Origin of the sequence: Streptomyces sp. NPDC005017, from assembly GCF_042873115.1 — a bacterium.
Classification (GTDB): domain Bacteria; phylum Actinomycetota; class Actinomycetes; order Streptomycetales; family Streptomycetaceae; genus Streptomyces.
Genome location: NZ_JBIALD010000026.1, coordinates 77,722 through 123,163, shown reverse-complemented (window position 1 = coordinate 123,163; position 45,442 = coordinate 77,722). Strand labels below are relative to the sequence as shown.

The window sequence follows — 45,442 nt, the reverse complement described above, 5'->3', positions numbered from 1 at the left end:
AGTTACCTCGCCGGCCTCCACCTCCGCGCCTCGATGATCTGGATCAACGACCTGCTGAAGACGACTGGTTGATCACAACATCACACAGTCCCTAGTCCCGGAGGTCCACCAGCAGCGGCGGCGCGTGCTCCCCCTTCACCGTCGTCAGCGACAGCACGGCGTGCCCGGGCGGCACCCCGTGCGCCAGCTCCGACGCCGACCAGCGCTCCCGCTCGACCTGGCGGACGGTGACGGCACGGGCGGTGGGCGCCTTGCCGGTGATCACCCGGCGCAGCATGTGCACGGCCTTGCCCGCCGGGGTCTCGGCGATGATCTGCCGGTCGGTGACGTCCCGGGCCTCGATCCACTCCTTGCCCCAGACCTCGGCGAAGTCCTGACCGTCCCACGGGGTGAGCCCGGCCAGGGCCATCCGGCAGCCGGTGGCGCCGAGCAGCGGGCCGCGCAGCGGACGCGGTACGTCGTCGAGGGTGCGCAGGGTGAGCACGACCCCGGCGTTGGACGACCGCAGCCGCTGGATGCCGCGCACGGCCTCGGGCGTGACGACCCCGGTGGCGTCGTCCAGCACCAGACAGGCGAACAGCGACCGGTCCTCGCGTACCGCCACGCTCGCGGTGAACTGGGCGAGCACCAGCCGGGCCAGCATGCGCGAGGCGTCGGCGTGGCCGCGCTCGGGCAGGTCGACCCGGACCCGGACCGGGTGGTCGAGGGCCTTGAGGGAGAAGGGCCGGGACGCGCCCGAGGTGTCGAAGAAGCCCGCGAAGGCGGGGCGGTCGAGCAGTGCGATCCGGTCGGCGAGGGTGCCGCCCGGATCGCCCGGCTGCCCGAGCTGCCGTTCGCGCGCGTCGAGCTCCCGCAGCAGCGACTCCTGTCCCGACTCGTCCAGGGCCTGGCGCAGCTCGGCGATCGGGCCGAGGTCCCCGTCGAGCAGGCGGCGCAGTTCGGGGACGCCGGGAAAACGGCCGTGCACGGCACGGAAGGGGCCGAGCAGCCGGGCGAGCACGGTGGTGGCGCGGCGTACGTCGTCGAGGTCCCCGACCAGGGCCTCGGCCAGTATCGCGGCGGCCTCGTCCGGGTCGGTGGTGCCGCCGTAGAGGTCGAGGTCGTACACGGAGTCGGCGTTGCCCACTCGGACGACCACGTCGAAGGCGTCGGCCGGGCCGAGCCCCGCGCCCGCGGCGCCGACCACGACGACGGCGGCGCGCCCGGCCAGCGCGTGCAGGCACAGGGACTCGGTGAGCGGCCGGACCAGGCTGCCGGTCTTGCCGGACCCGGCGGGGCCGACGGCGACGAGGGAGGTGCCGAGCAGATCGGGGCCGAGTCCGAGGCCGGTGCCCCGGTAGGTGTAGGGGTTGCGCGGGTCGTCGGCGGTGGTGCCGAGCCGTACCTGGCCGGTGAGCAGGTCGTGGCGGGCGTGCCGGGCGGGCAGGTCGCGTTCGCCGGAGGGGTGGAGACAGGCGGCGGAGCCGTCCTGCAGGACCGCGCCGGTGAAGGCGGCCAGCGGGAAGCGGCCGGTGCGCACGCCCTGCCAGGCGCGGGCGATCCGGGCGTGGTCGACGTCCCGCATGAGCCCGCCGCGCGCCTCCTCGGCGAGCCGGTCGGCGGCGTCGACGGCCCCGGCGGCACGCAGCTGCGGCCAGGCGGCGGGGTCGTCCTCGGGGGCCGGGGCGGGCCGGTCGGGCTCGCCGCGGCGCAGCAGCGGGGCGACGAAGCGGCGCCAGACGTCACCCCAGCGGCCCAGCCGCCCCACCCCGACCATGATCCCGAGGGCGACGACCAGGGTGTAGCCGTTGTAGAGCAGGGCGTTGCCGATCCGGCTGTCGCTGCCGAGCCAGGAGTCGGGGACGAGCAGCTCCAGCGGGAGTATCCACCAGCCGCCGAGGTAGCCGTTCTGGAGGAGGGACCAGAGCAGCCAGCCGACGAGGAAGGCGATCAGCGCGCCGCCGAGCAGCTGGCGGGCGGGCACCTCCTCGGGTTCCTCCGCGCCTCGGGGCCGGTGCCCGAGGCGCCACACTCCCGGTGCGGCCTCGGGCCTCGGTGCCCGCAGCCAGGCCAGGAAGGCGGAGCCGTCCCGCCGGGGCGGGGCCGCCGGCATGGGCGGTGCCGCGGGCATGTCCGGGGGACCCGCCGGACGCGGCACCGGGTTCGCCTGTGTGCCCCGTGCGTCCTGGGTCCCGTCGCTGTCCATCGCCCTTGCCCCCTGACCAGCCGTGCGGTCCGTCGTCAGCGGTCAATCTAACGCTCCGCCAAGGGGAGTTCACCGGTACGCGGCGGGGACGCGCCAGTCGGCGTCGGCCGGCCCGGGCACCCGGCTATGTCCACGGCGGACAACCGCGACACGCGAAGACGCCCACTTGGAGCATGCCGACCCCTCCTGACCGGGCCTAGCCTGCGACAAAAGAAGGAAAGCGTCCGTAAAGACGTCCGTAAGACCCACAGGAGCCCTCATGACCGCAGTTCCGCAGGAGCGCCGCGTCGTCACCGCCATCCCCGGCCCGAAGTCGCAGGAGCTTCAGGCCCGCCGTCTCGCGACGGTGGCGCAGGGCGTGGGCTCGGTGCTGCCCGTGTTCACCGCGCGCGCCGGCGGCGGCATCATCGAGGACGTCGACGGCAACCGCCTGATCGACTTCGGTTCCGGCATCGCCGTGACCTCCGTGGGCGCCTCGGCCGAGGCCGTCGTACGCCGTGCGAGCGCCCAGCTCGCCGACTTCACCCACACCTGTTTCATGGTCACCCCCTACGAGGGCTACGTGGAGGTCGCCGAGGCCCTCGCCGAGCTCACCCCGGGTGACCACGCCAAGAAGTCCGCGCTGTTCAACTCGGGCGCCGAGGCCGTCGAGAACGCCGTCAAGATCGCCCGCGCGTACACCAAGCGCCAGGCCGTCGTCGTCTTCGACCACGGCTACCACGGCCGGACGAACCTGACGATGGCGCTGACCGCGAAGAACATGCCGTACAAGAACGGTTTCGGCCCGTTCGCGCCCGAGGTCTACCGCGTGCCGGTCGCCTACGGCTACCGCTGGCTGACGGGTCCGGAGAACGCCGGTGCCGAGGCGTCCGCCCAGGCAATCGACATGATCAACAAGCAGATCGGCGCCGACAACGTCGCCGCGATCATCATCGAGCCGGTGCTCGGCGAGGGCGGCTTCATCGAGCCGGCCAAGGGCTTCCTGCCGGCGATCGTGAAGTACGCCAACGACAACGGCATCGTCTTCGTCGCCGACGAGATCCAGTCCGGCTTCTGCCGCACCGGCCAGTGGTTCGCCTGCGAGGACGAGGGCATCGTCCCGGACCTGATCACCACCGCCAAGGGCATCGCCGGCGGTCTGCCGCTGGCCGCGGTGACCGGCCGCGCCGAGATCATGGACGCCGCGCACGCCGGCGGCCTGGGCGGCACCTACGGCGGCAACCCGGTGGCCTGCGCCGGTGCGCTCGGCTCCATCGAGACGATGAGGGAGCTGGACCTCAACGCCAAGGCGAAGAACATCGAGGCGGTCATGAAGGCCCGCCTCGGCGCCATGGCCGAGAAGTTCGACATCATCGGCGACATCCGCGGCCGCGGCGCCATGATCGCCATCGAGCTGGTCAAGGACCGCGCCACCAAGGAGCCGAACCCGGAGGCGACCGCCGCGCTCGCCAAGGCGTGCCACGCCGAGGGCCTGCTGGTCCTGACGTGTGGCACCTACGGCAACGTGCTGCGCTTCCTGCCGCCGCTGGTCATCGGCGACGACCTGCTGAACGAGGGCCTCGACATCATCGAGCAGGCGTTCGCGCGCATCTGAGCAGGTGGTCCGCACCTCTGAAGGGGCACCTGCGGCAGACGTGTGAAGAAGGTGTGCGGGGTAGATGGCAGGACGTCGTTCCGGCTGTTCCGGCCCCGCACCCTGACGTAAGTTCTTCCCAGATGAGAGATACACCCCGCTCGTGGGGCACCACGGGCGATGCCAGGCCGGGGCCTCCCCAGCTTCGACCTGGTCGTGCCCTCGCGCACACAGACGGGGCCTCAGGCTCCGGATCTCCTCACCGATCGGACGGTCGCCCGCCCCAGACCCCCCGGGGCGCGCGGCGTTCCGATCCGTTCGGCCGCCCCGGAACCACCCCCCCTGTTCCGGGGCGGCCGACCTTTTTCCTTCTTCTGCTGCTCCCGGCCGTTCTCTTCGGCCTGATCACCTGGCAGGTGGTGGCCGACGGTCCGCTGGTCGGCCTGGACGAGCGGCTCAGCCGGGCGCTGGTACGCCCCGGCCGACTCTCCGAGTGGCTCTCCGACCTCGGCAGTGTGCTGGTCGCGCTTCCCGTGGTCGCCGTGGCGGTGGTGTCCTCGGCCTGGCTGTCCCGACGCGAGGGCGTGGAGCGCTGGTGGCGGCCGGCCGTCTGGACCGTGCCGCTGATGGTGCTGGTGCCCGCGCTGGTCGTCCCGGTCAAGGAACTCACCGCCCGGCCGGGCACCCCGGCCGTGCCGCCGGGCACGGGCTACTTCCCCTCCGGCCACACGGCGACGGCGGCCGTCGCCTACGGCGCGGCCGCCCTGCTCCTCCTCCCCCGGATGTCCTCCGCACTTCTGCGGCGCGTGATCGTGGCGGTGTACGCCGCGCTCGTGCTCGGCGTCTCCTACGGTCTCGTCCGGCGCGGCTACCACTGGCCACTGGACGTCGTGGCCAGTTGGTGCCTGTCGGCGGTGCTGCTGACCGCCTACGCGGCCGTGCTCAGCCGAAGTAGCCGTCGAAGGTCCGCTGGAACTCCCAGTTCGAGAAGCGGTCCCAGTTGACCGACCAGGTCATCAGGCCGCGCAGCGCGGGCCAGGTGCCGTGGGTGGTGTACGAGCCGCAGTTGGTCTTCTTCGTCAGGCAGTCCAGGGTCTTCACGACCTCGGCGGGGGCGACATGGCCGTTGCCCGCGTTGGTCGACGCCGGCATGCCGATCGCGACCTGGTCCGGGCGCAGCGGCGGGAAGACGTTGTTGGTGTCGCCCGCGACCGGGAAGCCGGTGAGCAGCATGTCGGTCATGGCGATGTGGAAGTCGGCGCCGCCCATGGAGTGGTACTGGTTGTCCAGGCCCATGATCGGGCCGGAGTTGTAGTCCTGGACGTGCAGCAGGGTCAGGTCGTCGCGCAGGGCGTGGATGACCGGGAGGTACGCCCCGCAGCGCGGGTCCTGGCCGCCCCACTTGCCGGTGCCGTAGAACTGGTAGCCCATCTGCACGAAGAAGGTCTCCGGGGCCATCGACAGCACGAACTTCGCGCCGTATCTGGCCTTGAGGGTCTTCAGCGCGGAGATGAGGTTGACGACGACGGGGGTCTTCGGGTTCCTGAAGTCGGTGTCGTCGGCGTTCAGGGACAGGGAGTGGCCCTCGAAGTCGATGTCGAGGCCGTCGAGTCCGTACTCGTCGATGATCCGCGAGACCGAGGAGACGAAGGTGTCGCGCGCGGCGGCCGTGGTCAGCTGCACCTGGCCGTTCTGGCCGCCGATGGAGATCAGGACCTTCTTGCCGGCCGCCTGCTTGGCCTTGACGGCGGCCTTGAACTCGGCGTCGCTCTCCACGTTCGGGCACTCGGTGACCGGGCAGCGGTTGAAGCGGATGTCGCCGGAGGTGACCGAGGTGGGTTCGCCGAAGGCCAGGTCGATGACGTCCCAGCTGTCGGGCACGTCGGCCAGCCGGGTGTAGCCGGAGCCGTTGGCGAAGGTGGTGTGGAGGTAACCGACGAGGGCGTGCGCCGGGAGGTCGGGGTTGCCGCCCCCGCCGCCCGGGGCGGTGGTCGCGTTGACCGTGGCCGAACGCGCGGACTCCCCGGCGTCGTTGAGGGCGGAGACCTGGAAGGCGTAGGCGGTGGCGGGCGACAGGCCGGTGACGGTGGCCGAAGTGCCCGTCACCGTCTGGACCTTGGTGCCGCCCCGGTACACGGCGTAGCTCGTGGCGCCGGAGACCGCGGGCCAGGACAGGGCGACGCTGCCGGAGGTGACGGTGCCGACCGTGAGGCCGGTGGGGGTGGCGGGCGGCTGGGTGGGGGTCGCGCCGGGGCCGACCAGGGAGATGTCGTCGGCGTGGTAGGCGCCGGTGCCGTACCAGCCGTGGGTGTACAGGGTGACGCGGGTGGTGGACGGGCCGGTGCGGAAGGTCGTCGTCAGGCGCTGCCAGTCGGGGGCTGACTGGGTCCAGGCGGAGACGTCGGTGGTGCCGGTGCCGCTCGCGCCGAGGTAGACGTAGGAGCCTCGGACGTGGCCGGACAGCGTGTACTGCGCGTCCGGCTGCACGGTCACCGTCTGGGAGCAGCGGGCGTTGTCGCCGCCGGCCGGGGTGGCCTGGAGCGCGCGGGTGCCGGTGCGCACGGGCGAGGTGACGGTGGTGCCCGCGGTGCAGGTCCAGCCGTCGAGGCCGGCCTCGAACCCGCCGTTGCGCGCGAGGTCCGCGTCGGCCGCGCGGGCGGCCGACGACAGCGCGGTGATGCCGGGTACGGCGAGTGCCGTGGCCGTCAGCAGGGCGAGCAGGGGTCTGGAGCGTTCCACAAGTGCCTCCGGGCATGGGGGAGATGGAGGGTGGAGCGCTGCCAGCTTGGTCCAGACCAATTGAGTGGTCAAGACCTCTCGCGATGACCGGCCCGTCCCCTGGGGCGCTCCAGGTCCTGTCGTCGGACTCCCGTCGTCGCCCGGAGGGCGGCCCCGCGGCGTCAGGTGCGTGCTCTGGGGGTCCCCCCTCCGGGGGAGTGCCGGGTGCAAGCCCTCGTACCGGACGTACTCGGGCTGGTGCCCGGTGCGGCGAGTGGGGGCGCTCCCACGAAGTGGGGAGCGTGCGTGGCGTCGCGGGGCGGGCGGGAGTTCGACGACAGGGCCTAGTCACCCCCGCCCCTGGCGAGACCGGCCGCCGCCTCGTGCATCGCGAGTTCCAGCCGCGCCGGGTCGGTGAGGGTGCCCGAGCCGTCCGGTGGCACCAGCCAGCGCACTCCGCCGGCGGAGCGGACCGGATGGGGCACCACGACCCAGCTGCCCGCCCCGGCCGTGCGGATGCCCGTGCCGACCCAGCGGGCGGCCGTGCCGGGCGGGACCAGGAACCCCGTCCGGCTGTCGGTGATGTCGACCAGCACCGGGCCGGGCCGGGCGAGGATGCGGGTGAGCACGTCGAGGGTGGGGTAGCCGAGCCCGCCCGGCAGGATCAGCACGTCCCAGGCCCGTCCTGCGGGCAGCAGGGCGACCCCGAGCGGGTTGCGCTCCCACTCCCAGCGGCACGCCTCGGGATCCGGTGCTACCGACGCCAGCCACTCCACCGCGGTCTTCGGCCCAGCCATGAAGAAACCTCCCTCTCCCTCGTGGACACGTTCGCGTCCACGAGGGAGAGGGAGGTCCGGGCCGATCATTACGCGGCTTCGCCACCCCACTTTCGGGGGACGGCGCTCACCGGGTCAGCTGTCGAAGCCGAGCCCCAGCCGGTCCATAGCCCGCAGCCACAGGTTGCGCCGGCCGCCGTGCGCGTCCGCGCGGGCCAGCGACCACTTGGTCAGGGCGATACCGGTCCAGGCGAACGGCTCCGGCGGGAACGGCAGCGGCTTCCTGCGGACCATCTCCAGCTCGGTGCGCTCGGTGCGCTCCCCCGCCAGCAGGTCCAGCATCACGTCGGCGCCGAACCTGGTCGCGCCGACACCGAGACCCGTGTAGCCCGCCGCGTAGGCCACCTTGCCCTGGTGGGCGGTGCCGAAGAACGCCGAGAAGCGCGAGCAGGTGTCGATGGCCCCGCCCCAGGCGTGCGTGAAACGCGTCCCCTCCAGCTGCGGGAAGCAGGTGAAGAAGTGCTCGGCGAGCTTGGCGTAGGTCTCCGGCCGGTCGTCGTACTCCGCCCGCACCCGCCCGCCGTACGGATAGACCGCGTCGTAGCCGCCCCACAGGACGCGGTTGTCGGCGCTGAGCCGGAAGTAGTGGAACTGGTTGGCGCTGTCCCCGAGCCCCTGCCGGTTCTTCCAGCCGATCGCGTCCAGCTGCTCCCGGCCGAGCGGCTCGGTCATCAGGGCGTAGTCGTAGACCGGCACGGTGAACGAGCGCACCCGCTTGACCAGGCTGGGGAAGATGTTGGTGCCCAGCGCCACCTGGCGGGCGCGCACCCGGCCGTACGGGGTGCGTACGGCCATCCCGGTGCCGTAGGGCTTCAGGGTCAGCGCGGGCGTGTGCTCGTAGACCCGGACGCCGAGTGCGACGCAGGCCCGCTTCAGGCCCCACACCAGCTTGGCCGGGTTGAGCATGGCCACGCCGCGCCGGTCGTACAGGCCGGCCTGGAAGGTCGGTGAGTCGACCTGTTCGCGCACCGCGTCGGCGTCGAGGAACTCCATGTCCTCGGCGAGTCCCTCGCGCCGCATCTCCTCGTACCAGTCGCGCAGTTCCCACGCCTGGTACGTCTCGGTCGCCACGTCGATCTCGCCGGTGCGCTCGAACTCGCAGTCCAGGCCGTAGCGGGCGACCGCCTTCTCGATCTCGTCGAGGTTGCGGGTGCCCAGCTCCTGGAGCCTGTGGATCTCGTCCGGCCAGCGGGCGAGCCCGTTGGGCAGACCGTGGGTGAGGGAGGCGGCGCAGAAGCCGCCGTTGCGGCCCGAGGCGGCCCAGCCCACCTCGCGGCCTTCCAGCAGGACGACGTCCGCCCGCGGGTCGCGCTCCTTGGCCAGGAGCGCGGTCCACAGTCCGCTGTAGCCACCGCCGACGACCAGCAGGTCGCAGGTCTCGGCGCCGGTCAGCGCGGGTTCGGGGCGGGGCCGGCCGGGGTCGTCCAGCCAGTACGGGACCGGCTGGGCGTCGGAGAGTGCTTTTGTCCAGTGGTTGCCACGACTCATGGCGCTCGGGGCCATGATTTCAACTCCCTACAAGGGCTTTACGCCTTTTGCCTGTTGCGTCGACTGCTGATGACCATGGAGGTCAGGACGAGCAGCACGGCGATGACGAACATGGCCGTACCGATGACGTTGATCTGGACGGGCGTGCCGCGCTGGGCCGAGCCCCAGACGAACATGGGGAAGGTGACGGTCGAGCCCGCGTTGAAGTTGGTGATGATGAAGTCGTCGAAGGAGAGCGCGAAGGCGAGCAGCGCGCCCGCGGCGATTCCGGGGGCCGCGATGGGCAGGGTGACCCTGACGAAGGTCTGGAACGGGCCGGCGTAGAGGTCCTGCGCGGCCTGCTCCAGCTTCGGGTCCATCGACATGACGCGGGCCTTGACGGCCGTCACGACGAAGCTGAGGCAGAACATGATGTGGGCGATCAGGATCGTCCAGAAGCCCAGCTGGACGCCCATGTTGAGGAACAGGGTGAGCAGCGAGGCGGCCATGACGACCTCGGGCATCGCCATCGGCATGAAGATCAGTGAGTTGACCACGCCGCGCGCCCGGAAGCGGTAGCGGGCCAGCGCGAAGGCGATCATCGTGCCGAGGGCGGTGGCGCCCAGCGTCGACCACAGCGCGATCTGGAGGCTGAGGGTGAGCGAGTCGCACATCCCCGCCACACCGCACGGGTCGGTCCAGGCCTCGGTGGAGAACTGCTGCCACTGGTAGTTGAAGCGGCCCTTCGGATCGTTGAAGGAGAACACCGTCACGACGATGTTGGGCAGCAGCAGATAACCGAGCGTGATCAGGCCCGCGATGACGACGAAATGGCGCCGGAGCCAGTTGACGAAGGCCATTTAAACCAGATCCTCCGTGCCGGACTTGCGGATGTAGAGCGACACCATGACGAGGATCGCGAACATCAGGATGAAGGAGAGGGCGGCCGCCGTCGGATAGTCCAGGATCCGCAGGAACTGCGTCTGGATCACGTTGCCGATCATGCGGGTGTCCGTGGAGCCGAGCAGATCGGCGTTGACGTAGTCACCGGCGGCCGGGATGAAGGTCAGCAGCGTGCCGGAGACGACACCCGGCATGGACAGCGGGAAGGTGACCCGGCGGAAGGTGGTGGCCGGCCGCGCGTACAGGTCGCCCGCCGCCTCGTGCAGACGCGGGTCGATGCGCTCCAGCGAGGTGTACAGCGGCAGGATCATGAACGGCAGGAAGTTGTAGGTCAGACCGCAGACCACCGCGAGCGGGGTGGCCAGCACCCGGTCTCCCGCGGTCATGCCGAGCCAGCTGGTGACGTCCAGGACGTGCAGGGTGTTGAGCGCCTCCACGACCGGGCCGCTGTCCGCGAGGATCGTCTTCCAGGCCAGGGTGCGGATCAGGAAGCTGGTGAAGAACGGCGCGATCACCAGGATCATGATCAGGTTCCGCCAGCGGCCCGCGCGGAAGGCGATGAGATACGCCAGCGGGTAGCCCAGCACCAGACACAGCACCGTCGCCGAGCCCGCGTACAGCACCGACCGCAGGAACTGCGGGTAGTACTCGGTCAGCGCGTCCCAGTAGGTGGCGAAGTGCCAGGTGACCTCGTAGCCCTCCTCCAGGGAGCCCGTCTGCACGGAGGTCGACGCCTGGTAGACCATCGGCAGCGCGAAGAACACCACCAGCCAGGCGAGTCCGGGCAGCAGCAGGAGGTACGGCGTCCAGCGGCCCCGCTTGCGCGGGGGCTTCGTCTTCTCGGGGGCCGGCGCCAGGGGCGGCGCCTCGGTGAGCGTCGCCATCAGACCGCCTCTTCCTGGATGCCCGCGTCGCCCGCCGTCCCGGCAAGCGGGGACTGGGCGGAGTCCAGTCCGAAGGTGTGCGCCGGGTTCCAGTGCAGGACGACGTCGGCGCCGGGGACCAGCCGGGTGTCGCGGTCGACGTTCTGGACGTAGACCGAGAGCTCCGGGCAGACCGGGCTGTCGATGACGTACTGCGTGGAGACGCCGATGAAACTCGCGTCGGCGATCTTTCCGGTGATCCGGTTGCGGCCGTCGGGTATCTCACCGGCGTCGTCGGCGTGCGCGAGGGAGATCTTCTCCGGGCGCACCCCGACCAGCATCCTGCCGCCGGTCGCGGCCGGTGCCGAGGAGCGCCCGGCGGGCAGGACGAGCTTGCCGCCGCCCGCCCTGAGGACGATCTCGTCGCCGCCGCGCGCGTCGACCTCGGCCTCGATGAGGTTGGAGGTGCCGAGGAAGTTGGCGACGAAGGTGGTCTTCGGGTTCTCGTACAGGTCGGCCGGGGCGCCGAGCTGCTCGACGCGGCCCGCGTTCATCACGGCGACCGTGTCGGCCATGGTCATGGCCTCCTCCTGGTCGTGCGTGACGTGCACGAAGGTGATGCCGACCTCGGTCTGGATGCGCTTGAGCTCCAGCTGCATCTGGCGGCGCAGCTTGAGGTCGAGGGCGCCGAGGGGCTCGTCGAGGAGGAGCACCTTGGGGGTGTTGATCAGGGCGCGGGCGACCGCGACGCGCTGCTGCTGGCCGCCGGAGAGCTGGTGGGGCTTCTTGCGGGCCTGCTCGCCGAGCTGGACCAGTTCCAGCATGTCCTCGACCTGCTTCTTCACGCTCTTGATGCCGCGCCGGCGCAGACCGAAGGCGACGTTCTCGAAGATGTCGAGGTGCGGGAAGAGGGCGTAGGACTGGAAGACCGTGTTGACCGGCCGCTTGTACGGCGGCAGCCGCGTGACGTCCTGGTCGCCGAGGAAGACCGTGCCGGTGGTCGGCTCCTCCAGGCCCGCGATCATGCGCAGGGTGGTGGTCTTGCCGCAGCCGGAGGCGCCGAGCAGGGCGAAGAACGAGCCCTGCGGGACGGTCAGGTCGAGCGGCTGCACGGCGGTGAAGCCGCCTGCGTACGTCTTGCTGATGCCGGTGAGGCGGACGTCGCCGGTGTTGTCGTTCTTGGTGGTCACGTCGGTCACGCCCCCGTCAGCTTCGCGAACTTCTGTTCAAATTCCGTCTCTTCCTTCGAGCTCAGCGAGCGGAAGGCGCGGGACTTCGCGGCCATGGCCTTGTCGGGGATGATCAGCGGGTTGTTCGCCGCGTCCTCGTCGATCTTCGCCAGTTCCTGCTTCACGCCGTCGACCGGACAGACGTAGTTGATGTACGCGGCGAGCTCGGCGGCCGCCTGCGGCTCGTAGTAGTAGTCGATGAGCCGCTCGGCGTTCTCCTTGTGCCGTGCCTTGTTGGGGATCAGCATGTTGTCGGTCGACGTGATGTAACCGCTGTCCGGGATGATGAAGTCGATGTCGGGGCTGTCCGCCTTCAGCTGGACCACGTCACCGGCCCAGGCGACGCAGGCGGCGAAGTCACCGCTGGTCAGGTCCGAGGTGTAGTCGTTGCCGGTGAAGCGGCGGATCTGGCCCTTGTCGACGGCCTTCTGGAGCCGGGCGACGGCCGCGTCGTAGTCGTCGGCCGTGAAGTTCCCCGGGTCCTTGCCCATGTCGAGCAGGGTCATGCCGATGCTGTCGCGCATCTCCGACAGGAAACCGACCCGGCCCTTGAGCCTGGGGTTGTCGAGCAGGTCGGAGACCGTCTTCACCTCGACGCCGTCCAGCGCCTTCTTGTTGTACGCGATGACCGTGGAGATGCCCTGCCACACGTAGGAGTAGGCGCGGCCCGGGTCCCAGTCCGGGGAGCGGAACTGGGGGGAGAGGTTGGCGTAGGCGTTCGGCAGGTTGGACGGGTCGAGTTTCTGGACCCAGCCGAGGCGGATCAGCCGGGCCGCCAGCCAGTCGGTGAGCACGATGATGTCGCGCCCGGTGTCCTGGCCCGCCGCGAGCTGCGGCTTGATCTTGCCGAAGAACTCGACGTTGTCGTTGATGTCCTCGGTGTACTTGACCTTGATGCCGGTCCGCTCGGTGAACCGGTCGAGCGTGGGGTGGTGCCTCTCGCTCTCGTCCACGTCCATGTACTCGGTCCAGTTGGAGAAGCTGACGGTCTTCTCCTTCGCCGAGCGGTCGTCGGCGGACTCGCCGCCCTGCGTCTTGCCGGCGGCGGGGATGCCGCAGCCGGCCAGGGCCGCCGCACCGCCGACCGCGAGCGCGCCGCCCGCGGAGGCGCGCAGCAGGGACCGGCGGGTGAGGGAGGCCCTGCCGTTGCGGAAGCTGCGCCGCATGGCGGCCACCTGGGCCGCGGAGAGGCGGTCGGGCTCGTACTGCTCCATGCGTTTGGTGCCCTTTCGGGAGGTCTGTCGGACGCTGGTCAGGCGGCCTGGTACGGCTAGCGGTCCCCGAAGATCGTGCGGTGCCAGTCCTTCCTCGGCACCGCCGTATTGTCGAACATCACATGCTTGATCTGCGTGTACTCCTCGAACGAATACGCCGACATGTCCTTGCCGAAGCCGGACTGGCCATAACCGCCGTGCGGCATCTCGCTGATGATCGGGATGTGGTCGTTGACCCACACACAGCCCGCCTTGATCTCCCGCGTGGCCCGGTTCGCCCGGTAGACGTCCCGGCTCCAGGCGGAGGCCGCCAGCCCGTACGGGGTGTCGTTGGCCAGCGCGATGCCCTCGTCGTCCGTGTCGAAGGGCAGCACGACCAGGACGGGCCCGAAGATCTCGGACTGGACGATCTCGCTGTCCTGGGCGGCGTCGGCGACCAGCGTCGGCCGGTAGTAGGCGCCCTTGGCCAGCTCGCCGCCGGGGGCCTCGCCGCCGGTGACCACGCGCGCGTACCCGCGCGCCCGGTCGACGAAGGCGGCGACACGGTCGCGCTGCGCGTGGGAGACCAGCGGGCCGAGGTCGGTGCCGGACGCGAACGAGTCGCCCAGGCGGACGGTCTCCATCAGGGCGGCGGTCCGCTCGACGAAGGCCTCGTAGAGGGGCCGCTGCACGTACGCGCGCGTGGCGGCGGTGCAGTCCTGGCCGGTGTTGATCAGGGAGCCCGCGACCGCGCCGTTGACGGCGGCGTCCAGGTCGGCGTCGTCGAACACGACGAAGGGCGCCTTGCCGCCGAGCTCCAGGTGGAGGCGCTTGACGGTGGCCGTGGCGATCTCGGCGACGCGCCTGCCGACCGCGGTGGAGCCGGTGAAGGAGGTCATGGCCACGTCCGGGTGGCCGACCAGGTGTTCGCCGGCCTCGCGGCCGAGGCCCGTGACGACGTTGACCACGCCGTCGGGCAGGCCCGCCTCGGTGCAGGCCTCGGCGAACAGCAGCGAGGTGAGCGGGGTCAGCTCGGCGGGCTTCAGCACGATCGTGTTGCCCGCGGCGACGGCCGGGAGGATCTTCCAGGCGGCCATCTGGAGCGGGTAGTTCCAGGGCGCGACGGAGCCGACCACGCCGATGGGCTCGCGGCGCACGTACGAGGTGTGGTCGCCGGAGTACTCGCCGGCCGACTGGCCCTGCAGATGCCGGGCGGCGCCCGCGAAGAAGGCCGTGTTGTCGATCGTGCCCGGCACGTCGAACTCACGGGTCAGCTTCAGCGGCTTGCCGCACTGGAGGGACTCGGCGCGGGCGAACTCCTCGGCGCGCTCGGCGATCACCGCGGCCAGCCGGTGCAGCGCGTCGGAGCGCTCGCCCGGGGTGGCCCCGGCCCAGCCGGGGAAGGCCTCGCGGGCGGCGGCCACGGCCGCGTCGACGTCGCCGGTTCCCGCCAGCTCGTAGGTGAGGACCTCCTCGCCGGTGGCCGGGTCGGTGACCGTGTGGGTACGGCCCGAGGCGCCCTTCGTGAAGCGGCCCGCGATGTACTGCGCCCCGGCCGCGAAGCGCTCATGTGCGGGGAATCGTTCCGGGGTGGCGTTGCCCGGCTTGTGCATGTCGCTCTCCTCCGCCTTCGCCCCGCTGTCCACGGGGGCGGGTGGGCGTAGCTCCAGCTCGATTTGAGTGCCGATCCTGACAGAGCACATGGACTCCAACAAGTGATTCCGTTGTTGCCTTTTGGTTACGCAACGGAATCTGTCGACCAGGTGTCGAGTCGACACGAAAAACCGAAGACGGACTGTCAGTGGTGCGTGCCACACTCGCGTGCATGGGAAAGATCGATTCTCGGGATGCCCTGATCAGGGAGGTCCACGCGGGGGTGGGGATCAGGTATCTGCACTTCTGGGGGCACAGGCCCACGGCCGACGGCCGGATCGGCGCGAGCTGTCTGAGCCAGTGGTGGCCGTCACCGTTCACGGTGGACGGCGTGCGGTACGCGACGGCCGAGCACTGGATGATGGCCGGCAAGGCGCGGCTGTTCGACGACCCCGAGGCGGAGCGGCAGGTCCTCGCCTCGGAGCACCCCTCGCAGGCGAAGAAGGCCGGGCGGCTGGTGCGGGGCTTCGACGAGGGCGTATGGCAGCGCGAGCGCTTCGGGATCGTGGTCGAGGGCAGCGTCCACAAGTTCGCCGCGCACCCCGGGCTGCGGGAGTTCCTGCTCGGCACGGGGCAGCGGGTGCTGGTGGAGGCCAGTCCGGTGGACCGCGTCTGGGGCATCGGTCTGGCGGCAAACGACGACGGGGCGTGGGACCCGGAGCGCTGGAAGGGACCGAACCTGCTGGGGTTCGCGCTGATGGAGGCGCGGGAGCGGCTTCGGAGCGGGGTGTAGCGGCCGGATCGGGGGGTGGCCTGAGGGGCCGGATCGGGGGGTTGGCCTGAGCGGCCGACTTTGGGGCGGGGCCTGAGCGGCCCCTGGCTCACCCGTAGCCATGGCCTCCGGGCAATCCCGGGCCGGGGCACCCGGGCCGGCCCGGGACAGGGGCAGCCCGGCCCGTCGCGCCCGTCCTACGCGTTGGCCACCACCAGGACGCCGAAGCCCACACCCAGGGCGATGCCGACCACGCCGCAGATGATGCCGGCCAGGGCCTGGCCCGGGTTGGTGGCCTCGCCGCGGCCGGCCTTGGCACGGCCGACGGCACCGAAGATCACGGCCAGGATGCCCACGACGATGGCCACCGGCCACAGACAGAAGACGACGTCCGCGATGATCCCGAGCACGAGACCGGCCGTGCCCATGCCGTTGCTGGGCACGGGCGGCAGCCCCGGCCACCCGTAGTAACCGGGCCCCGCGGGGGCCTGCTGCGCGGAACCCGGGTAGCCGTAGCCGGAGGTGCCGCCGGGATAGCCGTAACCGGCCGCGCCGCCCGGGTAGCCGTACCCCGGCTGGCCGGGACCGTCGGGCGAGAGGGGCGGCGGCGGGACGGGCTGACCGGCTCCGGGAGCCGTGAAGGGGCCGGCCGGGGGCGGATAGGACGCGGCCGGCGGGGCGAAGGGGTCCGTGGCACCCGGCGTGCCGGAGGCGGGCGTCTGCGCGGCGGGCGGCGGGTAGCCGCCCGGGGCCTGGGCCGACGGGTCGGTCCAGGGCGCGGGCTGCGGGCCGCCGCCCAGGCTCGGCAGGGAGGTGACCGTCTGCTGGTCGTGCATGGACGGGTTCACGATGGGCAGCGCGCCGGAGGCGATGGTGTGCCCCGGACCGGGCGAGCCGTCGTCGGCGGGCGGCGCCCAGAGATCACGCTCGGGGCCCGCGGCGGGGGCCGGCCCCGCGGTCCCGCCCTTGCCCAGCGGAACCGGCCCGGCCGCGTCCTGGGGCGCCGACCACGGACCGTCGCCCTGGGGCGGCGTCGCGCCACCGTGCTGCGGCCCGGCCGGCGGCTGCGTCTCGTCGGACATGCGCCAGATCCCCTCTGTCGGCAGTCCCGTCATGCTACGGCCCTCGTTCCCGCGCCGTGCCCCCGGCCTACGATGATCCCGAGTCACCGATCAGCCGATCACCAGCGTCCCGGGCCCGCCGGTCCGGGGACGCCGTTCCCGGGAGGAACCCTTGACCGACCGCGCCATCCCGACCGCCGCAACCGGCTCCGGCGACCTGCACGCCTTCATCGCCGGACTGCCCAAGGCCGAACTGCACGTCCACCACGTCGGCTCCGCCTCCCCCCGGATCGTCTCCGAACTGGCCGCCCGCCACCCCGACTCCAAGGTGCCCACCGACCCCGAGGCGCTCGCGGACTACTTCACCTTCACGGACTTCGCCCACTTCATCGACGTGTACCTGTCCGTCGTCGACCTCATCCGCACCCCGGAGGACGTCCGGCTGCTGACCTTCGAGGTGGCCCGTGAGCTGGCCCGCCAGCAGGTGCGCTACGCCGAGCTGACCATCACGCCGTACTCCTCCACCCGGCGCGGCATCGACGCGCGGGCCTTCATGGACGCCATCGAGGACGCCCGCAAGGCCGCCGAGACCGAGTTCGGCACCGTGCTGCGCTGGTGCTTCGACATCCCCGGCGAGGCGGGGCTCGCGTCCGCCGAGGAGACCGCGCGGCTGGCCACCGACGACCGGCTCCGCCCCGAGGGCCTGGTCTCCTTCGGACTCGGCGGGCCCGAGATCGGCGTACCGCGGCCGCAGTTCAAGCCCTACTTCGACCAGGCCATCGCCGCCGGACTGCACTCCGTGCCGCACGCCGGCGAGACCACCGGCCCGGAGACCGTGTGGGACGCGCTGACCTACCTCGGCGCCGAGCGCATCGGGCACGGCACCAGCTCGGCCCAGGACGAGAAGCTGCTGCGCCATCTCGCCGAGAACCGGATCGCGCTGGAGGTGTGCCCCACCTCCAACATCGCCACGCGCGCGGTCACGACGCTCGACGAGCACCCCATCAAGGACTTCGTGGCCGCCGGCGTACTGGTGACGGTGAACTCCGACGACCCGCCGATGTTCGGCACCGACCTCAACAGCGAGTACGCGGTCGCCGCGCGGCTGCTGGGGCTGGACGAGCGCGGCCTCGGCGAACTCGCGAAGAACGCCGTGGAGGCCTCCTTCCTCGACGAGGCCGGCAAGCAGCGGATCGTCGACGAGATCGACACGTACACCGCGGCGTGGCTGGCGCCCTGACGGCGGATCACAATGGGCCCATGCAGAACGTGACCGCCGTGGCCCACCGCGGTGTCCCCTACCGCTACCGCGAGAACACCCTCGACTCCCTGCGTTCCGCGCTCGAACTGGGCGCGGACGCCGTGGAGATCGACGTACGGCTCACCCGGGACGGCGTGCCGGTGCTGCTGCACGACGAGACGCTGAAGCGGTTGTGGGAGGTGGACCGGCCGCTGCGCGTGCTGTCCGCGGAGGAGCTGCGGGGCCTGACCGAGGGCGCGGTGCCGACGCTCGCCGAGGCGCTGGCCGCGACCGACGGGCACCGGGTGATGGTGGACCTGCCGGGCCTGCGCGATGTGCGCACCGCGGCCCGGGTGGTGGACGCGGTACGCGCGAGCGGGGCGCGGGACCGCGTGTACTACTGCGCCGGCGCCCCGGCGATGCTGGCGGTGCGCGAGGCCGACGGATCGGCCGAGATCGCGCTGACCTGGACGACGCTGGCACCGCCGCGCGCCGGGCTGCTGGCGGCCGTACGGCCGCGCTGGCTCAACTACCGCTGGGGCCTGGTCACCCGTGACCTCGCCGCGCGGGTGCACCGCGACGGGCTGCTGCTGTCGGTGTGGACGCCGGACACCCGCCGCAGCATGCGCCGTCTCATCGGTATGGGCGTCGACTCGATCACGACCAACCGCGTCGAGGTGCTGAGCGCCCTGAAGGACGTCCCGTAGGGGCGGACCGGTCCCGTAGGGGCGGACCCTGACAACTTCCCTTTCCCAGGGGTGAGTTGCTGAGGGTTTCCCGAGGGGCGGTGCCCTCCTCGGCGACGATCCGCGGCGGTGCGCGGGGCCGCAGGATGATCACACATCGTCCGCACCCGGCCCTCCGAGGAGCCCGCCCATGCGTCCGCGCAGCCGTACTTCCCTGGTCACCGCCTCCCTCGCCGCCTCGCTCGTGCTCGCCCTCACGGCCGGCCCGCTGGCCGCCCCCGTGTTCGCCGCGTCCGGCGGGCACCCCGCCCCCGCGGCCTGCACCGGCACGAGCGCCCCGGACACCGAGGCCCTCTCCGCCGCGCTGGCCGGCATCCCGGCCGACGACGTCACCGCGGCGCTGGTCCGGGTGGGCGGCAAGGGCGCCTGGCACGGCGCGGCCGGGGTCCGCGATCTGCGCACCGGGGGGCCGGTGCTGGAGCGGGGCCGGTTCCGGGCGGGCTCGGTGACCAAACTGGTGACCGCCTCGGTGGTGCTGCAACTGGTCGCCGAGGGCCGCATCGCCCTCGACGGGACCGTGCAGGAGTATCTGCCGGGCCTGCTCACCGACGACTTCGAGCCGGTGACCGTACGGCAGTTGCTGACGTACACCAGCGGTGTCCAGCCCGGCGCGGGCTTCGGCGACTCTACCGAGGAGATGTTCCCGCACCGCTTCGAGACGCTGACACCGCGGGAGGTGGTCGCGGCGGCCGTCGCCAAGGGCCCCGGGTACACGCCCGGTTCGCGGCAGACGTACGGCAACATCCACTACACCGTGCTCGGCCTGCTGATCGAGAAGATCACCGGCGACACGTACGCGCATCAGGCGCGGACCCGGGTCTTCGGGCCGCTGGGCATGCGGGGTTCGTCGTTCCCGGCCGGCCCGGACCCGCGGGTGCGAGGGCCGCACAACCGCGGGTACGAGTGGATCAGCGGCGAACTGGTCGACGTCACCGAGTGGAACATGTCCGACCGGTGGGCGGCCGGCGATCTCATCTCGACGACCGCCGACCTGGAGCGGCTGCTGAAGGGCGTCCTGGGCGGCCGGGTCGTACCGCCCGCGCTGGTGCGGGAGATGCTGACCGTGCCGTTCGACGGGGCGCGCTACGGCATGGCGCTGGAGCGCTTCACCCTCGGCGGCCAGGAGATCTGGGGCAAGTCGGGCTCACGGCCCGGGTACGCCACGGGTGTCGCCGCGACCCCGGACCTGTGCCGCACCGTGGTCTTCTCGGTCAACTCCACCGACGCGCGCTCCCAGGGCCTGGCCCTCGCCCAGCGCTTCGCGTTCCCCGCGTTCACGCGGTGACGGGCGGGGTGTCCAGCGCGCTCGGGGGCGTGGCGGTCAGCGCCTCCAGCCGCTTGATCCGGCGGCGTACGACGTAGAGCGGGATCACCCCGAAGACGCCGAAGGACATGTCGATGACGCTCCACCAGAAGGGGATGTCGCGGATCGGCCCGCAGATCAGCGCGAGCGGGACGATCCCGGCGCAGGCGATCATGCCGAACTCCACGACCCAGATGTTGCGGACCGGGTCCCGGAAGACGCCGTAGAAGGCGACGGCGATGACCAGATGGGCGAAGGCCAGCCAGTCGGTGCCGTAGAGGAGGAACGGGTAGTCGGCGTCGGCGGCGTCGAGTCCGCTGCGCACCCGGGTGATCCAGTCCGTCAGGCCCGGCAGATGGTCCTGCACGGACAGGGCGTGCAACAGGTCCTCGGTCCAGCGCAGTTCGTGGACCAGCGGGAAGGCCGTGGCACCGCTGAGCACCAGGCAGACGACGAAGAGGACCAGCCAGGCGCGGATGCCCTTCACCAGGGCGGCTCTGTCATTCATGGGGTCAGCGTACGCCTCGAATTGAACACGTTCAAAAGCGGGGCCCCTTGGCAGCAGGGGCCCCGCTTCGAGCCGTTGTCAGCTCGCCGCCCGGCAATGGTGCGGCTGTCGGTTCGCCGCCCGAAAACGGTGCGGCCGTCAGCCCGCCGCCCGGAAGCTGCGCAGCCGCAGGGAGTTGCCGACGACGAAGACCGAGGAGAAGGCCATCGCGGCACCGGCCAGCATCGGGTTGAGCAGCCCGGCCGCGGCGAGCGGCAGGGCGGCCACGTTGTAGGCGAAGGCCCAGAACAGGTTGGAGCGGATGGTGCCGAGGGTGCGGCGGGCGAGCCGGATCGCGTCGGCGGCCACCCGCAGGTCGCCGCGGACCAGGGTCAGGTCGCCGGCCTCGATCGCCGCGTCCGTGCCGGTGCCCATGGCCAGGCCCAGGTCGGCCTGCGCGAGGGCGGCCGCGTCGTTGACGCCGTCGCCGACCATGGCGACCGAACGGCCCTCGCCCTGGAGGCGCTTGACGACGTCGACCTTGTCCTGCGGCATCACCTCGGCGATCACGTGCTCGGGGGCGATGCCGACCTCGGCGGCCACCGCGCGGGCGACGGCCTCGTTGTCCCCGGTGAGCAGGATCGGGGTCAGCCCGAGGGCGCGCAGCCGGGTGACGGCCTCGCGGCTGGTGTCCTTGACCGCGTCCGCGACCTCCAGCACCGCGCGGGCCTCGCCGTCCCAGGCGACCGCGATCACCGTCCGCCCGGCGGACTCGGCGGCCGTCTTCGCCTCCTTCAGCGCGGTGGGCAGTTCGATCGCCCACTCGGCGAGCAGCTTCTCCCGCCCGACCAGGACGGCGTGGCCCTCGACGACGCCCTGCACGCCGAGACCGGCGATGTTGGCGAAGTCCTCCGGCGTGGGCAGCGAGCCGAGTTTGTCGAGGGCTCCCGTGGCGACGGCCTGGGCGACGGGGTGCTCGGAGGCGTGCTCCAGGGCGCCTGCCAGACGCAGGACGTCGGCCTCGTCGGTGCCCTCGGCGGTGTGGACGGCGAGGAGGGTCATACGGCCGGTGGTGACGGTGCCGGTCTTGTCCAGCACGATGGTGTCGGCCTTGCGGGTGCTCTCCAGGACCTCGGGGCCCTTGATCAGGATGCCGAGCTGGGCGCCGCGGCCGGTGCCGACCATCAGCGCGGTCGGGGTGGCCAGACCCAGGGCGCAGGGGCAGGCGATGATCAGCACGGCCACGGCGGCGGTGAAGGCGGCGCTCAGCCCGGCGCCGTTGCCGAGCCAGAAGCCGAGGGTGCCGAGCGCGAGGGCGATGACGACCGGGACGAACACCCCGGAGGTCCGGTCGGCGAGCCGCTGGGCGGCGGCCTTGCCGTTCTGCGCGTCCTCGACGAGCCTGGCCATCCGGGCGAGCTGGGTGTCCGCGCCGACCCGGGTGGCCTCGACGACCAGCCGGCCGCCCGCGTTCAGGGTGGCGCCGGTGACGCCGTCGCCGACGCCGACCTCCACGGGCACGGACTCGCCGGTCAGCATCGAGGCGTCCACCGCGGAGGAGCCCTCCACCACGGTGCCGTCGGTCGCGATCTTCTCCCCGGGGCGGACCAGGAAGCGGTCACCGGCCTTGAGCTCGCCGACCGGGATCAGTTCCTCGCGGCCGCCGCGCAGGACGGTGACCTCCTTGGCGCCCAGCTCCAGCAGCGCCTTCAGCGCGGTACCTGCCTTCCGCTTGGAGCGGGCCTCGAAGTAGCGCCCCGCCAGGATGAAGGCGGTGACTCCGGCCGCTGCCTCCAGGTAGATGTTCCCCGAGCCGTCGCTGCGGGCGATGGTCAGCTCGAAGGGGTGGGTCATGCCGGGCGTCCCCGCGGTACCGAGGAACAGCGCCCACAGCGACCAGAGGAACGCCGCCGAGGTGCCGACCGAGATGAGCGTGTCCATCGTCGCGGCCCCGTGCCGGGCGTTGGTCCACGCGGCCCGGTGGAACGGCCAGGCCGCGTACGTCACCACGGGCGCCGCCAGGGTCAGCGACAGCCACTGCCAGTACTCGAACTGGAGCGCGGGGACCATCGCCATCGCGATCACCGGCACGGCCAGCACGACGGCGGTGACCAGCCGTTCCTTGAGCGGCCTCAGCTCATCGGGCTCGGCCTCGGCCCGCTCGGGGCCGGGCTCGGCCACGGCCGGCCGGGGCTCCCGCGCGGTGTACCCGGTGGCCTCGACCGTCGCGATCAGGTCGGGGACGGTCACGGCACCCGCGTAGGTCACCTGCGCCTTCTCGGTCGCGTAGTTGACCGTGGCGGTGACGCCGTCCATGCGGTTGAGCTTCTTCTCGATGCGCGCCGCGCAGGAGGCGCAGGTCATACCGCCGATGGCGAGCTCGACCCGGCCGGCGTCGGTGGCCTCGGGTGCCGTCGTGGTCATGAGGAGTCCTCCAGGACCGGGCTTCGTATACCCCTAAGGGGTATCTGACTGTTCCAGGTATACCCCCCTCAGGTATTTCCTGGCAAGGCCTTGTAATACCCCATAGGGGTATGCATGAATGAGGGGAGTCGCCTTGAAGCTGTACGAGGAGCCCGAGATGAAGCCCGTAGTGAAGATCGCCGCGTTCGCCGCAGCCGTGGCCGCCACCTTCGGCACCGCCTTCGCCGTGGGGGACGTGGTCGGCCCGGTCTCCCCGGACAGCGGGAAGCGCCCCGCCGCCCACGGCGGCCACGCCCCCGCCGAGAAGCCCGCCGACACCGGGCCCGGGGCGCGGCCGCCCGGCGGCCTCCAGGTCTCCGAGGGCGGCTACACGCTCGACCTGGAGACCGCCCGCGTGCCCGCGGGCGAGGAGAGCGTCCTGCGCTTCACCGTGCGCGACGAGCAAGGGCGCCCGGTGACCGAGTACCGGCGCGAGCACGAGAAGGAACTGCACCTGATCGTGGCGTCCCGGGACCTCACCACGTACCGCCATCTGCACCCGGTCCGCGGCGCCGACGGCACCTGGAGCACCGGCGCCGAACTGCCCGCCGCGGGCTCCTACCGGGTCTTCGCCGACTTCACGCCCGCCGCGGGCGGCGAGAACCTGACGCTGGGCACCGACCTCGCGGTCACCGGCCGGTACGCGCCCGCCGGGCTCCCCGAGACCGGTGCGCGGGCCACCGTCGACGGCTACACCGTCGAGCTCACCGGCTCACTCGCCCCGGGCGCCGAGAGCGACCTCACCTTCGAGGTCACCCGCGCCGGCGAACCGGCCCGCCTCCAGCCCTACCTCGGCGCCTACGGCCACCTCGTCGCCCTGCGCTCCGGTGACCTCGCCTATCTGCACGTCCATCCGCACGACGAGGCCCGCGGCACGGCGGCCTCGGGACCGGAGGTGGCCTTCACGGCGGCCGCGCCGAGCACCGGCGACTACCGCCTCTTCCTCGACTTCAAGGTCGACGGCAAGGTGCGTACGGCCGCCTTCACGGTGCACACGGACGGCACGGCGCGGGCGGACGGCCGTACGGCCGGTCCGGCCGCGCCGGAGGCGGAGCGCTCCACGGGCCACGGCCACTGACGGCCCGGCCGGACCGCCGGCGCCCACCCGGGAACGCGGTCGTCACAACCCGGCGATCGCGTTCCACCGTCTGCCGAACTCCGTGCGCCCCCGGCCGTGACGCCCGGGCGACGGCCGGCCGCGCGCGCATCGCGTCGTCGGGGAAGATCAGCGGGTTCTCGGCCAGCTCGGCGGTCTCCCCGTCCTTGACCGAGGCCAGCACGTCACGGGCGGCGGGCACCGGGCAGACGTAGTTCACCCAGGCGGCCAGCTCGGCGGCGGCGACCTCGGGGTCGTAGTAGTGGTCGACGACGTCGAGCGGAAACGAGGCCGGCCGACACGTTGTCGAGGGCGGGCCGACAGTGATGCCGACGCCTTTTTTGGGGGGCGCGGAGCACCGCTTTTTTCGGGGGCGCGGGGAACTGCCTTCTTGGGGGCGCGGGGAACTGCGCAAAAGCACCCACGGCCGGCGCTCGCACCCGCGAAGGCGTTCCCGGCCACGACGCGACCCCGGACGCTCCGCCCTCCGTCCGGGGCCGACTGGGCCGAGTGGGCCGCCCGGAGCCGCCGAGGCAGCCCGGGCCGACCGCTCTCGCGCGGAGCGCTTACGCGTCCAGCGAGGTCATCACGTGCTTGATACGGGTGTAGTCCTCGAAGCCGTACCCGGACAGGTCCTTGCCGTAGCCGGACTTCTTGAAGCCGCCGTGCGGCATCTCGGCGACCAGCGGGATGTGGGTGTTGATCCACACGCAGCCGAAGTCGAGCTTCTTGGACATGCGCATCGCGCGGCCGTGGTCCTTGGTCCACACCGAGGAGGCGAGGGCGTACTCGACGCCGTTGGCCCACTCGACGGCCTGGTCCTCGTCGTTGAAGGACTGGACGGTGATGACCGGGCCGAAGACCTCGTTCTGGACGATCTCGTCGTCCTGCTTCAGGCCGGAGACGACGGTCGGGGCGTAGAAGTAGCCCTTCTCGCCGACCTGGTGGCCACCGGCCTCGACCTTGGCGTGCGCGGGCAGGCGCTCGATGAACCCGGACACCTGCTTGAGCTGGTTGGGGTTGTTCAGCGGCCCGTAGAGGACGTCCTCGTCGTCCGGCTGGCCGGTCTTGGTGTCGGCGGCCGCCTTGGCGAGCGCGGCGACGAACTCGTCGTGGATGGAGGCCTGGACGAGCACACGGGTGGCGGCCGTGCAGTCCTGGCCGGCGTTGAAGTAGCCCGCTACCGCGATGTCCTCGACGGCCTTGGCGATGTCGGTGTCCTCGAAGACGACGACCGGGGCCTTGCCGCCCAGCTCCAGGTGGACGCGCTTGAGGTCCTTGGACGCCGACTCGGCGACCGACATGCCCGCGCGCACCGAGCCGGTGATGGAGGCCATCGCCGGGGTGCGGTGCTCGACCATCAGACGGCCGGTGTCACGGTCGCCGGTGACGACGTTGAAGACGCCCTTGGGCAGGATCGAGCCGACGATGTCGGCGATCAGGACCGTGGACGCGGGGGTCGTGTCCGACGGCTTCAGTACGACGGTGTTGCCCGCGGCGAGGGCCGGGGCGAACTTCCACACGGCCATCATCATCGGGTAGTTCCACGGCGCGACCTGCGCGCAGACGCCGATCGGCTCGCGGCGGACGATCGAGGTCATGCCGTCCATGTACTCGCCGGCGCTGCGGCCCTCGAGCATGCGGGCGGCGCCCGCGAAGAAGCGGATCTGGTCGACCATCGGCGGGATCTCCTCCGACCGGGTGAGACCGATCGGCTTGCCGGTGTTCTCGACCTCCGCCGCGATCAGGTCCTCGGCGCGCTCCTCGAACGCGTCGGCGATCTTCAGCAGGGCCTTCTGACGCTCGGCCGGGGTGGTGTCGCGCCAGGCCGGGAAGGCCGCGGCGGCGGCCGCCATGGCGGCGTCGACGTCCGCCTGCCCGGACAGCGGTGCGGTGGCGTACGCCTCGCCGGTGGCGGGGTTCACCACGTCGGTGGTCCGTCCGTCGGCGGCGTCCCGGAACTCCCCGTCGATGTAGTTGCGCAGACGACGCAGCTCGGTGGTCACTGCCGGCCCTCCTGTCGAGTGTCCATTCCTTGAGATGCCCACCCTAATCGTTCCGTCCACGGTTTCAACACCCCCCTCCCTTTCAGATCTGCGAAATCCGCACGCATGAATCGCTGAAACAACGAATTTCATCGATCCAGCCTTGCGAAACCGACGAGTCCTCGTGCAGAGTGAGCTCGTGGCCAGTCGAAGCGCAGACCAGAGGGACTCCCGCGAGCCCAGGAACGGCACTCCCCAGCTGGATGCCGTCTCCCTCGCCATCATCGAACAGCTCCAGGAGGACGGCCGCCGGCCGTACGCCGCCATCGGCAAGGCCGTCGGGCTCTCCGAGGCGGCCGTGCGCCAGCGCGTCCAGAAGCTGCTCGACCAGGGCGTGATGCAGATCGTCGCCGTCACGGACCCGCTCACCGTGGGCTTCCGCCGGCAGGCGATGGTCGGCATCAACGTCGAGGGCGACGTCGAGTCGATAGCCGACGCGCTGACGGCCATGCCGGAGGTCGAGTACGTGGTGATGACCGCGGGCTCGTTCGACGTCCTCGCCGAGATCGTCTGCGAGGACGACGACCACCTGCTGGACGTCATCAACAAACGCATCCGTGCCCTGTCCGGCGTGCGCTCCACCGAGAGCTTCGTCTACCTGAAGCTCAAGAAGCAGACCTACATGTGGGGAACCCGATAACCGTGAGGACCCGATAACCGTGAGCACCAAGGACCTCAGCCGATCCGCGTACGACCACCTGTGGATGCACTTCACCCGCATGTCCTCGTACGAGAACTCCCCCGTCCCGACCATCGTCCGCGGTGAGGGCACCTACATCTACGACGACAAGGGCAGGCGCTACCTCGACGGTCTCGCGGGTCTGTTCGTCGTCCAGGCCGGTCACGGACGCACCGAGCTCGCCGACGTCGCCGCCAAGCAGGCGAGCGAGCTCGCCTTCTTCCCGGTGTGGTCCTACGCCCACCCCAAGGCCGTCGAACTGGCCGAGCGCCTGGCGCACGAGGCCCCCGGCGACCTCAACAAGGTCTTCTTCACCACCGGTGGCGGCGAGGCCGTCGAGACCGCCTGGAAGCTCGCCAAGCAGTACTTCAAGCTGACCGGCAAGCCCACCAAGTACAAGGTCATCTCCCGCGCGGTCGCCTACCACGGCACCCCTCAGGGCGCCCTGTCCATCACGGGTCTGCCGGGTCTCAAGGCGCCCTTCGAGCCGCTCGTGCCGGGCGCGCACAAGGTGCCCAACACCAACATCTACCGCGCCCCGCTCTTCGGCGACGACCCCGAGGCCTTCGGCCGCTGGGCCGCCGACCAGATCGAGCAGCAGATCCTCTTCGAGGGCCCGGACACCGTCGCCGCGGTCTTCCTGGAGCCCGTGCAGAACGCCGGCGGCTGCTTCCCGCCCCCGCCCGGCTACTTCCAGCGCGTGCGCGAGATCTGCGACAAGTACGACGTGCTGCTCGTGTCGGACGAGGTCATCTGCGCCTTCGGCCGCCTCGGCACCACCTTCGCCTGCGACAAGTTCGGCTACGTCCCGGACATGATCACCTGCGCCAAGGGCATGACCTCGGGCTACTCCCCGATCGGCGCGTGCATCATCTCCGACCGCCTCGCCGAGCCGTTCTACAAGGGCGACAACACCTTCCTGCACGGCTACACCTTCGGCGGCCACCCCGTCTCCGCCGCTGTCGGCCTCGCCAACCTCGACCTGTTCGAGAAGGAGAAGCTGAACCAGCACGTCCTCGACAACGAGGGGGCCTTCCTCTCCACGCTCCAGAAGCTGCACGACCTGCCGATCGTCGGCGACGTCCGCGGCAACGGCTTCTTCTACGGCATCGAGCTCGTCAAGGACAAGGCCACCAAGGAGTCCTTCAACGAGGAGGAGACCGAGCGCGTCCTGTACGGCTTCCTCTCCAAGGCCCTCTTCGACAACGGCCTGTACTGCCGGGCCGACGACCGCGGCGACCCGGTCGTGCAGCTCGCCCCGCCGCTGATCTCCGACCAGGGGACCTTCGACGAGATCGAGCAGATCCTGCGCGCGACGCTCACGGAGGCGTGGACGAAGCTCTGATCTTCCTCTCAGGTGATCAACACCGGCCCCGGTGCCGTCCGTTCGAGTGAGAAAGGACGTCCCGGGGCCGCGTGCTGTCCGGCCTCGCGCGACCCGCTGCCTAGCGTGCCCTGTGACCGATCGGCCCTGCCTTCGTTCCCCCGCACGGGGGACGAGACACGGGAACTACGGATCTGAACGAAGGTGTACGCCCATGGAGGCCCCGCCGGACAACGACGTGCTCTGGGCACGGTCCCTGCACTACCAGCACAGCGACGGCTCCCCCGCCCTGAGCGGCGTCTCGCTCGGCGTCCGCGAGGGCGAGATCCTCGCCGTCGGCGGCCCGCGCGGCAGCGGCAAGACCGCTCTGCTGGCCTGTCTGTCCGGGCTGGTGCCCGCGCGCCGCGGCGAGGTCTGGTTCAACAGCGTCCCCGTCCACACCATGGGCCCCATGGCCCGCGAACGGCTGCGCCGCGACCGCTTCGGCTGGATCGACCCGGCCCCGGTGCTCGTGCCCGAGCTCAACGTCTGGGAGAACGCCGCCCTGCCGCTGATGCTGCGCGGCACCACCAGGCGCCGCGCCAAGACCGCCGCCCTGGAATGGCTGGAGCGGCTGGACGTGGGCGAGGGCGCGCGCCGCCGCCCGCACCAGCTGACCCACGCCGAACGCCAGCGCGTCTGCATCGCCCGCGCGCTCGCCCCCGCGCCCTCGGTCCTGTTCGCCGACGAGCCGACGGCCCCGTTGCACCGCGCCGACCGCGCCCACGTCCTGCGCACCCTCACCACCGCCGCCCGCTCGCACGGCATCACCGTCGTGCTGGCCACCCATGACGCGGAGACCGCCGCCCTCGCCGACCGCACGGTGTCCCTGCTGGACGGCCGCCGGGTGAACACGGTCCATCTGCCTCCCATGGCCGACGCGGAAGGCCGGGCCACGTGCTCGCTCTCCGTCTGAGCCGCGGCGCCCGCCCGGCCGTCCAGCTACGCCGACTGCTGGTCGCGGCCGCCTCGGCGGGCACGGGCTTCCTGCTGCTGTGCGCCCTCGGCCACGCCCTGACCCACCCGGACTCCCCCGCCGCCTCCGCCCTGCGGCTGGCCTGGTGCGCGGCGCCGCTGGCCGCGACGGTCCACTTCGCGGTGGCGGTCGCCCGGGCCGACCCCGGCACCAGGCCACGCGCCGGTCTGTCGGCCCTCGGCCTCGGCCCGACCCGTCTGATGGCCGTCTCCGCGACGACCACGGTCCTGTCCACGCTGCTCGGCTCCATGCTGGCCCTCCTCTTCTTCCTCCATCTGCGCGGCGACCTCACGGGCATGCCCTTCGACGGCGACGCCGCGGACGTCCTGGCCGCCGACCGGCCGCTGCCCCTCCCCGGGGCCCTGACGCTCCTCTCCCTGGTCCCGGTCATCGCCTCCGTATCGGTGGCCGTCGCCCTGCGCCCGCGCGAACCCCGGCGAGCGGACGCCCCCCGCGTCTTCGGCCGCTTCGGCGCGTACGGCCGGGCGGGTTCGCCCGACACGTTCGGCGCCTACGGCCGCTTCGGCGCACGGTCGGACAGCCCCCGACCGGACAGGGCACGCCCGGACGGTGCGCGGCCGGACACCGCAGGGTCCGACGGCCCGGATTCCGGCCACCCACGGCCGGACGACCCACGCCGCCCGCACGACCCGGCCGCCGAGCCCGTCGGGCACCACGGGCACACCGCGTCCGTCACCCACCAGGTCCCGGCCCCCGCGAAGGCCCCCGCACAGGCCCTCGCCGACACCGGCGTCCCCCAGGCCGACCCGCGCACCCCGGCACCCCGCCCCACCGCCCTGCCCTGGGGCATCGCCACCCTCGCGGCCGGCCTCACCGTCGAGGCCTACTCCAGCCGCACCGCGGCCCCGGGCGGCCTCCCCCTCCCCGGCGGCCTCACCGGCAACTCCGCCGGTGTCCTGCTCGGCTGGGTCCTCACCGCCGTCGGTCTCGCCCTCGCCGGGCCCGGCCTCACCCACCTGTGCGGCCGTCTGCTCCAGGCGGTCCGCCCCGGCGCCCTGCGCCTCCTGTCCGGCCGCGTCCTCATGGACGAGGCCACCCGCATCGGCCGTCCCCTGGGCGTCGTCTGCGCGGTCGCCTCCGCCGCCTACGCCATGGGCTCCCTTTACGACCCCGACGGCGACACCATCGGCCCCCTGACCACCCTCGGCACCCTCCTGGTCGCCGGCTGCACCCTGGCCACCCTGCTCACCGCCGCCGTGGAGGCCAAGCACTCCCGGGCGGACACCACGGCCGCCCTGCTCCGCCTCGGCGCACCCGCCACCACCCTGCGCATGGCGGCGGCCCTGCGCGCCGGGGCGCTGCTCGCCCTGTTCGGCCCGCTGACCCTGATCGTGGCGGAACTCGCCGCCCAGCCCCTGACAGGCTGACCCGGCCACCGCCCCGAGGACGAGCCGGGACACCGGGCCGAGACCGGCGGAAAAAAGCTCCGCGAGGAGCGATGAGTTCTTCCCGGACCCCCGGTCCAACCCCGTGAACAGCACGACACCGATGGGAGAGACACCACATGTACCAGCAGATGATCTTCGTGAACCTTCCCGTGAACGACCTGGACGCCTCCAAGGAGTTCTTCACCGGCCTCGGCTACACGATCAACCCCCAGTTCAGCGACGAGAACGCGGCCTCGGTCGTGATCAGCGAGACCATCGTGGCGATGCTGCTCACCAGGCCGTTCTACGCGACGTTCACCGACAAGGAGATCTCCGACGCCTCCAAGACCAGCGAGGTGCTGGTCTGTCTGAGCGCGGAGAGCCGCGAGAAGGTCGACGAGCTGGTCGACCGCGCGATCTCCCTCGGCGGCACCGCCACCGGCAAGACCCAGGACATGGGCTTCATGTACGGCCGCGCCTTCGACGACCTCGACGGCCACACCTGGGAGATCATGTGGATGGACCCGGCGGCGGTCCAGGGCTGACCCCGGCGGTCTCGAACACGGTGCCTGAGAGCTGTCGTTCGGATCGGGCCGGCCTGATCCGAACGACAGCTCCTAGCATGAGCGGGTGCAGACGATGCCCGCCCATGCGGCCCACCACAACGACCGCGAGATAGAGACCCTGGAGGAGTTCGACGCGACCGTCGCCGCGCGCGGCACGCTCGCCGGATACCGCGTCCAGGCCGTCGACCTGACGGACCGTACGCGCGAACTCCTCACCACCGACACCACGGGCGCCGTCTTCCTCGGCTGCCCGATGCGCGAGAACGCCGCCGCGAAGATACGCACCGACGGCGCGATGGTCCTCCCGCCCTTCCCGGACCTCCCCTTCGACCCGTACCGCGGACTGCTCTACACCCCGGACGAACTCTTCTCCTCCCTCTCCGAACGCGGCTACGAGGCCACGCCCGACGCCCGCGCCTACGCCTGGCTGCAGCGGACGAAGGCGAACCGGGACGTCCTCTCCTCCATGCTCCGCGCCATCCACGACGACTCCGTCTCGGACGCGCTCGACGAACTCCTCACCGGTGCCCGCGTGGTGGGCGTGATGGGCGGCCACGCGATGGCCCGCGGCACCCGCGGCTACGCCGACGCCGCCCGCCTCGGCCGTGAACTGGCCCGCGCCGGCCTCACCGTCGCCACCGGCGGCGGCCCCGGCGCGATGGAGGCGGCGAACCTCGGCGCGTACGCCGCTCCCCACGAGGACGGGATGCTGACGGAGGCCCTCGAACTCCTCGCCAAGGCGCCCGGATTCAGCCCGTCCATCACCGACTGGGCGACGGCCGCCTTCGAGGTGCGCGCCCGCTGGCCCAGGGGCGGCGCCTCGATCGGCATCCCGACCTGGTTCTACGGCCACGAACCGCCCAACCCGTTCGCCGCGCACATCGCCAAGTACTTCGCCAACGCCACTCGCGAGGACGGCCTGCTGGCCCGCTCCAACGCCGGAGTGATCTTCCTGCCCGGCGCCGCCGGCACCTTGCAGGAGGTCTTCGACAACGCGACCCCGAACTACTACGAGTCGCGCGGCGAACCGACGCCCATGGTGCTCGTCGACCGGGAGCACTGGACGCAGCGACTGCCCGCCTGGCCGCTGCTCCGGGCCCTGGCCCGCGACCGCTCGATGGAGACACGGATCGCGCTGGTCGACCGGATCGAGGAGGCTCCGGAGGCGTTGAAACGTCTCGGCGGTTAATAACCAGGCAAAGGCAACGACCGTGACGTGCCCGCGCATTGACACTGCCGACCGCGCGCTTATAAACCTGTGATCCTCGTGGGGAAGTTGAAGCGTCCCTTCCGCGGTGCGCGTTTCGGCTCTCCTCGGATATCAACCCCCCTCAAATAGCACATCACTTAAGGACAAACGTGTCCATATCCCGCCGTAACGCACGTCGTTCCGTGCGTGCCCTCGGTGTCGCCGCCGCTTCCGCCGCGCTCGCGCTCGGTGTCGCTGGCAACGCGCTGGCCTGCGACATCAGCGAGTTCACCGCCGCCGCCGTGTGCGACGGAAACAAGGGCGTCATCACCGTCACCGACAAGGACGCGGCCGGCATCCCCGCCACGGTCTCGGTCTACCTGGAGAACAACGGTGCCGACGAACGCCTGGTCGGCACCCAGGAGGTGAAGGGGTCCGCGAAGGGCACCACCATCACCTTCGCCGAGGACTGGAAGCCGAACGCGGAGTACCGCGTCCACGTGGTGGCCAAGGGTTATGTCGACGAGGACATCAAGCCGAACCTCGTGACGCCTTCCACCCCCTGCAAGAAGGGCGACACCCCGGCGCCCTCGCCGTCCACCCCGTCGGCGCCCCCCTCCGAGAGCGCCCCGGCCCCCTCGGAGTCGGCGACCCCGACCCCGACGCCGTCGGCCCCGCAGGACGCGAGCGAACCGCCCGCGAGCAACGCCCCCTCGCCCGCGGCCGGAGAGTCCAACCTCGCCGAGACCGGCGCCGGCTCCAACACCGGTCTCATCGCCGGTGTCGCGGCCGCCCTGGTCGTGGTCGGCGGCGGCGCGGTGTTCTTCGGTATGCGCCGACGCGGCTCGAACGGCCGCTGACCTCTCGCGCCACCGGGGCGGCGCCCGGCGCCGCCCCCGCTTCGCGGCAGGAGGAGCGGGTCATCGCCCCGGGCCATCGGCCCGGCCCGTCGTCCGGGGTCACTCGAAGGTGGCCCGCTCCAGCCAGAACTCCAGCAGTTCGCGCTCACCGAGCACCTCCAGTCCCGGGCTGTCCAGGGGGACCCTGCGGTAGAAGGCGAGCAGCACCGAGGTGAGCGGGCCGCGCAGCGCGACGGTCGCCTTCTCGTGGCCGCGTCGCCAGACGACCCCGTCACCGGGCAGCTCTATGATCCACTCCGCGTTCAGCGCGGCCGGGGTGTCGGTGGCGTGGAGGTGGACCGTGCTGCCGGGCACCTCCGGCCGTATCGGCTGCTCGCGCTCCAGCCACTGGACTATCCGGAGCCACTCGTCGACCGCGTCGGCGGCCACCTCGGGCGCGACCTCGTAGGGCAGGCCGGCCGCGAGGGTCGCGTCAGCGCGGTGGACCGTGACCTCGTGGCACATCCGGCGGGCCCAGAAGCCCGTGTCGGACGTCCAGGCCCAGGACCACACCTTGGCGTCCGGCCCGGCCTCCCGCAGCGCCGAGGTGACCAGGTCACCGCTTTCGGCGAGCCAGGCGTCCAGGGCCGCGACGTCCCCCTTGACGACGGGGCCGTCGACGAGCGGGATCTCCTCCTCCGGGATGTCCTGCGAGGCCCGGGTGCGTACAAGCGCATCCACCCAGCGCAGGGCGCCTCCGGTGTGCTCCACGAGCTCCCGGACCGTCCATTCGGGACAGGTCGGGACCGGGGCGGCGAGGTCGGCGCCGGAGGTCACCAGGGACCGCAGCAGGCCGACCTGGTGGGTGATCTCGTCGCAGTACCGATCATGAGTGAGTCGCGTCATGCGTTTCACGATAGGAGCCGGGTGATCGACCGGCTCCAGGTTTTCCACAGCGCCGGTCCGATCATCGCACCGCACCCTGCGGTAGCCGCCTGCCGCGACCACCCCACGTCTCCGGCACCCACCTGCCGCAACCACCCGACGCCCCCGCAGGCCGCGCGACCGCAACTGCGGCGGGGCTGGGGCGGACGCGGACCGCAACCGCACACAGCCACAGCCCCAACCGCGTCAAAGATCACCCGAGGACCACAACCTCCGCCCCGTCGAAGACGGCAGCCACCTCGTCCCCCACCTCGGGCGCGTCCCGCAGCGCGCAGGCCGCCTCCAGCCGGGGCCCCTCAGCAGGCTGGAGGTGAACCGTCACATGGGTGCCGCGGAAGGTACGCGCGGTCACCGTGCAGCGCAGCCCGTCCGCCACCGGCACCAACCGCACCCCGGCGGGCCGTACGAGCACGGCACGGGCTCCCTGCGGAGCTCCCTCCGGGACGGGCAGCTTGCCCCAGGGCGTGTCCGCGGCCTCCCCGGTCACGGTCGCCGGGACGACGTTGTCGAAGCCGAGGAAGCGTGCCACGAACTCGTCCGCGGGCCGCTGCCACACCTCGAGGGGCGTACCCGCCTGGGCGATGCCCCCCTCGCGCATCACCACGACCCGGTCGGCGAGCGCGAAGGCCTCGCCCTGGTCGTGGGTGACGGCCAGCACGGTCGTGCCCAACCGGCCGAACAGTTCCCGCAGTTCGACGACGAGCCGCTCGCGCAGCGACCTGTCGAGCTGGCCCAGCGGCTCGTCCAGCATCAGCAGCCGCGGCCGCGGCGCCAACGCCCGGGCCAGCGCCACCCGCTGCTGCTCACCGCCGGACAGCGCGGCCACGGCCCGCCGCTCGGCACCCGGCAGCCCGACGAGGTCGAGCAACTCCCCTACCCGTTCGCGCTGCCGCTCCTTGAAGGCACCGTGCATCCGCAGCCCGAAGGCCACGTTGCCGCCCACGTCCCGCTGCGGGAACAGCTGGTGGTCCTGGAACATCAGCCCGACGCCGCGCCGGTGCGCGGGCACGCCCCGCTGGTCGCGGCCGTCCAGCAGCACGCGCCCGGCGTCCAGCAGCTGGAGCCCGGCGACGGCCCGCAGCAGGGTCGACTTGCCGCTGCCGCTCGGGCCGAGCACGCACACGATCTCGTGCTCCGCCACCTCCAGGCCGACCCCGTCCAGCACCGCCCGTCCGCCGAGCCGCACGGTCGCCTCTTCACAGCTGAGCAGCACTAGAACTCCCCCGTCCGATCCACGACCACCACTTTCTCCAGCAGGAGCAGAGCGGTGGCGCACACCACCATGAGAATCGTGGAAAGGGCCATGGCCTGGCCGTAGTTGAGGTCTCCGGGCCTGGACAGCAGTCTGGCCACGGCGACCGGCAGTGTCGGGTTGTCGGCCCGCGCGATGAACACGGTGGCCCCGAACTCGCCGAGCGAGACGGCGAAGGCGAACCCCGCGGCGACCAGCAGCGCCCGCCGCACCAGCGGCAGGTCCACCTCCCGCCACACCCGCCACGGCGACGCCCCGAGCACGGTCGCGGCGTCCCGCAGCCGGGCGTCCACCGCCCGCAGCACCGGCAGCATGGTCCGCACCACGAACGGCACCCCGACCAGCGCCTGCGCCAGCGGCACCAGCAGCCACGAGGACCGCAGGTCCAGCGGCGGCTCGTCGAGGGCGATCAGAAAGCCGAAGCCGACCGTCACCGCGGACACCCCGAGGGGCAGCATCAGCAGCGCGTCGAAACCGCGCACAAGCCGCCCGGCGTCGCGCCGGGTGAGCGCGGCCGCGGCGAGACCGCCGATCAGGACGGCGACGAGGGTGGCGACGGCGGCGTAGGAGAGGGAGTTGCCGATCGCGTCGATCGGCGGCACGAGGAAGACACCGCCGTCGGAGGAGGTCAGCTCCCGGTAGTAGCCGAAGTCCGGGGCCTTGAGGGACCGCTGCACCAGCACCCCCAGCGGCAGCACCAGCAGCAGCACGATCGAGACGAGCACCCCCGCGAGCAGGGTCCACTGCCCCGCCCCGCGCGGCCGTCGCGCGGTCCCGGCCGCGTCCACCAGCCGCAGGGCGCTCTCGCGCCGCCGTACCGTCCACGCGTGCACGGCGAGGATGGCGGCCACCGCGGCGAACTGCACCAGGGTCAGCACGGCGGCCGTGGTCAGATCGAAGATCTCGGTGGTCTGCCGGTAGACCTCGACCTCCAGCGTGGAGAAGGTCGGCCCGCCGAGGATCTGCACCACACCGAAGGAGGTGAAGGTGAACAGGAAGACCATCAGGGCCGCGGCGGCGACGGCGGGCCCGAGGGCGGGCAGGGTGACCGTGCGCCACGCGGTGAGGCGGGACGCGCCCAGCATCCGCGCGGCCTCCTCCTGCCGCGGGTCGAGCTGACCCCAGAGCCCGCCGACGGTACGCACGACGACCGCGTAGTTGAAGAAGACATGGGCGAGCAGGATCGCCCACACGGTGGTGTCCAGCCGTACGCCCCACAGCTCGTCCAGCAGGCCGCCCCGGCCGAGGACGGCGAGGAAGGCGGTGCCGACGACCACGGTCGGCAGCACGAAGGGCACGGTCACCACCGCCCGCAGCACCTGTTTGCCGGGAAACTCGAAGCGGGCGAAGACATAGGCGCCGGGCAGCGCGATCAGCAGGGTGAGCGCGGTCGAGGCGAGCGCCTGCCAGGCGGTGAACCACAGCACCTGCCGGATGCCGGGATCGGCGAGCACCTCGCCGATCCGCCCGAACTGCCAGGCCCCGTCGACCCGCAGTCCGCGCTGGACGATCGCGACGACGGGGTAGGCGAAGAACAGCCCGAAGAACGCGACGGGCAGGGCCATGAGCCCCAGCCGCGCCGCGCTCCTCACGCGGGCTACTTCACTACGAGCGAGGTCCATGCCCTGACCCAGTCGTCACGGTTCTCGGCGATCTTCGCCGGGTCCATGGTCTCGGGGTCCTTCGCGGCGGGGCCGTACGCGGTGAACTCGGCGGGCACCTGCGCGCCCTCGGTCACCGGGTAGACGAACATGTTCAGCGGCATGTCCGACTGGAACTTCTCCGAAACCAGGAAGTCGATCAGCTTCTTGCCGCCCTCGGCGTTCTTCGCGTTGCTCAGCAGGCCCGCGAACTCGATCTGCCGGAAGCAGGTGCCCTCGGCGACACCGGTGGGCGCGGCCTTCGGCTTCGGGTCGGCGTAGATCACCTCGGCGGGCGGCGAGGAGGCGTAGGAGACGACGAGCGGCCGCTCCGCCTTCGCGGCCCTGCCGCCGGCCGAGCCGGAGAACTCCTCGTTGTACGCCTGCTCCCAGCCGTCGACGACCTTGACGCCGTTGGCCTTCAGCTTCGTCCAGTAGTCCTGCCAGCCGTCGTCCCCGTAGCGCGCGGCCGTGCCGAGCAGGAAGCCGAGGCCGGGCGAGGAGGTGGAGGCGTTCTCGGTGACGAGGAGGTTCTTGTACGCCGGCTTGACCAGGTCGTCCAGCGTGGCCGGCGGGGCCAGCTTGTGGTCGGCGAAGTACTGCTTGTCGTAGTTGACGCAGATGTCGCCGTAGTCGACGGGCGTGACCCGGTGCTCGTCCTTGTCGAGCTGGTAGTCCGCGCCGACCCGGTCCAGGCCCTGGGCCTCGTAGGACTCGAAGAGGCCGTTGTCGAGCGCGCGCGACAGCAGCGTGTTGTCGACGCCGAAGAACACGTCGCCCTGCGGGTTGTCCTTGGTCAGGATGGCCTTGTTGACGGCCTGGCCCGCGTCGCCGTCCTCCAGGACCCTGACCTTGTAGCCGGAGTCCTTCTCGAAGGCGGCGAGGACGTCCTTGGAGACGGCCCACGAGCTGTGGCTGACCAGGGTGACCGTCTTGGAGTCCTGGCCGTCGGAGCCGGAGCCGGAGTCGGACGACCCGCACGCGGAGAGCGTGACCAGGCCGAGGCCGACGGCCGCGGCGACGAACGTCTTGGTGTGCACTGGATTCCTCCTGGGATGGACCAGGAAGAGACGCGGCCCCGCCCGGGGCCCCTGAGGGCGTCCGGGCAGGGCGCAACAGCTTGAGTGATGACCGAACTTCCTACCCAGAATGACCTGGGCAAGGTTCAGAGGGTCTGCGGCCCGGTTGCCGCACTCTCAGCGCTGTGGCGCTCCCCTGTCGGAATATGAAGATGTGACTGTCCTGGGCGGACGCTGCCAGATTATCGCTCAGTGGCCGCCAGCTGGCCACAGGCCCCGTCGATCTCCTGTCCCCGGGTGTCCCGGACGGTGACCGGCACCCCGTGCGCGGCGATGGCCTCCACGAACGCCTTCTCGTCCTCGGGACGCGAGGCGGTCCACTTCGAGCCCGGCGTCGGGTTCAGCGGGATGAGGTTGACATGCACGGGCTTGCCCTTGAGCAGCCGGCCGAGACGGTCACCACGCCAGGCCTGGTCGTTGATGTCCCGGATCAGGGCGTACTCGATGGACAGCCGGCGGCCGGACCGCTCCGTGTACTCGAACCCGGCGTCGAGCACCTCGCGCACCTTCCACCGCGTGTTCACGGGGACGAGGGTGTCGCGCAGCTCGTCGTCGGGGGCGTGCAGGGAGATCGCGAGCCGGCACTTGAAGCCCTCGTCGGCGAACCGGTGGATCGCGGGCACGAGCCCGACGGTCGACACGGTGATACCGCGCTGCGAGAGCCCGAGCCCGTCGGGAGCCGGGTCGGTCAGGGCACGGATCGCCCCGACGACGCGCTTGTAGTTGGCGAGGGGCTCGCCCATCCCCATGAAGACGATGTTGGACAGCCGCGCGGGCCCGCCGGGGACGTCGCCGTCCCGCAGGGCGCGCATCCCGTCCACGATCTGGTGGACGATCTCCGCGGTGGAGAGGTTCCGGTCCAGTCCGGCCTGCCCGGTGGCGCAGAACGGGCAGTTCATCCCGCACCCCGCCTGCGAGCTGATGCACATGGTCACCCGGTCCGGGTAGCGCATCAGCACGGACTCGACGAGCGTGCCGTCGAACAGCCGCCACAGCGTCTTGCGGGTGGTCCCCGCGTCCGTCGACAGATGCCGCACGACGGTCATCAGCTCGGGGAACAGCGCCTCCCGCAGCCTGTCGCGCGAACCGGCGGGGATGTCGGTCCACTCCTGCGGGTCATGGGCGTACCGCGCGAAGTAGTGCTGCGAGAGCTGCTTGGCACGAAACGGCTTCTCCCCGACCTCGGCCACCGCCTCCTTGCGTTCGGCGGGCGAGAGATCGGCGAGATGCCGCGGCGGCTTCTTGGCTCCGCGCGGCGCGACAAAGGTGAGTTCTCCGGGCTTCGGCATAACCCTTCCAGTGTCGCAGATCGTTACGGGTGGCCTGCGATGCGAGTGCCTCGCCGGTGCATCCCGGGGCCCGGCCGGACATTCCGGCCGGGGCGTCGACCTGCGGGCCCGAAAGGGCCACGCGGGTTGCGTGGACTGTGCGAGCCGCGTCGGCTGTGCGGGCTCGCGGGCTACGTGTGCTGCTCCAGCCGCTGCTTGAGCAGCAGCTCGTCCTTCGGCAGCTCCTTGCGGACCTGGGGGCGCACGACGAGGGGCAGCAGCACCTTGCCCAGTCCGTGGCCCTCGAAGTCGATCTCGATGGTGACCCGGGAACGGCGTCCGTCGTCGAGGGGTTCGATCGAGCCGTGGGTGCGCGGCCTGACAGGGCCCTCGACTCCGTGCAGGTCCCAGCTGTACGGCGGGTCGAGCGTGTCGAACTCCACGGTCATCGGGACCTCGCGGCTGCCGAGGCGACGGGTGACCTTGACCCGGGAGCCAGGGTGCATCGGCCCTTCGTCCAGCTGCTCCGCCGTGACGGCGCTCAACTGCCACTCGGGCAGGTGGGAGGGGTTGGTGACATACGCGAAGACGTCTTCGGGCGTGCGGTCGACGTCGATGGATTCTCGGATGGCGGTCATGGCGACCCCCTGTGAGGTGACCTCCTGTGCGGACGTACACCGAAATCGTCCCACCCGGCACAGTGGGCGGCCAACGCCCCGGGAACGCGGTCGAGCCCCCGCCCGGGAGGGGCGAGGGCTCGACATCGCGTGGATGTTCGACCATACCGACGTACGGCCGAAGGAACGATCAGCCGGAGCCGACGAACAGCACCAGCAGCAGCCAGACGACCGGGGCAGTCGGCAGGAGCGAGTCCAGCCGGTCCATGATGCCGCCGTGGCCCGGCAGCAGGGTGCCCATGTCCTTGATGCCCAGGTCCCGCTTGATCATGGACTCGCCGAGGTCGCCCAGCGTGGCGCTGGCCGCGACCGCGAGGCCGAGCAGCAGACCCTGCCACCAGCTGCCGCCGTCGACCAGGAACTCCATGCACAGCGCCCCGGCGACCATGGCGAACGAGACCGCGCCGAGCAGTCCCTCACGGGTCTTGCCGGGGCTGATGCGCGGGGCGAGCTTGTGCTTGCCGAAGCGCCAGCCGACCGCGTACGCGCCGGTGTCGCTGACCACGGTCAGCAGCAGGAACGTCAGCACCCGCCAGGCCCCGTCGTCCGCGGTGAGCATCAACGCGACGAAGGTGGCCAGGAACGGCACGTAGAACGCGGCGAAGACACCCGCCGTGACGTCCTTCAGATAGCCCTCGGGCGGCTCGGACATACGCCAGACCAGGACGGCCAGCGCGGTGAGCGCCATCGCCACCCAGGCGCCCTCGACGCCCCGGGCGTATCCGGCGACGACCATCGCCGCACCGCCCAGCGCCAGCGGCACGAGGGGCGCCTTGATGCCCTTGCGCTCCTCCAGCCTGCTGGTCAGCTCCCACAGACCGACGACGACGGCGACCGCGACGACACCGACGAACACGGCCTTGACGACGAACAGCGACGCCACGATCACCGCGCCGAGACCGACGCCGACCCCTATCGCGGCACCCAGATCCCGGCCCGCGCTCTTCTTCTGCGGTGCGGGCGCCGGCTGCGGGGCGTCGGGCATGGGCTCCGGATTCTGCGGCACCGCCCGGGAGGGCTGCGCCTGCGGCATGTCGTACGGCCGCGCGTGCGGCGTTTCGTCGCGGAACAAGGGGCCACTCGGCCGAGCGGCCCCCCGGTCGTCATCCTGGTCTCCGCCGAACACGGGTACGTCGGGAACGATGGGCATGGGGCGAGTCTGCTGCGCCTGAGGCGCATCGTACGCGGGACCCGCCGGGGCAGCCCCTTGGACATACCCCTGGCCAGGCCCCTGGTCGGACGGCCCCCAGTACCCGGCTTGTGGCGGCGCTCCCCAGGAAGAGTCGTTCATCAGACCTCGAGCAGCTCCGCTTCCTTGTGCTTCAGGAGCTCGTCCACCTGGGCGACGTACTTCGCGGTGGTGTCGTCGAGCTCCTTCTCCGCACGACGGCCCTCGTCCTCGCCGACCTCGCCGTCCTTGATCAGCTTGTCGATGGCGTCCTTGGCCTTGCGGCGCACGGAGCGGATGGACACCTTGGCGTCCTCGCCCTTGCCCTTGGCGACCTTGATGTAGTCGCGGCGGCGCTCCTCGGTGAGCTCGGGGAACGTCACACGGATGATGTTGCCGTCGTTGCTCGGGTTGACGCCCAGGTCCGAGTCACGGATCGCCTGCTCGATGTTGCGCAGCGCGGTCTTGTCGAACGGGGTCACGACCGCCATGCGCGGCTCCGGTACGGAGAACGAGGCCAGCTGGTTGATCGGCGTCGGTGCGCCGTAGTAGTCGGCCACGATCTTGTTGAACATCGCCGGGTGCGCACGGCCGGTGCGGATCGCGGCGAAGTCCTCCTTGGCGACCACGACGGCCTTCTCCATCTTCTCCTCGGCCTCGAGGAGGGTCTCTTCGATCACCACTTGCTCCTGCGTGTCTTGAGTAAGGCCCGGCTGCGGTACCTCGTCGGGGGCGGCGGCCGGCTGCGTCGCGTCTTCTTCTGCACGGTTCCCGACCGGTAGGACATTGTCCATCCCCGGCCGGGCTCCGGGTGAATCTCCGGTCAGGCCCGGGTGCCCTGGTCACCCACCAGCGTGCCGATCTTCTCACCCTTGACCGCGCGAGCGATATTGCCCTCGGCCAGAAGCTCGAAGACGAGGATCGGGAGCTTGTTGTCGCGGCAGAGCGTGATGGCCGTGGCGTCGGCGACCTTGAGGTCGCGCGTGATGACCTCGCCGTAGCCGAGGGCGTCGAACTTCACCGCGTCCGGGTTGGCCTTCGGGTCGGAGTCGTAGACCCCGTCCACGCCGTTCTTGCCCATCAGCAGCGCCTCGGCGTCGATCTCCAGGGCGCGCTGGGCGGCGGTGGTGTCGGTGGAGAAGTAGGGCATGCCCATACCGGCGCCGAAGATGACCACGCGGCCCTTCTCCAGGTGGCGCACGGCGCGCAGCGGGATGTACGGCTCGGCGACCTGGCCCATGGTGATGGCGGTCTGCACCCGGCTGTCGATGCCCTCCTTCTCCAGGAAGTCCTGGAGGGCGAGGCAGTTCATCACGGTGCCGAGCATGCCCATGTAGTCCGAGCGGGCGCGGTCCATGCCGCGCTGCTGGAGTTCGGCACCGCGGAAGAAGTTGCCGCCGCCGATGACGACCGCGATCTGGGCGCCGTCGCGCACGACCGCGGCGACCTCACGGGCGATCTTGTGTACCACATCGGGGTCCACGCCCAGGCCCCCGCCGCCGGAGAAGGCCTCTCCGGACAGCTTCAGCATGTACCGGCCGCGTACTTTGCCGTCGTCGCTCTTCTGGGCCTTCGTGGTCATGGAGATCCCGCCTCTTTCACGTGTTGCACATACGAAGAAGGCCATTGCCGCCGGGGTGTGCTTCCCATGCTGGCAATGGCCTCCTCGTCAGATCTGCTGTCGTCCGTCACACGCGCGCGGGGCGGTGTGCGCGGACGACTGCGGTCGACCCTAGCGGCAGTCCGCCGCGGGTCGCGCGTCGGTCCCGGTACGGACTCAGATGCCGACCTTGATGCGCGTGAAGCGCTTCAGGGTGACACCGGCCTCGTCCAGGACCTTCTGGACCGACTTCTTGTTGTCGAGCGCGTACGGCTGGCCGAGCAGCGTCGCGTCCTTGAAGAAGCCGTTGACCCGACCCTCGACGATCTTGGCGATCGCGGCCTCGGGCTTGCCCTCGGCGCGGGTGGTCTCCTCGGCGACGCGGCGCTCGGTCTCGACGACCTCGGCCGGGACGTCCTCCTTGGCGAGGTACTTCGGCGCGAAGGCGGCGATGTGCTGGGCGATGCCCTTGGCCACGTCGGCGTTCGGCTTGTCGAGCTCGACGAGGACACCGATCTGCGGGGGCAGGTCGGGCATCGTGCGGTGCATGTACGCGAGCACGAAGCCGTCGGCGTACTGCGCGAAGCGGTCGAGGACGATCTTCTCGCCGAGGTTGGCGTTGGCCTCGTCCACGAACGCCTGGACGGTCTTGCCGGCCTCGATCTCGGAGGCGAGCAGGGCCTCGAGGTCGGCCGGGGAGGTCTTGGCGACGTGGTCGGCGATGGCCTTGGCCACGGCCTGGAACTTCTCGCCCTTGGCTACGAAGTCCGTCTCGCACTTCAGCTCGACGAGGACGCCGGAGGAGTTGTCGTCGGCGATGATCGAGACCACGGCGCCGTTCTCGGCGGAGCGGCCCTCGCGCTTGGCGACGCCCTTCTGGCCCTTGATGCGCAGCGCCTCGACGGCCTTGTCGACGTTGCCGTCGGCCTCGTCCAGGGCCTTCTTGCAGTCCATCATGCCGGCGCCCGTGAGCTCACGAAGCTTCTTGACGTCGGCGGCGGTGTAGTTCGCCATGAGTCTGTGAGTCTTTCTCGAAGTCTGGAAGATCTCGAAGATCTACGGAGTCTTGGTTCCGGATGTAGCCGGGTCCCCTGACATTCCGCTGATCCACGGGTGAACGGCGGGGGCGGGCTTCACCGCGCCTGTGGGGCGCGGGTGAAGCCGTGGCCCCCGCCGTCAACACTGACGCTGACGGGTCAGGCCTGCTCGGCGTCCGCGGCCGGAGCCTCGGTGGCCTCGGCGGCGGGAGCCTCGGCGGCCGGAGCGGCCTCGGCAGCCGGAGCCTCGGCGGCCGGAGCGGCCTCGGTCTTCTTCTCACCCTCGAGCAGGTCGCGCTCCCACTCGGCGAGCGGCTCGCCGGCGGCCTTCTCGCCCTTGTCACCCGTGGCGACACGGGAGCGGGAGATGAGGCCCTCGGCGACGGCGTCGGCGATCACGCGGGTGAGCAGGGTGACGGAGCGGATCGCGTCGTCGTTGCCCGGGATCTTGTAGTCGACCTCGTCGGGGTCGCAGTTGGTGTCGAGGATGGCGACGACGGGGATGTTGAGCTTCCGGGCCTCGCCGACCGCGATGTGCTCCTTCTTGGTGTCCACGATCCAGACGGCGCTGGGCACCTTCTGCATCTCGCGGATACCGCCGAGGGTCTTCTCGAGCTTGGCCTTCTCGCGGGAGAGGACCAGGAGCTCCTTCTTGGTCAGACCGGAGGACGCGACGTCCTCGAAGTCGATCTGCTCGAGCTCCTTGAGGCGCTGCAGACGCTTGTAGACGGTCGAGAAGTTGGTGAGCATGCCGCCCAGCCAGCGCTGGTTGACGAAGGGCATGCCGACGCGGGTGGCCTGCTCGGCGATGGCCTCCTGCGCCTGCTTCTTCGTGCCGACGAACATGACCGTGCCGCCGTGGGCGACGGTCTCCTTGACGAACTCGTAGGCGCGGTCGATGTACGACAGCGACTGGAGCAGGTCGATGATGTAGATGCCGTTGCGCTCCGTGAAGATGAAGCGCTTCATCTTCGGGTTCCAGCGACGGGTCTGGTGACCGAAGTGGACGCCGCTCTCCAGCAGCTCCCGCATCGTGACGACGGCCATGGCCGTTCTCCTCATGTTTCTCGGTTGTGCCGCGGGTGCCGGACGGCTCCCGCGCCTGACGCTCCCGATGCGCCTGCCGCGAAGGACCGAGGGGCGCGAGACGCCGGCGGCTGACCGCCGACGTCGGGGCGTGCGAAGTCGACCCGGTGGCCCGGGTCGCCACCAGAAGTATACGGAACCCGAGAGGTGCCGGGTGACGCCGCTGTCCACAAGCGGTCGAGGGTGCACAGGTCGCGGCGGTTCTCGGCCGGGTGGCCGACGCTCGTGCCATGCGACTGACTCGATACGTCCATCTGATGCGGGGCCTGCTGCTGGGGCTGGCCCTGACCCTGCTCACCTCCTCGGCGGCGGCCTTCGCGCCCGCGCTCGTGTCCGGGGCCGGGCCTGGGGCCGTGCCCGGGTACGGGCCCGCTCCGCCGTCGGCGGAACGCGTTCCGCCGCTGGCCCGGGGCTGGCCCGTGGGGGCGCGTCCGCCGGTCCTGCGCGGCTGGCAGCCCCCGCCCACGCCGTACGCCGCCGGCCATCGCGGCGTCGACCTGGCCGCGGCGCCCGGGACACCGGTACGGACCGTCGCGGCGGGGCGGGTGTCCTTCGCCGGGCGGGTGGCCGGAAAGGGGGTGGTGTCCGTGGCCCTGACCGCCACGGGTGAGCCGCCCCTGCGGACGACGTACGAGCCCGTGCGGGCGGCTGTGCGGGAGGGGGACGAGGTGTCGGCGGGGCAGGTGATCGGCACGGTGGAGGCGGCGGGGTCGCACTGTGTGCGGCCGTGTGTCCACTGGGGGCTGAGACGCGGGGACGCCTATCTCGATCCGCTCTCCCTGTTGCCGCCGTGGCTGCTGCGGCGGGGGCCGTCCCGGCTGCTGCCGGTGTCTCCGCGAGGGCTTGGCGGGGGTGGGTCGGCGTGACCCCGCGCGTCGTGGTGGGCCGGTCGCGCAGTTCCCCGCGCCCCTCTACGA

The 45,442-nt window shown here is 71.5% G+C and carries 38 protein-coding genes, 2 pseudogenes and 1 riboswitch; of the genes and pseudogenes, 15 read left to right on the top strand and 25 right to left on the bottom strand.

The features are described 5' to 3' along the window. Window positions 1-91: 91 nt before the first annotated feature. Window positions 92-2,185 carry an ATP-binding protein gene (locus ACFYR0_RS30845; protein WP_389335304.1) on the bottom strand — a complete coding sequence of 698 codons (2,094 nt, stop codon included), beginning with the start codon at window positions 2,183-2,185 and terminating at the stop codon, window positions 92-94. A 259-nt stretch (window positions 2,186-2,444) separates the two neighbouring features. Between ACFYR0_RS30845 and gabT the strand changes: the two genes are divergently transcribed. Together gabT and ACFYR0_RS30835 are read left to right on the top strand one after the other, a co-directional pair. Continuing rightward, window positions 2,445-3,779 (top strand): 4-aminobutyrate--2-oxoglutarate transaminase, encoded by a 1,335-nt coding sequence (gabT, locus tag ACFYR0_RS30840; RefSeq protein WP_389335301.1) that lies wholly within the window; start codon window positions 2,445-2,447, stop codon window positions 3,777-3,779. A gap of 398 nt (window positions 3,780-4,177) precedes the next feature. Then, window positions 4,178-4,762: a phosphatase PAP2 family protein gene (locus ACFYR0_RS30835; RefSeq protein WP_389335298.1), complete on the top strand. Its 585-nt coding sequence runs from the start codon at window positions 4,178-4,180 to the stop codon at window positions 4,760-4,762. Here ACFYR0_RS30835 and ACFYR0_RS30830 read toward each other — a convergent pair. From ACFYR0_RS30830 to ACFYR0_RS30795, 8 genes are all read right to left on the bottom strand, one after another. After that, window positions 4,701-6,497 (bottom strand): chitinase, encoded by a 1,797-nt coding sequence (locus tag ACFYR0_RS30830; RefSeq protein WP_389335295.1) that lies wholly within the window; start codon window positions 6,495-6,497, stop codon window positions 4,701-4,703. The genes ACFYR0_RS30835 and ACFYR0_RS30830 overlap by 62 nt on opposite strands. 323 nt (window positions 6,498-6,820) lie before the next feature. Then, window positions 6,821-7,273, bottom strand: a complete 453-nt coding sequence (locus tag ACFYR0_RS30825; protein WP_389335292.1) for a hypothetical protein — start codon at window positions 7,271-7,273, stop codon at window positions 6,821-6,823. Window positions 7,274-7,387: 114 nt separating this feature from the next. Continuing rightward, complete coding sequence (locus ACFYR0_RS30820) at window positions 7,388-8,815, bottom strand: NAD(P)/FAD-dependent oxidoreductase (protein ID WP_389335289.1); 1,428 nt, start codon at window positions 8,813-8,815, stop codon at window positions 7,388-7,390. A 23-nt stretch (window positions 8,816-8,838) separates the two neighbouring features. Beyond that, window positions 8,839-9,639: an ABC transporter permease gene (locus ACFYR0_RS30815; protein WP_389335286.1), complete on the bottom strand. Its 801-nt coding sequence runs from the start codon at window positions 9,637-9,639 to the stop codon at window positions 8,839-8,841. Continuing rightward, window positions 9,640-10,566 (bottom strand): ABC transporter permease, encoded by a 927-nt coding sequence (locus ACFYR0_RS30810; protein WP_389335283.1) that lies wholly within the window; start codon window positions 10,564-10,566, stop codon window positions 9,640-9,642. It lies immediately after the preceding gene. Beyond that, a complete protein-coding gene (locus ACFYR0_RS30805) occupies window positions 10,566-11,744 on the bottom strand; it encodes an ABC transporter ATP-binding protein (protein WP_389335280.1) in 1,179 nt (392 codons plus the stop codon). Before ACFYR0_RS30805 ends, ACFYR0_RS30810 begins: the two co-directional genes overlap by 1 nt. Next, a complete protein-coding gene (locus tag ACFYR0_RS30800) occupies window positions 11,741-12,988 on the bottom strand; it encodes a spermidine/putrescine ABC transporter substrate-binding protein (protein WP_389335278.1) in 1,248 nt (415 codons plus the stop codon). Before ACFYR0_RS30800 ends, ACFYR0_RS30805 begins: the two co-directional genes overlap by 4 nt. 56 nt (window positions 12,989-13,044) lie before the next feature. Next, complete coding sequence (locus ACFYR0_RS30795; protein WP_389335320.1) at window positions 13,045-14,580, bottom strand: gamma-aminobutyraldehyde dehydrogenase; 1,536 nt, start codon at window positions 14,578-14,580, stop codon at window positions 13,045-13,047. A gap of 212 nt (window positions 14,581-14,792) precedes the next feature. On the opposite strand from ACFYR0_RS30795, the gene ACFYR0_RS30790 reads away from it, so the two are divergent. Further along, window positions 14,793-15,353 (top strand): NADAR family protein, encoded by a 561-nt coding sequence (locus ACFYR0_RS30790; RefSeq protein ID WP_389335276.1) that lies wholly within the window; start codon window positions 14,793-14,795, stop codon window positions 15,351-15,353. 176 nt (window positions 15,354-15,529) lie between these two features. On the opposite strand, the gene ACFYR0_RS30785 is transcribed toward ACFYR0_RS30790, so the two are convergent. Continuing rightward, complete coding sequence (locus ACFYR0_RS30785) at window positions 15,530-16,414, bottom strand: hypothetical protein (protein ID WP_389335274.1); 885 nt, start codon at window positions 16,412-16,414, stop codon at window positions 15,530-15,532. Window positions 16,415-16,470: 56 nt separating this feature from the next. Here ACFYR0_RS30785 and ACFYR0_RS30780 point away from each other — a divergent pair. From ACFYR0_RS30780 to ACFYR0_RS30770, 3 genes and pseudogenes are all read left to right on the top strand, one after another. Next, window positions 16,471-17,633 (top strand): annotated as a pseudogene (locus ACFYR0_RS30780) (adenosine deaminase). Between the two features lie 20 nt (window positions 17,634-17,653). Further along, window positions 17,654-18,340, top strand: a complete 687-nt coding sequence (locus tag ACFYR0_RS30775) for a glycerophosphodiester phosphodiesterase (RefSeq protein WP_389335271.1) — start codon at window positions 17,654-17,656, stop codon at window positions 18,338-18,340. A gap of 169 nt (window positions 18,341-18,509) precedes the next feature. Beyond that, a complete protein-coding gene (locus tag ACFYR0_RS30770; RefSeq protein ID WP_389335268.1) occupies window positions 18,510-19,664 on the top strand; it encodes a serine hydrolase domain-containing protein in 1,155 nt (384 codons plus the stop codon). On the opposite strand, the gene ACFYR0_RS30765 is transcribed toward ACFYR0_RS30770, so the two are convergent. Both ACFYR0_RS30765 and ACFYR0_RS30760 read right to left on the bottom strand, forming a co-directional pair. Continuing rightward, a complete protein-coding gene (locus tag ACFYR0_RS30765) occupies window positions 19,654-20,190 on the bottom strand; it encodes a hypothetical protein (RefSeq protein ID WP_389335265.1) in 537 nt (178 codons plus the stop codon). The two genes, ACFYR0_RS30770 and ACFYR0_RS30765, sit on opposite strands and share 11 nt — an antisense overlap. 138 nt (window positions 20,191-20,328) lie before the next feature. Next, window positions 20,329-22,593 carry a heavy metal translocating P-type ATPase gene (locus ACFYR0_RS30760; RefSeq protein WP_389335262.1) on the bottom strand — a complete coding sequence of 755 codons (2,265 nt, stop codon included), beginning with the start codon at window positions 22,591-22,593 and terminating at the stop codon, window positions 20,329-20,331. 157 nt (window positions 22,594-22,750) lie between these two features. On the opposite strand from ACFYR0_RS30760, the gene ACFYR0_RS30755 reads away from it, so the two are divergent. Beyond that, entirely contained in the window at window positions 22,751-23,710 is a 960-nt protein-coding gene (locus ACFYR0_RS30755; RefSeq protein WP_389335317.1) for a hypothetical protein, read from the top strand. 42 nt (window positions 23,711-23,752) lie between these two features. On the opposite strand, the pseudogene ACFYR0_RS30750 reads toward ACFYR0_RS30755, so the two are convergent. After that, window positions 23,753-24,002 (bottom strand): annotated as a pseudogene (locus tag ACFYR0_RS30750) (spermidine/putrescine ABC transporter substrate-binding protein); the annotation flags it as partial. A 292-nt stretch (window positions 24,003-24,294) separates the two neighbouring features. Beyond that, a complete protein-coding gene (locus tag ACFYR0_RS30745; protein WP_389335259.1) occupies window positions 24,295-25,734 on the bottom strand; it encodes a gamma-aminobutyraldehyde dehydrogenase in 1,440 nt (479 codons plus the stop codon). A 163-nt stretch (window positions 25,735-25,897) separates the two neighbouring features. Between ACFYR0_RS30745 and ACFYR0_RS30740 the strand changes: the two genes are divergently transcribed. From ACFYR0_RS30740 to ACFYR0_RS30710, 7 genes are all read left to right on the top strand, one after another. Then, on the top strand, window positions 25,898-26,413 hold the full coding sequence (locus tag ACFYR0_RS30740) for an Lrp/AsnC family transcriptional regulator (RefSeq protein ID WP_389335256.1): 516 nt from the start codon (window positions 25,898-25,900) through the stop codon (window positions 26,411-26,413). A gap of 19 nt (window positions 26,414-26,432) precedes the next feature. After that, on the top strand, window positions 26,433-27,797 hold the full coding sequence (locus tag ACFYR0_RS30735; protein WP_386378004.1) for an aspartate aminotransferase family protein: 1,365 nt from the start codon (window positions 26,433-26,435) through the stop codon (window positions 27,795-27,797). A 193-nt stretch (window positions 27,798-27,990) separates the two neighbouring features. Further along, window positions 27,991-28,731 carry an ABC transporter ATP-binding protein gene (locus tag ACFYR0_RS30730; protein ID WP_389335252.1) on the top strand — a complete coding sequence of 247 codons (741 nt, stop codon included), beginning with the start codon at window positions 27,991-27,993 and terminating at the stop codon, window positions 28,729-28,731. Further along, window positions 28,713-30,179 carry a hypothetical protein gene (locus tag ACFYR0_RS30725; RefSeq protein WP_389335249.1) on the top strand — a complete coding sequence of 489 codons (1,467 nt, stop codon included), beginning with the start codon at window positions 28,713-28,715 and terminating at the stop codon, window positions 30,177-30,179. The genes ACFYR0_RS30730 and ACFYR0_RS30725 overlap by 19 nt, the downstream gene beginning before the upstream one ends. Before the next feature lie 137 nt (window positions 30,180-30,316). After that, entirely contained in the window at window positions 30,317-30,724 is a 408-nt protein-coding gene (locus tag ACFYR0_RS30720; RefSeq protein ID WP_389335247.1) for a VOC family protein, read from the top strand. 85 nt (window positions 30,725-30,809) lie between these two features. Continuing rightward, entirely contained in the window at window positions 30,810-31,934 is a 1,125-nt protein-coding gene (locus ACFYR0_RS30715) for an LOG family protein (RefSeq protein ID WP_389335245.1), read from the top strand. Between the two features lie 203 nt (window positions 31,935-32,137). Beyond that, on the top strand, window positions 32,138-32,794 hold the full coding sequence (locus ACFYR0_RS30710) for an LAETG motif-containing sortase-dependent surface protein (protein ID WP_389335243.1): 657 nt from the start codon (window positions 32,138-32,140) through the stop codon (window positions 32,792-32,794). A 99-nt stretch (window positions 32,795-32,893) separates the two neighbouring features. Here ACFYR0_RS30710 and ACFYR0_RS30705 read toward each other — a convergent pair whose 3' ends face one another. The 11 genes from ACFYR0_RS30705 to rpsB form a co-directional block, all read right to left on the bottom strand. Then, entirely contained in the window at window positions 32,894-33,679 is a 786-nt protein-coding gene (locus ACFYR0_RS30705; protein WP_389335241.1) for a maleylpyruvate isomerase family mycothiol-dependent enzyme, read from the bottom strand. Between the two features lie 232 nt (window positions 33,680-33,911). Further along, window positions 33,912-34,931, bottom strand: coding sequence for an ABC transporter ATP-binding protein (locus tag ACFYR0_RS30700; protein WP_389335239.1), 1,020 nt, complete (start codon window positions 34,929-34,931; stop codon window positions 33,912-33,914). Beyond that, window positions 34,931-36,592, bottom strand: a complete 1,662-nt coding sequence (locus tag ACFYR0_RS30695; RefSeq protein ID WP_389335236.1) for an ABC transporter permease — start codon at window positions 36,590-36,592, stop codon at window positions 34,931-34,933. The genes ACFYR0_RS30700 and ACFYR0_RS30695 overlap by 1 nt, the downstream gene beginning before the upstream one ends. Next, complete coding sequence (locus tag ACFYR0_RS30690; RefSeq protein ID WP_389335233.1) at window positions 36,568-37,650, bottom strand: thiamine ABC transporter substrate binding subunit; 1,083 nt, start codon at window positions 37,648-37,650, stop codon at window positions 36,568-36,570. Before ACFYR0_RS30690 ends, ACFYR0_RS30695 begins: the two co-directional genes overlap by 25 nt. 79 nt (window positions 37,651-37,729) lie before the next feature. Continuing rightward, window positions 37,730-37,837, bottom strand: a riboswitch (TPP riboswitch). A 34-nt stretch (window positions 37,838-37,871) separates the two neighbouring features. Further along, entirely contained in the window at window positions 37,872-38,978 is a 1,107-nt protein-coding gene (gene rlmN / locus ACFYR0_RS30685; RefSeq protein WP_389335230.1) for a 23S rRNA (adenine(2503)-C(2))-methyltransferase RlmN, read from the bottom strand. Window positions 38,979-39,148: 170 nt separating this feature from the next. Further along, window positions 39,149-39,595, bottom strand: a complete 447-nt coding sequence (locus ACFYR0_RS30680) for an SRPBCC family protein (RefSeq protein ID WP_389335227.1) — start codon at window positions 39,593-39,595, stop codon at window positions 39,149-39,151. Between the two features lie 169 nt (window positions 39,596-39,764). Further along, window positions 39,765-40,925 carry a phosphatidate cytidylyltransferase gene (locus ACFYR0_RS30675; protein ID WP_389335224.1) on the bottom strand — a complete coding sequence of 387 codons (1,161 nt, stop codon included), beginning with the start codon at window positions 40,923-40,925 and terminating at the stop codon, window positions 39,765-39,767. Next, window positions 40,925-41,482 (bottom strand): ribosome recycling factor, encoded by a 558-nt coding sequence (gene frr, locus ACFYR0_RS30670; RefSeq protein ID WP_386378019.1) that lies wholly within the window; start codon window positions 41,480-41,482, stop codon window positions 40,925-40,927. The genes ACFYR0_RS30675 and frr overlap by 1 nt, the downstream gene beginning before the upstream one ends. 143 nt (window positions 41,483-41,625) lie before the next feature. Then, on the bottom strand, window positions 41,626-42,384 hold the full coding sequence (gene pyrH, locus ACFYR0_RS30665) for a UMP kinase (RefSeq protein ID WP_389335221.1): 759 nt from the start codon (window positions 42,382-42,384) through the stop codon (window positions 41,626-41,628). Between the two features lie 195 nt (window positions 42,385-42,579). Next, on the bottom strand, window positions 42,580-43,416 hold the full coding sequence (gene tsf / locus ACFYR0_RS30660) for a translation elongation factor Ts (RefSeq protein WP_389335218.1): 837 nt from the start codon (window positions 43,414-43,416) through the stop codon (window positions 42,580-42,582). A gap of 182 nt (window positions 43,417-43,598) precedes the next feature. Continuing rightward, window positions 43,599-44,486, bottom strand: coding sequence for a 30S ribosomal protein S2 (rpsB, locus tag ACFYR0_RS30655; protein WP_389335215.1), 888 nt, complete (start codon window positions 44,484-44,486; stop codon window positions 43,599-43,601). A 269-nt stretch (window positions 44,487-44,755) separates the two neighbouring features. On the opposite strand from rpsB, the gene ACFYR0_RS30650 reads away from it, so the two are divergent. Beyond that, on the top strand, window positions 44,756-45,391 hold the full coding sequence (locus ACFYR0_RS30650) for a murein hydrolase activator EnvC family protein (RefSeq protein ID WP_389335212.1): 636 nt from the start codon (window positions 44,756-44,758) through the stop codon (window positions 45,389-45,391). The last annotated feature ends 51 nt before the right edge of the window (window positions 45,392-45,442 follow it).

What these genes read in the sequence shown, in the direction of transcription:
- ACFYR0_RS30845 (WP_389335304.1), bottom strand. Translation starts at nt 2,185, where the DNA reads ATGGACAGCGACGGGACCCAGGACGCACGGGGCACACAGGCGAACCCG.
- gabT (WP_389335301.1), top strand. Translation starts at nt 2,445, where the DNA reads ATGACCGCAGTTCCGCAGGAGCGCCGCGTCGTCACCGCCATCCCCGGC.
- ACFYR0_RS30825 (WP_389335292.1), bottom strand. Translation starts at nt 7,273, where the DNA reads ATGGCTGGGCCGAAGACCGCGGTGGAGTGGCTGGCGTCGGTAGCACCG.
- ACFYR0_RS30820 (WP_389335289.1), bottom strand. Translation starts at nt 8,815, where the DNA reads ATGGCCCCGAGCGCCATGAGTCGTGGCAACCACTGGACAAAAGCACTC.
- ACFYR0_RS30815 (WP_389335286.1), bottom strand. Translation starts at nt 9,639, where the DNA reads ATGGCCTTCGTCAACTGGCTCCGGCGCCATTTCGTCGTCATCGCGGGC.
- ACFYR0_RS30810 (WP_389335283.1), bottom strand. Translation starts at nt 10,566, where the DNA reads ATGGCGACGCTCACCGAGGCGCCGCCCCTGGCGCCGGCCCCCGAGAAG.
- ACFYR0_RS30800 (WP_389335278.1), bottom strand. Translation starts at nt 12,988, where the DNA reads ATGGAGCAGTACGAGCCCGACCGCCTCTCCGCGGCCCAGGTGGCCGCC.
- ACFYR0_RS30795 (WP_389335320.1), bottom strand. Translation starts at nt 14,580, where the DNA reads ATGCACAAGCCGGGCAACGCCACCCCGGAACGATTCCCCGCACATGAG.
- ACFYR0_RS30790 (WP_389335276.1), top strand. Translation starts at nt 14,793, where the DNA reads ATGGGAAAGATCGATTCTCGGGATGCCCTGATCAGGGAGGTCCACGCG.
- ACFYR0_RS30785 (WP_389335274.1), bottom strand. Translation starts at nt 16,414, where the DNA reads ATGTCCGACGAGACGCAGCCGCCGGCCGGGCCGCAGCACGGTGGCGCG.
- ACFYR0_RS30775 (WP_389335271.1), top strand. Translation starts at nt 17,654, where the DNA reads ATGCAGAACGTGACCGCCGTGGCCCACCGCGGTGTCCCCTACCGCTAC.
- ACFYR0_RS30770 (WP_389335268.1), top strand. Translation starts at nt 18,510, where the DNA reads ATGCGTCCGCGCAGCCGTACTTCCCTGGTCACCGCCTCCCTCGCCGCC.
- ACFYR0_RS30765 (WP_389335265.1), bottom strand. Translation starts at nt 20,190, where the DNA reads ATGAATGACAGAGCCGCCCTGGTGAAGGGCATCCGCGCCTGGCTGGTC.
- ACFYR0_RS30760 (WP_389335262.1), bottom strand. Translation starts at nt 22,593, where the DNA reads ATGACCACGACGGCACCCGAGGCCACCGACGCCGGCCGGGTCGAGCTC.
- ACFYR0_RS30755 (WP_389335317.1), top strand. Translation starts at nt 22,751, where the DNA reads ATGAAGCCCGTAGTGAAGATCGCCGCGTTCGCCGCAGCCGTGGCCGCC.
- ACFYR0_RS30730 (WP_389335252.1), top strand. Translation starts at nt 27,991, where the DNA reads ATGGAGGCCCCGCCGGACAACGACGTGCTCTGGGCACGGTCCCTGCAC.
- ACFYR0_RS30720 (WP_389335247.1), top strand. Translation starts at nt 30,317, where the DNA reads ATGTACCAGCAGATGATCTTCGTGAACCTTCCCGTGAACGACCTGGAC.
- ACFYR0_RS30705 (WP_389335241.1), bottom strand. Translation starts at nt 33,679, where the DNA reads ATGACGCGACTCACTCATGATCGGTACTGCGACGAGATCACCCACCAG.
- ACFYR0_RS30695 (WP_389335236.1), bottom strand. Translation starts at nt 36,592, where the DNA reads ATGGACCTCGCTCGTAGTGAAGTAGCCCGCGTGAGGAGCGCGGCGCGG.
- rlmN (WP_389335230.1), bottom strand. Translation starts at nt 38,978, where the DNA reads ATGCCGAAGCCCGGAGAACTCACCTTTGTCGCGCCGCGCGGAGCCAAG.
- ACFYR0_RS30680 (WP_389335227.1), bottom strand. Translation starts at nt 39,595, where the DNA reads ATGACCGCCATCCGAGAATCCATCGACGTCGACCGCACGCCCGAAGAC.
- ACFYR0_RS30675 (WP_389335224.1), bottom strand. Translation starts at nt 40,925, where the DNA reads ATGAACGACTCTTCCTGGGGAGCGCCGCCACAAGCCGGGTACTGGGGG.
- pyrH (WP_389335221.1), bottom strand. Translation starts at nt 42,384, where the DNA reads ATGACCACGAAGGCCCAGAAGAGCGACGACGGCAAAGTACGCGGCCGG.
- tsf (WP_389335218.1), bottom strand. Translation starts at nt 43,416, where the DNA reads ATGGCGAACTACACCGCCGCCGACGTCAAGAAGCTTCGTGAGCTCACG.
- rpsB (WP_389335215.1), bottom strand. Translation starts at nt 44,486, where the DNA reads ATGGCCGTCGTCACGATGCGGGAGCTGCTGGAGAGCGGCGTCCACTTC.
- ACFYR0_RS30650 (WP_389335212.1), top strand. Translation starts at nt 44,756, where the DNA reads ATGCGACTGACTCGATACGTCCATCTGATGCGGGGCCTGCTGCTGGGG.